Origin of the sequence: Mesorhizobium sp. LNHC252B00 (assembly GCF_000502955.1) — a bacterium.
Classification (GTDB): Bacteria; Pseudomonadota; Alphaproteobacteria; order Rhizobiales; family Rhizobiaceae; genus Mesorhizobium.
On sequence record NZ_AYWO01000037.1, the window covers coordinates 1 to 57,671 of the forward strand.

General features: G+C 60.4%; 37 protein-coding genes and 24 pseudogenes (1 of these 61 running past the window's edge). 32 read left to right on the plus strand and 29 right to left on the minus strand.

Annotation, left to right across the window (positions count from 1 at the left end):
• Positions 1–654: 654 nt before the first annotated feature.
• Positions 655–1,759: pseudogene (locus X744_RS1000000171130) on the minus strand (IS110 family transposase).
• Between the two features lie 165 nt (positions 1,760–1,924).
• Here X744_RS1000000171130 and X744_RS0138305 point away from each other — a divergent pair.
• The 3 genes and pseudogenes from X744_RS0138305 to X744_RS1000000172710 all read left to right on the plus strand — a co-directional run.
• Positions 1,925–3,481: an ISL3 family transposase gene (locus X744_RS0138305; protein WP_031261141.1), complete on the plus strand. Its 1,557-nt coding sequence runs from the start codon at positions 1,925–1,927 to the stop codon at positions 3,479–3,481.
• Positions 3,482–3,644: 163 nt separating this feature from the next.
• A pseudogene (locus X744_RS01000000170275) lies at positions 3,645–4,674 on the plus strand (IS110 family transposase).
• 287 nt (positions 4,675–4,961) lie between these two features.
• A pseudogene (locus X744_RS1000000172710) lies at positions 4,962–5,607 on the plus strand (pantoate--beta-alanine ligase); the annotation flags it as partial.
• Positions 5,608–6,564: 957 nt separating this feature from the next.
• Here X744_RS1000000172710 and X744_RS03765 read toward each other — a convergent pair.
• Positions 6,565–7,503 (minus strand): LysR family transcriptional regulator, encoded by a 939-nt coding sequence (locus tag X744_RS03765; RefSeq protein ID WP_023762319.1) that lies wholly within the window; start codon positions 7,501–7,503, stop codon positions 6,565–6,567.
• Positions 7,504–7,599: 96 nt separating this feature from the next.
• Here X744_RS03765 and X744_RS143185 point away from each other — a divergent pair, with 96 nt between their 5' ends.
• From X744_RS143185 to X744_RS143155, 8 genes and pseudogenes are all read left to right on the plus strand, one after another.
• Positions 7,600–9,171, plus strand: a complete 1,572-nt coding sequence (locus tag X744_RS143185) for an ABC transporter substrate-binding protein (protein WP_031261142.1) — start codon at positions 7,600–7,602, stop codon at positions 9,169–9,171.
• Between the two features lie 126 nt (positions 9,172–9,297).
• Complete coding sequence (locus X744_RS143180; protein WP_031261144.1) at positions 9,298–11,382, plus strand: acetate--CoA ligase family protein; 2,085 nt, start codon at positions 9,298–9,300, stop codon at positions 11,380–11,382.
• The gene (locus X744_RS1000000172715) at positions 11,379–12,323 is read left to right on the plus strand and encodes a MaoC family dehydratase N-terminal domain-containing protein (protein WP_023762322.1); all 945 of its coding nucleotides are present in this window, start codon (positions 11,379–11,381) and stop codon (positions 12,321–12,323) included. Before X744_RS143180 ends, X744_RS1000000172715 begins: the two co-directional genes overlap by 4 nt.
• Complete coding sequence (locus tag X744_RS143175; RefSeq protein WP_023762323.1) at positions 12,320–13,276, plus strand: ABC transporter permease; 957 nt, start codon at positions 12,320–12,322, stop codon at positions 13,274–13,276. Before X744_RS1000000172715 ends, X744_RS143175 begins: the two co-directional genes overlap by 4 nt.
• A gap of 7 nt (positions 13,277–13,283) precedes the next feature.
• Complete coding sequence (locus X744_RS143170; RefSeq protein WP_023762324.1) at positions 13,284–14,111, plus strand: ABC transporter permease; 828 nt, start codon at positions 13,284–13,286, stop codon at positions 14,109–14,111.
• A gap of 5 nt (positions 14,112–14,116) precedes the next feature.
• Complete coding sequence (locus tag X744_RS143165; RefSeq protein ID WP_023762325.1) at positions 14,117–15,754, plus strand: ABC transporter ATP-binding protein; 1,638 nt, start codon at positions 14,117–14,119, stop codon at positions 15,752–15,754.
• A 282-nt stretch (positions 15,755–16,036) separates the two neighbouring features.
• Positions 16,037–16,297, plus strand: a pseudogene (locus X744_RS143160) (integrase core domain-containing protein); the annotation flags it as partial.
• A 110-nt stretch (positions 16,298–16,407) separates the two neighbouring features.
• A complete protein-coding gene (locus tag X744_RS143155; RefSeq protein ID WP_023762328.1) occupies positions 16,408–17,883 on the plus strand; it encodes a recombinase family protein in 1,476 nt (491 codons plus the stop codon).
• A 31-nt stretch (positions 17,884–17,914) separates the two neighbouring features.
• On the opposite strand, the pseudogene X744_RS03725 reads toward X744_RS143155, so the two are convergent.
• Positions 17,915–18,615 (minus strand): annotated as a pseudogene (locus X744_RS03725) (IS21 family transposase); the annotation flags it as partial.
• A gap of 3 nt (positions 18,616–18,618) precedes the next feature.
• Here X744_RS03725 and X744_RS1000000174625 point away from each other — a divergent pair.
• Together X744_RS1000000174625 and X744_RS1000000172720 are read left to right on the plus strand one after the other, a co-directional pair.
• Entirely contained in the window at positions 18,619–18,981 is a 363-nt protein-coding gene (locus X744_RS1000000174625) for a hypothetical protein (RefSeq protein WP_198032279.1), read from the plus strand.
• Positions 18,982–19,145: 164 nt separating this feature from the next.
• Positions 19,146–19,712 (plus strand): SET domain-containing protein-lysine N-methyltransferase, encoded by a 567-nt coding sequence (locus X744_RS1000000172720; RefSeq protein ID WP_084025694.1) that lies wholly within the window; start codon positions 19,146–19,148, stop codon positions 19,710–19,712.
• A 21-nt stretch (positions 19,713–19,733) separates the two neighbouring features.
• Here the strand turns inward: X744_RS1000000172720 and X744_RS01000000170280 are convergent.
• Positions 19,734–20,414: pseudogene (locus tag X744_RS01000000170280) on the minus strand (IS630 family transposase); the annotation flags it as partial.
• A gap of 194 nt (positions 20,415–20,608) precedes the next feature.
• Between X744_RS01000000170280 and X744_RS01000000170285 the strand changes: the two are divergent.
• Positions 20,609–21,636: pseudogene (locus X744_RS01000000170285) on the plus strand (IS5 family transposase); the annotation flags it as partial.
• Positions 21,637–22,052: 416 nt separating this feature from the next.
• Positions 22,053–22,598, plus strand: coding sequence for a recombinase (locus tag X744_RS1000000174825; RefSeq protein WP_245266836.1), 546 nt, complete (start codon positions 22,053–22,055; stop codon positions 22,596–22,598).
• Between the two features lie 29 nt (positions 22,599–22,627).
• On the opposite strand, the pseudogene X744_RS03715 reads toward X744_RS1000000174825, so the two are convergent.
• A pseudogene (locus X744_RS03715) lies at positions 22,628–23,384 on the minus strand (IS3 family transposase); the annotation flags it as partial.
• Positions 23,385–23,391: 7 nt separating this feature from the next.
• Here X744_RS03715 and X744_RS143145 point away from each other — a divergent pair.
• A pseudogene (locus X744_RS143145) lies at positions 23,392–23,961 on the plus strand (integrase core domain-containing protein); the annotation flags it as partial.
• A gap of 151 nt (positions 23,962–24,112) precedes the next feature.
• Here the strand turns inward: X744_RS143145 and X744_RS1000000174090 are convergent.
• From X744_RS1000000174090 to X744_RS1000000174095, 7 genes and pseudogenes are all read right to left on the minus strand, one after another.
• Positions 24,113–24,222: pseudogene (locus X744_RS1000000174090) on the minus strand (IS6 family transposase); the annotation flags it as partial.
• 82 nt (positions 24,223–24,304) lie between these two features.
• Positions 24,305–26,047: an L-arabinonate dehydratase gene (gene araD, locus X744_RS143140; protein ID WP_023762339.1), complete on the minus strand. Its 1,743-nt coding sequence runs from the start codon at positions 26,045–26,047 to the stop codon at positions 24,305–24,307.
• A 56-nt stretch (positions 26,048–26,103) separates the two neighbouring features.
• Complete coding sequence (locus X744_RS143135) at positions 26,104–27,081, minus strand: D-glycerate dehydrogenase (protein ID WP_023762340.1); 978 nt, start codon at positions 27,079–27,081, stop codon at positions 26,104–26,106.
• Positions 27,078–28,232: an alpha-hydroxy acid oxidase gene (locus X744_RS143130; RefSeq protein ID WP_023762341.1), complete on the minus strand. Its 1,155-nt coding sequence runs from the start codon at positions 28,230–28,232 to the stop codon at positions 27,078–27,080. The genes X744_RS143135 and X744_RS143130 overlap by 4 nt, the downstream gene beginning before the upstream one ends.
• Positions 28,229–29,233, minus strand: coding sequence for an AraD1 family protein (gene araD1, locus X744_RS143125; protein ID WP_280948968.1), 1,005 nt, complete (start codon positions 29,231–29,233; stop codon positions 28,229–28,231). The genes X744_RS143130 and araD1 overlap by 4 nt, the downstream gene beginning before the upstream one ends.
• A gap of 345 nt (positions 29,234–29,578) precedes the next feature.
• A pseudogene (locus X744_RS03685) lies at positions 29,579–30,250 on the minus strand (IS6 family transposase).
• Between the two features lie 148 nt (positions 30,251–30,398).
• Positions 30,399–31,190 (minus strand): FadR/GntR family transcriptional regulator, encoded by a 792-nt coding sequence (locus X744_RS1000000174095; protein WP_245266837.1) that lies wholly within the window; start codon positions 31,188–31,190, stop codon positions 30,399–30,401.
• Between the two features lie 181 nt (positions 31,191–31,371).
• On the opposite strand from X744_RS1000000174095, the gene X744_RS1000000176100 reads away from it, so the two are divergent.
• The 3 genes and pseudogenes from X744_RS1000000176100 to X744_RS1000000175525 form a co-directional block, all read left to right on the plus strand.
• Complete coding sequence (locus tag X744_RS1000000176100) at positions 31,372–31,503, plus strand: hypothetical protein (RefSeq protein WP_023762346.1); 132 nt, start codon at positions 31,372–31,374, stop codon at positions 31,501–31,503.
• 61 nt (positions 31,504–31,564) lie between these two features.
• Entirely contained in the window at positions 31,565–32,527 is a 963-nt protein-coding gene (locus tag X744_RS143115; RefSeq protein ID WP_156938627.1) for an NAD(P)-dependent oxidoreductase, read from the plus strand.
• 84 nt (positions 32,528–32,611) lie between these two features.
• Positions 32,612–32,755, plus strand: a pseudogene (locus X744_RS1000000175525) (IS5/IS1182 family transposase); the annotation flags it as partial.
• Positions 32,756–32,797: 42 nt separating this feature from the next.
• On the opposite strand, the pseudogene X744_RS1000000175530 reads toward X744_RS1000000175525, so the two are convergent.
• Positions 32,798–33,280: pseudogene (locus X744_RS1000000175530) on the minus strand (transposase); the annotation flags it as partial.
• A 101-nt stretch (positions 33,281–33,381) separates the two neighbouring features.
• Between X744_RS1000000175530 and X744_RS1000000172735 the strand changes: the two are divergent.
• A complete protein-coding gene (locus tag X744_RS1000000172735; RefSeq protein ID WP_084025709.1) occupies positions 33,382–34,044 on the plus strand; it encodes an antitoxin Xre/MbcA/ParS toxin-binding domain-containing protein in 663 nt (220 codons plus the stop codon).
• Between the two features lie 397 nt (positions 34,045–34,441).
• Positions 34,442–35,587 carry a porin gene (locus X744_RS143110; RefSeq protein ID WP_023762351.1) on the plus strand — a complete coding sequence of 382 codons (1,146 nt, stop codon included), beginning with the start codon at positions 34,442–34,444 and terminating at the stop codon, positions 35,585–35,587.
• 727 nt (positions 35,588–36,314) lie between these two features.
• Here X744_RS143110 and X744_RS01000000170295 read toward each other — a convergent pair.
• From X744_RS01000000170295 to X744_RS01000000170310, 7 genes and pseudogenes are all read right to left on the minus strand, one after another.
• Positions 36,315–36,807 (minus strand): annotated as a pseudogene (locus X744_RS01000000170295) (IS110 family transposase); the annotation flags it as partial.
• A gap of 140 nt (positions 36,808–36,947) precedes the next feature.
• A pseudogene (locus X744_RS0138360) lies at positions 36,948–37,163 on the minus strand (transposase zinc-binding domain-containing protein); the annotation flags it as partial.
• 3 nt (positions 37,164–37,166) lie between these two features.
• Positions 37,167–37,298: pseudogene (locus tag X744_RS1000000174100) on the minus strand (integrase); the annotation flags it as partial.
• Positions 37,299–37,327: 29 nt separating this feature from the next.
• A complete protein-coding gene (locus X744_RS1000000171150) occupies positions 37,328–37,852 on the minus strand; it encodes a hypothetical protein (protein ID WP_023762355.1) in 525 nt (174 codons plus the stop codon).
• 168 nt (positions 37,853–38,020) lie between these two features.
• The gene (locus X744_RS1000000174630; protein WP_198032282.1) at positions 38,021–38,809 is read right to left on the minus strand and encodes a recombinase family protein; all 789 of its coding nucleotides are present in this window, start codon (positions 38,807–38,809) and stop codon (positions 38,021–38,023) included.
• 246 nt (positions 38,810–39,055) lie between these two features.
• On the minus strand, positions 39,056–39,229 hold the full coding sequence (locus X744_RS1000000174115) for a hypothetical protein (RefSeq protein ID WP_023762358.1): 174 nt from the start codon (positions 39,227–39,229) through the stop codon (positions 39,056–39,058).
• 416 nt (positions 39,230–39,645) lie between these two features.
• Positions 39,646–40,392: pseudogene (locus X744_RS01000000170310) on the minus strand (site-specific integrase); the annotation flags it as partial.
• 131 nt (positions 40,393–40,523) lie between these two features.
• Here X744_RS01000000170310 and X744_RS03665 point away from each other — a divergent pair.
• The gene (locus X744_RS03665) at positions 40,524–41,492 is read left to right on the plus strand and encodes an ISNCY family transposase (RefSeq protein WP_023762360.1); all 969 of its coding nucleotides are present in this window, start codon (positions 40,524–40,526) and stop codon (positions 41,490–41,492) included.
• A 680-nt stretch (positions 41,493–42,172) separates the two neighbouring features.
• Here the strand turns inward: X744_RS03665 and X744_RS143105 are convergent.
• Both X744_RS143105 and X744_RS143100 read right to left on the minus strand, forming a co-directional pair.
• Entirely contained in the window at positions 42,173–42,685 is a 513-nt protein-coding gene (locus X744_RS143105) for a hypothetical protein (protein WP_023762362.1), read from the minus strand.
• A gap of 13 nt (positions 42,686–42,698) precedes the next feature.
• Positions 42,699–44,141: a GMC family oxidoreductase gene (locus X744_RS143100; protein ID WP_023762363.1), complete on the minus strand. Its 1,443-nt coding sequence runs from the start codon at positions 44,139–44,141 to the stop codon at positions 42,699–42,701.
• Between the two features lie 420 nt (positions 44,142–44,561).
• Between X744_RS143100 and X744_RS1000000175535 the strand changes: the two are divergent.
• Positions 44,562–44,693, plus strand: a pseudogene (locus tag X744_RS1000000175535) (IS630 family transposase); the annotation flags it as partial.
• 155 nt (positions 44,694–44,848) lie between these two features.
• On the opposite strand, the gene X744_RS01000000170320 reads toward X744_RS1000000175535, so the two are convergent.
• Positions 44,849–45,304 (minus strand): transposase DNA-binding-containing protein, encoded by a 456-nt coding sequence (locus X744_RS01000000170320; RefSeq protein ID WP_023762364.1) that lies wholly within the window; start codon positions 45,302–45,304, stop codon positions 44,849–44,851.
• Positions 45,305–45,415: 111 nt separating this feature from the next.
• Positions 45,416–45,544 (minus strand): hypothetical protein, encoded by a 129-nt coding sequence (locus tag X744_RS1000000176105; RefSeq protein WP_280948969.1) that lies wholly within the window; start codon positions 45,542–45,544, stop codon positions 45,416–45,418.
• A 24-nt stretch (positions 45,545–45,568) separates the two neighbouring features.
• On the opposite strand from X744_RS1000000176105, the gene X744_RS1000000175540 reads away from it, so the two are divergent.
• The 3 genes and pseudogenes from X744_RS1000000175540 to X744_RS03650 form a co-directional block, all read left to right on the plus strand.
• Positions 45,569–45,787: a transposase gene (locus X744_RS1000000175540; protein ID WP_245266840.1), complete on the plus strand. Its 219-nt coding sequence runs from the start codon at positions 45,569–45,571 to the stop codon at positions 45,785–45,787.
• Positions 45,772–46,281 (plus strand): IS66 family insertion sequence element accessory protein TnpB, encoded by a 510-nt coding sequence (tnpB, locus tag X744_RS0138390; protein WP_023762366.1) that lies wholly within the window; start codon positions 45,772–45,774, stop codon positions 46,279–46,281. Before X744_RS1000000175540 ends, tnpB begins: the two co-directional genes overlap by 16 nt.
• 75 nt (positions 46,282–46,356) lie before the next feature.
• Positions 46,357–47,307 (plus strand): annotated as a pseudogene (locus X744_RS03650) (transposase); the annotation flags it as partial.
• Positions 47,308–47,316: 9 nt separating this feature from the next.
• On the opposite strand, the pseudogene X744_RS01000000170330 reads toward X744_RS03650, so the two are convergent.
• Together X744_RS01000000170330 and X744_RS1000000172750 are read right to left on the minus strand one after the other, a co-directional pair.
• Positions 47,317–48,422: pseudogene (locus tag X744_RS01000000170330) on the minus strand (IS91 family transposase); the annotation flags it as partial.
• A 9-nt stretch (positions 48,423–48,431) separates the two neighbouring features.
• Positions 48,432–48,635 (minus strand): annotated as a pseudogene (locus X744_RS1000000172750) (tyrosine-type recombinase/integrase); the annotation flags it as partial.
• 22 nt (positions 48,636–48,657) lie between these two features.
• On the opposite strand from X744_RS1000000172750, the pseudogene X744_RS1000000175545 reads away from it, so the two are divergent.
• Both X744_RS1000000175545 and X744_RS0138400 read left to right on the plus strand, forming a co-directional pair.
• Positions 48,658–48,789: pseudogene (locus X744_RS1000000175545) on the plus strand (tyrosine-type recombinase/integrase); the annotation flags it as partial.
• 372 nt (positions 48,790–49,161) lie between these two features.
• Complete coding sequence (locus X744_RS0138400) at positions 49,162–49,854, plus strand: hypothetical protein (protein WP_023762371.1); 693 nt, start codon at positions 49,162–49,164, stop codon at positions 49,852–49,854.
• A gap of 287 nt (positions 49,855–50,141) precedes the next feature.
• On the opposite strand, the pseudogene X744_RS1000000172760 reads toward X744_RS0138400, so the two are convergent.
• A pseudogene (locus tag X744_RS1000000172760) lies at positions 50,142–50,346 on the minus strand (IS6 family transposase); the annotation flags it as partial.
• Between the two features lie 177 nt (positions 50,347–50,523).
• A complete protein-coding gene (locus tag X744_RS1000000174120; RefSeq protein ID WP_156938629.1) occupies positions 50,524–50,943 on the minus strand; it encodes a hypothetical protein in 420 nt (139 codons plus the stop codon).
• 295 nt (positions 50,944–51,238) lie between these two features.
• On the opposite strand from X744_RS1000000174120, the pseudogene X744_RS1000000175550 reads away from it, so the two are divergent.
• A pseudogene (locus X744_RS1000000175550) lies at positions 51,239–51,512 on the plus strand (type IV secretory system conjugative DNA transfer family protein); the annotation flags it as partial.
• Positions 51,513–51,567: 55 nt separating this feature from the next.
• On the opposite strand, the gene X744_RS1000000174125 reads toward X744_RS1000000175550, so the two are convergent.
• A complete protein-coding gene (locus X744_RS1000000174125; protein ID WP_031261160.1) occupies positions 51,568–54,207 on the minus strand; it encodes an HAD family hydrolase in 2,640 nt (879 codons plus the stop codon).
• Between the two features lie 1,276 nt (positions 54,208–55,483).
• Between X744_RS1000000174125 and X744_RS01000000170335 the strand changes: the two genes are divergently transcribed.
• From X744_RS01000000170335 to X744_RS143080, 3 genes are all read left to right on the plus strand, one after another.
• Entirely contained in the window at positions 55,484–56,092 is a 609-nt protein-coding gene (locus X744_RS01000000170335; protein ID WP_023762379.1) for an ABC transporter substrate-binding protein, read from the plus strand.
• On the plus strand, positions 56,089–57,042 hold the full coding sequence (locus tag X744_RS03630) for an ABC transporter permease subunit (RefSeq protein ID WP_023762380.1): 954 nt from the start codon (positions 56,089–56,091) through the stop codon (positions 57,040–57,042). The genes X744_RS01000000170335 and X744_RS03630 overlap by 4 nt, the downstream gene beginning before the upstream one ends.
• Before the next feature lie 93 nt (positions 57,043–57,135).
• Positions 57,136–57,671: the beginning of a hypothetical protein gene (locus X744_RS143080; protein ID WP_023762381.1), read on the plus strand. Its footprint extends 613 nt past the window's final position; only the first 536 of its 1,149 coding nucleotides appear in the window; the start codon lies at positions 57,136–57,138; the stop codon falls past the right edge of the window.

The following is a 57,671-nucleotide window of genomic DNA, read 5'->3' on the forward strand; positions in this document are numbered from 1 at the left end:
ATCACCTTTTTTGCACCAGCGCCACACGGAACGAATATTATCGGCTAGCACTGTCGTTACGAAGATTCGACGGAGCGAGCCATAGCGCTGACCATTGACCAGGCGATGCGTTCAAGACGCGTGCCAAACGCCCAATGCTGATTTGTCTTGGCTATCCCGTCTGGCACGCGTCGCGTGCCGGACAGAACGTCGTAACTCCGACATCGGATCGCAGGCGTTCCATCTGGATGTCGTGCAATCTGGCGCCTCGACGACAGGCCATGTCGGGGAGGGCCGGTTGAGGAAATGATCATGGCGGCGGCTCGATCGAAGCGGGGAGGGAAGACTGTGCCAACATCGTGGTCCCTCCTGCAGTTTAAGTGAACTGACCGCTTTCCAGCGGCCGAGCATCTGTTTGTCAAACGGCCCTTTAATTGCGGGTAGTTGTCAATCCGGATCTCGCACTGCCATCGCCGGGGTCATGGTCCTTNATGGTCCTTTCCGAGGTCGAATGCCTCATGATGATGTTCGGGTCGGGCGCCTCAACGTTTCCAACGAGATGCAGGTAAACTGCTGTCAGCCGTTTGACCGAGGTCGCCGCAACCACCGTCCCGGCGGGGACATCACGAGTTCCGCGTTGATAGCGGCCCGAGAACTCGTTTGGGGTGGAGTCGACTAAGCCATCTTTTCGTTACCCCACTCAAAGCTGGTGCCGTCAACCCAAATGCAATGAAGGAGAACGGCAATCTTCCGTGCGACCGCCACCTTTGCCTTCTTCAAACCGATCCGTCTTGACAGACGCATCCCCCAGGCTTTCAGGGTGGACCATTTCTTCGTCCGGTGCAGGAGCACGCTGGCCGCCTCGTACAGGTAGGTTCGCAACAGCCGATCGCCCCAGCGTGAGACGCGGCCATTGATATCCGTTTCACCGGACTGCTTTCGTCGCGGCGTTAGGCCGAGATAGGCACCCACATTGGCGGCCGAGCGAAAGCGCGAGGGATCGTCGATCGTGTGGCGGAAAGTGAGCGCAGTCACCACGCCGATGCCGGGGACTGTCATCAGCCGGCGTGTGGTTTCGTCTTCACGAGCGAGATGCCGGACCTGCCGATCAAGTTTCTCCTGTTCACAGCAGACCTGCTCATGGACAGACAGAAGCGCCTGAACCAAAGGGCGAAGCGGATGGCCCTCAGCAACCAGTTCCCAAACCTTTCGCCGGAACTGTGAACCAATCGATCGACTGAACTGCAGCCCATATTCCTTCAGCATGGACCGTGTCTGGTTTTCGAGATCGCGACGNTGAACCAATCGATCGACTGAACTGCAGCCCATATTCCTTCAGCATGGACCGTGTCTGGTTTTCGAGATCGCGACGGATCTCGACAAGCCTTGACCGTGCTGCGAGCATGGACCGGGTGGCCTGACTCTCTGCGCTCTTGACCTTCACTTCCCGATACCAGCCGACGCGAACCAGTTCGGCCAGGCCGCGGGCGTCGTTCTCATCGCTCTTGTTCATTCGGACTGAAAGCGCTGCCTTTGCATGCCGAGCATCAAGGCAGACGACCGGCAGTCCGACCCTTTTCAGCTCGTGCCAGAGCCAGCTGGACATGGCACCAGTCTCAAATCCGATGCGCTCAGCGTGAGGCGCACGTTTATGCAGCAGCTCCGTCAAGGCTCCTGGATCGGACTTTGCCTTTCCCTGGAACACCGTCTTTCCACTATCGTCGACCACGCAGACGCTTGTCTCCCTCTGCGACACATCCAGTCCGACATATTGCTTCACTGCGGCCTCCTTGATCTCAATGGTCGGCGGCTTTTGCCGTCAGCCAAGTCTTCGTTCAAAGGCGCGACGGCAGCAATTACGTCATCGTTTCCAAAACTGGCTCTGACTCACATTTGATGATTTTCGCTGCTGGCGTTGTGCTGTTTTCTGAGGGGAATCAGCACCATGGTGAGAAATTTGCGTTTGTCGTCGTTGATCCCGGAGGGATTAGCCGTCGAGGCCATCGCCGAGAGCGAAGGAGTGATTGCCGTTACCGCCCGCTCAGGGGCGCCAGCGCGACCTTGCCCTCTTTGCCGCAGAGTGTCGCACCGGATCCATAGCCGCTATCTTCGACGAGTTTCGGATCTTCCCTGTACCGGGATGAAGGTAGAGCTTCACCTCGTTGCCCGCCGCTTTATCTGCGATGCGCCATTGTGTCGTCGACGAATCTTCGCTGAACGCTTTGACGACTGCGTTGCCGCCGAGCGATCCCGCCGGACCTCGCGATTGGAGTGTATCGTTCATCATCTTGGGCTGGCGCTCGGCGGCCGGCCGGCGGCCAGTTTTGCGAAGCGGCTGATGGTCCCGGTCAGTAATGACACGCTGCTGCGGGTGGTGCGGCGACGGGCCTGTTTGCAAACAGATCCTCTCAAAGTTGTCGGCATTGATGATTGGGCCTTCCGTCGCGGCCATCGTTACGGCACGGTCGTCTGTGATCTGGAGCGGCGGCGGATCGTGACGCTGTTGCCTGATCGTGAGGTTGCCACCGTCGAGGCCTGGCTCGCCGACCATCCTCAGATCGAAACCGTCTCGCGCGACCGCGGCGGCGGTTACGGTGAAGCGACCGCGAAGGCGTTGCCCGAAGCGGTTCAGGTCGCCGACCGCTGGCATCTCATGGAGAATGCGAGTGCGGCTTTCCTCGACGCCGTCCGCAAGTCGATGCGGACAATCCGAACTGCGATCGGCGCTACGACGGTCAATCCCGATCTGCTCACCTACGCGGAGAAGCGGCAATACGAAGGCTATCTGCGGCGCGAGGAGACAAATGCGGCAATCATGAAACTTGCCAGCGAAGACATCCCCATCAAGGAGATCGTGCGTCGCACCGGCCACAGCCGTAAGCTGGTCCGTCAGGTGGTCCGTGGCCAGCGGACCGATATTTTCCGCGCCCGCCAGAGTTCACTCGAAGCCTGGCTGCCCTTCCTGGACGGGCAATGGAAATCTGGTTGCCACAATGCAAGCGAGCTTTGGCGACGGCTGAAGACAAAGGGCTTTCGGGGACGTCTGGGTGTCGTCAGCGAATGGGCAAGGCGACGACGACGCGCCGAACAGGCATCCGATCAGCAACTCCACAAGGTGCCATCAGCCAGAACGATCGCACGGTTAATGACGACGGCGCGCGATCATCTGAACAAAACCGACACGGTGATGATCGCCGTCATCGAGGCGGGTGTGCCCATGCTGGTGGAAGCACGCAATCTGATCGCTGGTTTCCATTCCATGATCCGCAAGAAAGTCGCCGATGAGCTCGAGCCGTGGATCGCCGACGCCAGCAAAAGCCTCATTGCGTCTTTCGCCAATGGCATCATTCGCGACCGTGCTGCCGTCCGCGCCGCGATCACCGAGCCATGGTCCAACGGGCAGACGGAAGGACAGATCACCAAGCTCAAGCTTGTAAAACGGCAGATGTACGGCCGCGGAAAGCTTGATCTTCTCCAAGCACGTTTGATCGGTGCTGCCTGAAACAAAATATCATCGAGAGTGCGTCAGACCCAAAATTGGACGCCGATTCCCCGGCTTATGGGGTCAATTTTGCACACGATGACGTAATTGCTGCCGTCGCTCCTTTGAACGAAGATTCGGCTGACGGCAAAAGCCGCCGACCATTGAGATCGAGGAGGCCGCAGTGAAGCAATATGTCGGATTAGATGTGTCGCAGCGAGAGACCAGTGTTTGCGTCGTCGATGATGCTGGAAGATCTGTCTTCCAAGGAAAAGTGAAGTCCGATCCGGGAGCACTGACCGAGTTACTCCGCAAACGCGCACCTCACGCCGAGCGCATCGGATTCGAGACGGGCGCCATGTCCAGCTGGCTCTGGCATGAGCTTAAACGGGTCGGAATGCCGGTTATCTGCATTGATGCTCGACATGCGAAGGCGGCACTTTCAGTTCGAATGAACAAAAGTGATGAGAACGATGCCCGCGGCCTGGCCGAGCTGGTTCGCGTCGGCTGGTATCGGGAGGTCAAGGTCAAAAGCACGGAGAGCCAGGCAACCCGATCCCTCCTGGTGGCGCGATCGCGACTTATCGCCATCCGCCGCGATCTCGAGAACCAAGTTCGGTCAATGCTGAAAGAGTACGGGCTGCAGTTCAGTCGCTCAATCGGTGCGCAGTTTCGGCGAAAGGTCGAGGCGTTGGTTGTCGACGGGCATCAGCTTCGATCCGTGATCGAGCCGCTTCTGACCGTCCATGAACAGGCCTGCAGGGAACAGGAAAAGCTGGAGCGGCAGGTACGACGCCTTGCTCGTGAGGATGACACCACGCGCCGGCTTATGACGGTTCCTGGCGTCGGCGTCGTGACGGCGTTGACCTACCGCCACACGATCGATGATCCTTCGCGCTTTTCCTCGGCCAGTGACGTCGGCGCCTACCTTGGTCTGACACCGCGGCGAAAACAATCTGGGGAAACAGATGTCAACAGCCGTGTCTCACGCTGGGGAGATCGGCTGTTGCGGACCTATTTATACGAAGCGGCCAGCGTCCTCATGCACCGGACAAAGAAATGGTCGACGCTGAAGGCGTGGGGCGTTCGCCTGTCGAAGCGGATCGGCATGAAAAAGGCGAAAGTGGCGGTTGCTCGCAAGATCGCGGTTCTGCTCCACTGCCTCTGGGTTGACTGGCACCAGCTTTGAGTGGGGCGGCGAAAAGATGGCGTGACAGATCCGCGCTCGATCCCAATCGCGGGTCCGCTTCCGAAACCCGTGATGTCCCCGCCGGGACGGTGGTTGTGGTGACCTCGTTGAATCGGCTGACGTCGACTTCGAACTTCGTTGCACACGTTGAGGCGCCCAACCCGAACATCATCATGAGGCATTCGACCTCGGAAAGGACCATGACCCCGGCGATGACAGAGCGAAACTCGGATTGACAATCACCCGCAATTAAAGGGCCGATTCACATCTGTTCGGCGATGCGCCAAGGACGGTCAATCGTGGAGAAGGCGCATGAGCATCCCGATCGCACGAACCGTCGCCGAGTTGCGCATAGCTGTGGCCGGATGGCGTCAGAATGGCCTGAAGGTCGCTGTCGTGCCGACTATGGGTGCCTTGCATGAAGGCCATCTGAGCTTGATGCGTGCCACGCTCGCCAAGGCCGCGCGGCCGATCTCGCGGCCTACCCGCGCACTGAGCATGACAATACCGCCAAGCTCGCGCCGCTCGGCGCTCATCTGCTCTACGCGCCAAATGCAGCGGACGTCTATCCGGAAGGGTTCGCCACCATGGTGTCGGCGGGTGGGGTGAGCGATGGCCTGTGCGGCGCGTTCTGTCCCGGCCATTTCGACGCGTGGCAACCGTCGTCAAGCTCTTTCTGCAGACGCGTGCCGATCTCGCCTTCTTCGGCGAGAAGGATTTCTAGCAACTGCACGTCGTTCGCCGGCTCGTCCGCGATCTCGACATCCAATCGAGATCGTCGCAATCCGACGGTGCGTCAAGCCGACGGCCTAGCAATGTCGTCGCGCAATGTCAGGCTCTCGGCCGAACAGAGGTTAGCGGCGCCCAAGCTCCCCAAAATCCTCCCCACCTCGGCCGAGCGCTGTCGGCGGGGGCGCCGGCGGAGCTTGTGCTTGCCGAGGCCAGGCAAGCGATCCTGCCGGTTACGACCAATTCGAGTATCTCGATACGAGCAGACCATGGCCTGTCGCCACTGGGAGAGCATGAGGAACTGTGGGGCGGTTGGTGGCGGAGGTTCTCTGAACGGGCCGGAACCGCGCCACAGAAAGTGCCCGTTTTGCCGCAGCGTGACTGCCCCACAGTTCCTCATGCTCCCCTGTAAGTCGTCGTGAGAAGCTCCGCCCTGTGCACGGCTTTCCCGCGCTCCGACTACTACGGAAGCTCCGCCCTTGGTGCCGTCTATCTCCGGCCGTCTCGGCTAGCCCAGTGCCATACTGGGCAGACAGTCCAAGTTCCCGTGTTCCGATTTCCGACCTTGATGCCCGTAGGCGGTGAGCTTTACCCCAGGCGATGCGGAAGACAGCGCCATGAGCGCTCCCCCGTCCGTCTTGGGCGCTTTTGACGCGCCCCGCAGGGGAGATAGACCAGCCGACCGCGACTGATCGCTTCTTACCTCCCATGCCAACAGCACGATTTGGAGGCGTCAACGGTTGAATCCGAGGCTTCCGGCGCTCGCTTCGTTATCTCGCCATAGACACTGTGGTAGCCCGGCCTGCGGTCGATGGTCTGCACCCGGTACAGTTCAGGCCGATCTGCTTCTGACACCCAACCGGCGACGCCCGGTCGAGCTTCTCGGCCCCTTCCGCCCGCGCTCCTGCAGGCGGGGCGGCATTGCAGCCGCCGGTCGAAAATCAGCAAGCTTGAGAGGTGGCTATTCCATGTTCACCTCCGGCGCCGCCATGGCGCACCGTCGAGACCGATATACCGCTCCATGGCTGTCCTCCGTTCGATGCCTGGGCCCGAATCGGAGCCCGTTCTTCATCCTATCGGGATAGCCAGCCGGCTAGAGGTTCGAACATCGCCGCCACGTCTGAGGTGGCCACCGCTCCCGCGATTACGTCATGTTTGTTCTTCGGCCCCCGGCAGGCCAGTTGCTTTATGCGGTTTGCCGGTTGCCTGCCGAATTCCAAGGGCAGGAGCTGATGACGTCCTCAATCGCGGAAACAAGCATCTCACCAAGACGCACCGAAGCACGCGAGCGCGCTTGCTCGGGGGGCGCGATCAGCACCAGATCGAAGAGCGGAGCATTCTTCAACGGCCTGACCTCGGCATCAAAGGCGCCCTCGAAATAGTGGGCGGTAAAGGGATCGACCAGCGCGATGCCCAATCCCGCAATCGCCAGATGGGCCGCAGTGAGAGAAATGTGGCCGTCGACGCTGCTTTTCTCCTGGATCATACGGGCGAGCAGCGTGTCCTCGCATAAGGCAAGCATGTATCCCATGCCGGGCACGATCAGCGGTGTGTCGCCGCTGTTGGCGATGTCGAACACCTTGCCGGTTTCGCCGAGGCCTGTGTGGCGGGGCGCCCCCAGCGCGACATAGGGCAATCGCCACCGCGCCACGACATTGATGTCTTGCATGTCACTGAGCGGGCTCACCAGGCCGAGGTCGAAACGGCGAGTGCGGACCCAATGAAAGATGCGCTGCGTGCCGCGCAATTCCACAGTGATCGAAATGTCGCCAAACGCTTTCTGCCACGCGCTGACCGCTTTCGGTATGACCTGCGAAACGGCAGCCGGCACGGTGCCGAGTGTGATCTGGGTGCCTTTGTATTCACCGATCTCCTGCGCGGCGCGTTCGATCTCCTTTAGGCCATTGAACGAGCGGTCGACCTCGGCGAACAGCATTCCGGCCTCCGGCGTCGGCGTGACGCCGCGGCCATGACGGATGAAAAGCGGGTAGGAAACGCGGCGTTGCAACACGGCGATCAGTCGCGTGACGTTGGGTTGAGAGGTGTTGAGCATCCGGGCGGCGGCCGAGATTGAACCGCTCATCATCACGGCCCGGAAGGCCTCAATTTCACGGAATCCGAGCATCGCCAACCTATATCAAATGATAATATCGTACGTCCAAGATCATATTAGTCAAGATAGCTGAGATGTGCTTTTCTAGTTCCAAGGGAGGACAAGACCATGGCTCAAAATTTCCAAGCCGCTATCTCACGGCGCCAGTTCGGGCGGATGGCGGCGGCGCTGGGCGCCGGTGCTGCGCTGTTGCCGCTTGGTGGAGGTCAAGCTCACGCTGATCCTAAGCGCGGAGGGCGGCTGAGGATCGGCGCCAGCGGCACCAATGCCTCGGAAAGCTGGGACCCTGCCACCTGGGGCGTGAGCGCGATCATGGGACTGGGCGGCTTCTGCTGCATCTACAACAATCTGGTCGAGATTGGCTCCGATGGCGTGCTCAAGCCGGAATTGGCCGAGAGCTTCGAGGCCGCGCCGGATGCCAAGACCTGGACTTTCAAGCTGCGCTCCGGCGTGACCTTCTCCAACGGCAAGACCCTGACGGCCGACGACGTGGTGGCCTCGATCAACCACCATCGCGGGCCGAACTCGAAGTCCTCGGCCAAGCCGATCGTCGCGGGCATCGCCGACATCAAGAGCGACGGGCCGAACACGGTCGTCATCGAACTCAGCGGTGGCAACGCCGACTTCGCCTATCTGCTCACGTACTACCATCTGGTGATCGGCTGCGCAGACAACGGGAAGGTCAACTGGAATGCCCATATCGGCACCGGCGGCTACACGCTGACCGAATACGAGGTCGGCTACCGGGCGCTTCTGACTCGCCGGGGCGACTACTGGAAGAACAATGCCGCCTGGTTCGATGAAGTCGAGATCATCGGCATCGACGACGTGGCGGCACGCATGAATGCGGTGCTCACCGGCGAAGTCGACGTTATCAGCGACGCCGACATCGCGACCGTCGAGCGGCTGAAGGCGCGCTCGGACGTGGTGGTGGAGGAAGTAGTCGGCACCCAGCACTACACCATGCCGATGTTCACCGACACCGCGCCGTTCGACAATGTCGACGTGCGGTTGGCGCTCAAATATGCGATCGACCGCGAGGAAATGGTCAAGAAGATCCTCTACGGACACGGAAGGGTCGCCAACGACCAGCCGATCGCGCCCGCGAACCGCTACTACGACGCGGACTTGGCCGCGCGCCCCTACGATCCCGAAAAGGCCAGATTCCATCTGAAGAAGGCCAACGCCGACGGCCTGAAGGTCGACCTGCATGCCGCCGACGCGGCATTCACAGGCGCGCTGAACACCGCCGTCCTATTCAGCGAGCAGGCCTCGAAGGCCGGCATCAACGTCAATGTCGTCCGCGAGCCGAACGACGGCTACTGGTCGAATGTCTGGACCAAGAAGCCCTTCGTCATGTGCTTTTGGCAGGGGCGCCCCACCGAGGACTGGATGTTCAGCCAAGTCTATGCCGCCGACGCGCCGTGGAACGACACGCACTGGAAGAACCCCAAGTTCAACAAGCTGATGCTGGAAGCACGCAGCGAACTGGACGACGCCAAGCGCAAGCAGATGTATGGTGAGATGCAGCGCCTGGTGTCGGACGATGGCGGCGTCATCATCCCGATGTACGCCAATTATGTCTGGGTTCGCCGGGCGCAACTCTCGCACGGTCCGCGTCTGAGTTCGGTTTCTGCGCTGGACGGCGCAAAATGCGGCGAGCGCTGGTGGTTTGCCTGATCGCCAGAGCAACGGTCAGCTCGGTTGCGGCTGGCCGTTGCGCCTGATTTCCGACTAGAGAACCTCGCCATTTGGCCGCCGCCCGAGCGCGGGGGGGCTTAGCTTTGGCGACGAGGAGCATATTGCATGAACGAGAAACGACGGCTTAACCTTCGCCGTCTGCTGAAGCCGCGGTCCGTTGCTCTAATTGGCGGGCGCACGCTTGCGCCATCGGTCGAGATGCTACGGCACGCCGGCTTCGAGGGCAGGATCGACATCGTCAATCCGTCGCATGCCGAGATCGCCGGGATCGATTGCGTTCCGACCATCGACGACCTGCCCGACGCGCCCGACGCTGCCTTCCTGAACGTCAATCGGCACCTGACCATCGAGGCCGTGGCGGCGCTGGCGCGGCGCGAAGCCGGCGGCGCGGTGTGCTTCGCCGCCGGCTTCGGAGAGATGGGCGAAAACGGCAAGTCGCTGCAGGGCAAGCTTGTCGCCGTCGCGGGCGATCTGGCGATCGTCGGCCCCAACTCCAACGGCCTGCTCAACCGGCTCGACCGGTTGGCGCTGTGGCCCATGAACGACCACGAGCCTTACGCAGTGGAGAGCGGCGCGGCCATCATCTCGCAGTCCGGCGGCATCGCCTATGCCTTCGTGCGCGACCGGCGCCAGGTGCGCGCCGCCGTCGTGGCGTCCACCGGCAACCAGGCGCTGCTGGATGTCGCCGACTGGCTGGCGGTGCTTGGCGAGGATCCGCGCATCACCACCATCGGCATCTTCCTTGAAGGGCCAGGCAACGTGGCAGAGCTGTCAGAAGCCGCCAAAGTTACCAGGGCGCGTGGAGTGCCGGTGGTTGTGCTGAAGAGCGGGCGCAGCGCGCTTGGGGCGGAGATGGCGCTCACCCACACCGGCTCGATGGCCGGAGACGACCATCTGTTCGACGCCTTGTGCGACCGGCTCGGCTTCACCCGCGTCCACACGCTGCCGCAGCTTCTCGAGACGTTGAAGGCGATGAACGTCTGGCGCGGCCGCTTGACGGGCAACCGTATGACGGTGCTGACGGCAAGCGGCGCCTCCCGCGCGCTGTTCGCCGACGCGGCGGCGGACGCGGGGCTGGCGCTGCCCGCGCCATCGGCGGCGACCGCAGCCTCGCTGCGCAAGCAACTGCCGGAGTTCGCGCATGTCTCGAATCCGCTCGACCACAATGCAGCCTACACCGGCATGGTCGGGCTTTCGCTGGAGAACGAGCCGGCGCTCTACGAGTGCTTCCGCACCATGCTGGCGGACGGCTACGACATCGGCGTGATGAACTCCGACGGCGGAGACGGACCGCTCGGCTCGCCGAGCCTCAAGGCATGGGTGCGGGCGGCGAGGGACACGGGCGTTGCCTCGGCGCTGGTCACCACCATGCCCGACTCCATTTCCGAAAACGCCCATCGCGTCTGCCGGGAGAACGGCATCGCCGCACTGCACGGGCTGGAAGACGGAATCGCGGCCATCGCCGCGGTGGTCCGTCACAGCCAGCGCCTCGCGACGGCTGCAGATGGCGATATCGGCCTTCCCGAGGCGGTCACCGCCGACTGTGAGTCGCAAATCATCGACGAATGGCGCTCCAAGGCGGCGCTCGAAGCCGCCGGCCTGCCTTTCCCCGCCCGGCGCATGGTCGTACGAGACGAGGTGGCAGCCGCCGCCGCCGCGATCGGTTTCCCCGTGGTGCTGAAGGCGGTTTCGCCGCTTCTGCTGCACAAGAACAGGATAGGCGCCGTTGCTGTCGGCCTTGCGGACGACGCGGCGTTGGCTGGCGCGCTGGACCGGATGGAACAGGCGCTCTGCGCGGCCGGCATCGAGCCGGACGGCTTCCTTATCGAGAAAATGGTTTCGGGGGTGGCGGCCGAGATCATCGTCGGCGTCAAGGCAAGCCGCATCTACGGCCATGCGCTGGTGATCGGCGCCGGCGGCGTCAATGTCGAGCATCTGAAGGATTCGGCGGTCCTGCTTTTGCCGGCGACGCGGGCGATGATCGAAGCGGCGATAGCCGGTCTGCGGACGGCCGCTGGCCTGTCTGAGCAAGCTAGAAAACGGCTGGCCGACATCGCCGAGGCGGTCGCCGTCTATGCGGTGACCAACCGGCACACGCTCGTTTCGCTGGACATCAATCCGGTGATCGTGACGCGGGAGGGCGATGCGGTCGCCGTCGACGCGCTGATTGAGACGAGGGCGACGGCATGAGCAACGATTCTATCATCGGCGTGCGCGGCCCGGATTTCGAGCTGCCGATCGAGCGCGGCGCCATAAGGCAGTTCGCGCGCAGCCTCTATTCGTCGCATCCGGCCTGGATGGAGGCGCGTGACGCGGTCGTGCCGCCGACCTTCCTGGTCATGGCCGGCTATCATTGGGGCTATATCCTCGAGCGGCCGCCGGCCGGATCGGCGCTCGCCGCGATCGACGCGCGCGGCACGACCGATGGCGAGCAGTCCTTCGAGTTCTTCGGCCCGCCCCCGCGGGCCGGCGACAGCTTGATCGCCTCGACTGAGGTCGTCGATCATTTCTTCAAGGAGGGCCGATCCGGCAGGCTCGAATTCTTCGTGATGAAGACCGACTTCCGCGATGCGACAGACGGGCGCCTGGTGGCGCGCTGGATGCCAACTTCCATTCGAACGGACCGGCCTCCGGGGCTCGCCGCCGCTGGAACGGTGCGCGAGCGCCCCTGGCTCCGGCGCGGCGAGGCCCGGATCGAACTCGACCAAATTCACGCCGCGAAAACGACGCTTGGAATCGGCGACTGCCCTGGCGAAGTTGCCGTTCCGGGCCTGACGCTGACCGAGATGGTCCGCTATCAATGCGCGTCCGGCGAAGACTCGCCAGGTCACCATGATACGTTGGCGGCGCGGGCACAGGGGCTGCCAGAATTTATCTCCGTCGGCATGCACCATGCCGGCGTGCTCGGCGCCTATGCCGCCCATTGGCTGGGACCGGAGAATGTGAGAGCCATCCGCGCCCGCTTTCTGGATACCGTCTGGCCGGGAGATGTGCTGACATATATCGGCAGGATTCGCGGCTTCGGCGACCGTGAGGAGGGCCGGACGGTGGAACTCGACCTGGAATGCCTGCGCGACGGCGTGGCGGTGGTGCGCGCCAAGGCCACGTTCATGAGGCCAAAAGGACTATGACGCAAATCACTCGGCTCGTCCTGCAGCGGCTGGCGCTCGGCTTCGTCACGCTTCTGATCGTCTCGGTCCTGATCTTCTGGTCGGTGGAATTGCTGCCGGGCGACGCGGCGCAGGAAATCCTCGGTCAGTCCGCAACGCCGGAGACGGTGACGGCGCTTCGCCACCATCTCGGCCTCGACCAGCCACCCATGACCCGCTACGCGCACTGGCTGCAGGGCATAACTCATGGCGATTTCGGCACGTCCATCGCCAACGGGCGGCCGGTCTTGCAACTGATCACCGGGCGGCTCGGCAATACGCTGTTCCTCGCCGCCTTCGCGGGCATCATCGCCGTTCCGCTGGCGCTGATGCTCGGTATCATGGCCGCACTCCTGCGCAATTCGTTCTTCGACAGGGCGGCCGGCATCTTCACGCTGACTGCGATCTCGTTTCCCGAGTTCTTCGTCGCCTATATCCTCACCCTGTTCCTGTCGGTGAAGCTCGGCCTGTTTCCGTCGATCTCGAACATCACGCCGAGTACTGACTTGGCCGAACGTGTCTACCGCTCCTTCCTGCCCGCCCTGGCGCTGACGCTGGCAATCACGGCGCATATCATGCGCATGACGCGCGCCGCCCTCATCAACCTGTTCAGTCTGCCCTACATCGAAATGGCCCGCCTCAAGGGCGCGTCACCGGGGCGAGTCGTCATGGTGCACGCGCTGCGCAATGCTCTGGCGCCGATCGTCAACGTCGTCGTTCTGAACCTCGCCTATCTCATCACCGGCGTGGTTATCGTTGAGGTCGTGTTCGTCTATCCCGGCGTCGGCCGGCTGCTGGTGGATTCGGTGTCGAAGCGTGACTTGCCGGTGGTGCAGGCCATCTGCCTCATCGTCTCGATCACCTACATCCTGCTCAATCTCTTCGCCGACATCGTATCAATCGTTTCCAATCCTCGCCTGATGCATGCGAAGTGAGGCCGGGATGACGACGCTGACACGCACCTTGAAGGGCATGCCGCCGACAGCGGTGTTCGGCGTCGCAATTATCACGATCTATGTCCTGGTAGCCATATTTGCCCCAATGCTTGCGCCCTACAGCGAGCGCGCGGTCGTCGGCGGTCAGTACCTGCAATGGTCAGCCGAGCATTGGCTGGGCACTGACAATCTCGGCCGGGACATGTTGAGCCGGCTCATCTTCGGTGCGCGCAACACGCTCGCCATCGCCTTCTTCGCGACGGCGCTGGCTTTCGCGATCGGCACAGTCGCGGGCCTGCTGGCGGCCACGCTAGGCGGCATGGTCGACCAGGCTCTGTCGCGGTTCGTCGACATTATCATGGCCGTGCCGGGACTGATCTTCATACTGCTCCTGCTGACGATCTTCGGCACCGGCGTCGGCACGCTGATCGCGGTCATCGCCATCCTCGATTCCACGCGCGTGTTCCGGCTGGCGCGAGCGGTGGCGCTCGGCATCGTGGCGATGGATTTCGTCGAGGCGGCGCGGGTGCGTGGCGAGGGGCTGCTGTGGATCATGCGCCGCGAGATCCTGCCGAACGCGGCGGCGCCGCTGGTGGCGGAGTTCGGCATGCGCTTCTGCTTCGTGTTCCTGACCATCGCCTCGCTCTCTTTCCTCGGCCTCGGCATCCAGCCGCCGCTGGCCGACTGGGGTTCGATGGTGCGGGAAAACGCGACGCTGATCACCTTCGGCGACATCACGCCGCTGCTGCCCGCCGCGGCGATCGCGCTGATCACGGTCGCCGTCAATTTCGTGGTCGACTGGATTCTCCACAAGGTCAGCGGGATAAAGGACTGAGCGATTTGATATCGGATTCATCCAACGCTCCTCTTCTGACGATCCGCGGCCTGCGCATCGAAGGCAAGGCGCAGGATGCCTGGACGCCCATCGTCAAGGGCGTCGACCTGACGGTCAAGCGCGGCGAGGTGTTCGGCCTGATCGGCGAGTCGGGCGCGGGCAAATCCACCATCGGGCTCGCCGCCATGGGCTTTGTGCGCGACGGCTGCCGCTTTGCCGGCGGCAGTGTGCTGTTCGACGGCATCGAGCTGATCGGCGCGCCGCGCAAGGTGCGACTGGGGATGCGCTCATCGCGGATCGCCTATGTGGCCCAATCGGCGGCCGCGAGCTTCAACCCGGCGTTCCGCCTGATCGACCAGCATGGCGAATTTCCTGTTCTGCGCGGCCTGATGACCCGCGCGGAGGCGGAAGCCAACGCGATCGAGCTCTACCGGAAGCTTCAGTTGCCAAATCCCGACGAGATCGGCTTCCGCTATCCGCACCAGGTCTCAGGCGGACAGTTGCAGCGAGCGATGACGGCCATGGCCATGGCCTGCCGACCCGACCTGATCATCTTCGACGAGCCGACGACCGCGCTCGACGTCACGACCCAGATTGAAGTGCTGTCGGCGATCCGCGACGCGGTGCAATCGCTCGGCACGGCGGCCATCTATGTTAGCCACGACCTTGCCGTGGTGGCACAGATGGCCGACAAAATCATGGTGTTGCGCAACGGTGAAACCGTCGAGGAGGCGCCGACGCGCACTATGCTGTCAAGCCCTCGGCACGACTACACCAAGTCACTTTGGGCGGTGCGCAGCTTCCGAGCGCCGTCGCGGCCCGACGCGGAACCGCCGCCGCCGCTGGTCAGAATTGAATCCGTGGATGCCGCCTATGGAGCGGTAAAAGTGCTGTCTGATGTATCGTTCGTGCTGCCAAAGGGGCGAACGGTCGCAGTGGTCGGCGAATCCGGGTCGGGGAAATCCACGCTCGCCAAAGTTCTCATGGGGCTGCTCCCGGCGAAGGCCGGCTGCGTCGAGCTCGCCGGAAAGACGCTGCCGCCCAGCTACCGCGAGCGTACAAAGGCCGATCTCAGGCAGGTGCAGATGATCTACCAGATGGCCGACACCGCGCTCAATCCGCGCCAGCGGGTGCGTGAGATCGTTGGACGGCCGATTAGTTTCTATCTCGGGCTAAAAGGCAAGGCGTTGGAGGCGCGCACGCGCCAGCTTTTGCAGGACATGGAGCTCGATCCGGACATCTACATCGATCGTCTGCCGTCGGAACTGTCGGGCGGCCAGAAGCAGCGCGTCGGCATTGCTCGCGCACTCGCCGCCGACCCGCAGCTCGTGATTTGCGACGAGGTGACGAGTTCGCTCGACCAGCTTGTCGCCGAGAGCGTGCTAAAGCTCCTGGTGCGACTGCAGCGCGAACGCGACCTCACCTACATGTTCATCACCCACGACCTCGCGACCGTTCGTGCGATCGCCGATGAGGTAGTGGTCATGAAGGAAGGCAAGGTCGTTGAGAAAGGCCCCAAGGACGAGATGTTCCGGCCGCCGCATCATCCGTACACGGGCTTGCTCTTGTCTTCTGTCCCCGAAATGGACCCAGACTGGCTGACACGGCTGACAGCAAAGAACACGATGGCGGTTAATACGTAGGCCTAGCCCGGCTTTACGCCGAGCGCACGCTCGATTTTTCTGGGATGGACATCGAGGCCGAACTCTGTCCAGAGCCGGTTCGTCAGTTCGCGTGCCCGAATGGGCTCGCCTGGAACCACCTGGGCCCTGAATGCCAGGCCACGAAAGACGCTCGGATGGCGAACGCCAGCGGAGGCACTCGACCGCTACTGAAACAGGATATGATCGCAAGTGTTGCGACGACCGGTTGAATCCGCCCAATACGCGTGCGGGGCCTACTCCGAACTTCTGCATCGCCGCGGCATCCAGGCAAGCATGAGCCGTGTCGGCAATCCTTACGACAATGCGAAGGCGGAGAGCTTCATGAAAACCCTGAAACAGGAAGAGGTGCAAGGTCTCGCCTATGAGGATGCAGATGATGCCCGCAAGCACATCGGTGCTTTCATAGAGACCGTTTACAACACGCTGCGCCTGCATTCATTCGGCGCTCGACTACCTCAGTCCGGAGGAATACGAACAGAAGCATTCACGCGGGCGACAGATGGAAAAGGCTGCATAGCTTAACACGGGAGGTGTCCGCGATTTTCCTTGTCTCAGTCTGGGGGTGCACTCCAGTCCCGGTCGGCTTCGTCCATGACGTCCGCGATTGCGTCATCCTGGATCCGGACGCCCAAGTGCAGGCGGCGGTGCGACTGTTCTTCGATACCTTCAGACGCACCGGTTCCTATTTGGCGGTGGTCAAGGAGTTCCACGCGAAGGATCTGGTCTTCCCGCGCCGCCTGAGAAGCGGCGCCCACAAGGGTGAGCTGGTCTGGACGGAACTCCTGCATTGTCGCGCGCGACAGATCATCCACAACCCCCGCTATGCCGGCGCCTTCGTCTTCGGCCGCACCAAGAACCGGCGTTTGCCGAATGGCAAATACTCTTCCCGGCAGGTCCCGAGCGAGGATTGGATCCTATTGCGCGATACACATCCGGGCTACATTAGCTGGGAAGACTACCTGTCGAACCTGGAGCGGGTGAACGGCAACGCGCTTGCGTGGAGTTCGGAGCGGCACCATGGTCCCGCCCGGGAGGGGCCGGCCCTGCTGCAGGGGCTCGTGATCTGCGGTGCCTGCGGGGAACGGATGTCGGTGCGCTATCACTCTCATCGCAAGGGCGAGATACCGAGCTACTGGTGCGGCCGTCGCCCAATGCACCGAGGCGAGATTGGTCTGTGCCAAACGATACATGGAGGCGCGCTCGATGCGGCGATCGGAGAAATCCTCATCGAGGCGATGACGCCGCTCTCGATCGAAGTGGCGCTGGGCGTGCAGCAGGAACTCGCAACCCGCCAGGAGGAAGCCGACCGGCTCCGCCGACAGCATGTGGAGCGGGCCAAGTACGAAGCCGAACTCGCCCAACGTCGCTTCCTCAAGGTCGATCCCGACAACCGCCTGGTCGCTGACGTGCTGGAAGCGGATTGGAACGCCAAGTTACGGGCGGTTGCCGCCGCGCAGGAAGCATACGACAAATCCGCCGCGGCTGACGTCAGTGTCGTTAACGATACGGAGCGGGCGGAATTGATGGCCCTTGCCAGCGACTTCCCACGCCTCTGGCGGGATCCGCGCACGAAGATGAAGGACAAGAAGCGCATGCTGCGCCTGTTGATCGATGACGTGACCCTCACCAAGGGGGACACGGTGCATGTCGATATCCGTTTCGTCGGCGGCGCGACGCGTTCGCTCGATCTGCCGCTGCCGAAGTCGTGCGTCGTGTTGCGTACGACAGATGCCGCCGTGGTGCAGGAAATCGATCGACTCATCGACACCTATACCGACAAAGAGATCGCCGACCTCCTCAACGAGCGCGGGGTGCGCACGGTGGTGACGATCCCGTGGACCGCTGCACGTATCGGGCGGCTTCGCCATATCTATCAGCTTACCGATCGGCGTACGCGCCTGCTCGCGCAGGGCCTGCTGACCCCTGAGGACGTCGCGACCCGCTACGGTGTCGTGATCTCCACCGTGCATCTCTGGCGTCGGCGGGGCCTGCTGCGTGCCCACCCGGTCAACGATCGGGGCGACTTCCTCTACGAGATCCCGCCGCAGGACCTGCCGGCGAAGTTTGCTCACAAACTTGTTTATCAGGTCGATCCCGTCATCACATAGCTGACGAGGTGCAGTATGAGCCTAAGCCCTTCTCATGCGCGATGCCCCGATTGTTGCGGGACGGGTCATGCCGTAGTGGCCGCACAGTTCGTCGTAGCGGCGCGTCAGGTCCTCCCGGGGGTCCTTGTCCAGGTTGCGGAACACCGCTGACAGGCTGTCGCTGCGATGCTCGCGGGGAGCCCCGCCGAGCGACCACAGCGCGTTCTGCAGGCCTTCCGCCAGAGCGACGAAACTCTCGCCGCCGAGCACGACATGCGCATGCTCGAAGCCGGAATTGGCGAGCCGGAAATGGTAGAGCCGGTGATCGAGCGGCTGGTCCGCGATCGTGACGCCGGCGGCTGCCATGTCGGTGAAATCCGACAATCCCATGCGCCCGGGTACGTGAACCTGCCGGAAGATGACCTCCTGTTCCTCGCCATGGACGGCGCGCCAGGCTCGGACCCGGCGCTCGATCGTGCGGCGAATGCCAGCTCCAAGCTCGGGATGACGCCGGATCATCTCATCGAAGATGGCGATCGACCGGATGCCGGGAGCCGCCCGCAGCAGCGGCACGATCTCGGCGTCGAAAATCTCCGCGAGCGGATCGGGCCGGCGCCGTTGCCGCGGAACCTTCTTTTGCGAGGGCAGCCTCAAATCGTTCTCGATGCGATAGGCCGTGGCCGTGCTGATCGACGCCTTCGCCGCCGCGACGGCCGTCGTATTGGTCTGCCGGAACTTCATGAAAAGCCTCATCTGGTGATCGGTTACGTGGCGGCCGGGCACAAAGTGATTCCTCCCCAACAGGAAAAACCACCGGCATACCCAGACGAACGCCCCCGAAAAGGAACGCGCCGCCGGCGGATTGAAACTCCGGTCGGGATTGCCGCGCCGCACGGGCCTCGCGACCGGGTCAAACTGACGCTTGCCGTTCGCCAGTCCCGTGATGGCCGCAAGCTTTCCACTGCCAGGTTCGTCAGATCTCTTGCATTGATCTCTGCGATCCTGCTCACCAATGCCTTGGTGCAGAAAATTGAGCGCTTACCGACATTTTCTGTCGGGTCTGTCGAGTCCGCCCCACCGGTTGCACAGCCTTTTCATGTCCTGCCTCGGGAAGAATAGCTGAACAGCAATGAAACCTCTTGCTTCAGCTCGTGTCAGCCTAACAGGCACGAATCTTGAATGTCCTTCGTTGCCGAACCGGTACCGCCAGCCGCCATTCACACGACAGGCGTTCGAAACCAATAAATGCTCTAAATCTGCGACTAACCAACAAGGATTGCATTATGCCAAATAAAAAAAAGAACTCATATTCTATATTGGGCGATTATGCTGAGTGCGCAAGAATGATAAATGCGCGTAACACAAAAATCGTTGATACAGACAGCAATAAAGGGCATGGCGTCTTCGCTTCTCGTCAATTCATGCCCGGCGAGGTTGTTATGATTGGGTTAATCGACCGCTTGGAGGAAGTTAGGACGATATACACGATTCAAATGGATTGGAATGTTCATGCTCTGTTTGAGGAGCCAGCTATCCGTTCGAACCATTCTTGTAATCCCAATCTAGCGATCGTGCCTAACCGATTCGGAGCCTATGATTTTATCGCTATTCAGGAAATCTCTCGTGACGTCGAACTGACCTGGGATTATGCTACCTCAGAGAGCGAGAGTATCGCGGTACCAGTCTGTCTTTGTTCAGCGGCAAATTGCCGAAAATCAGCCGGAGGCTTCTTCACGTTGCCTCCGGATCATCCGATGCTCTCGGCAGGATTCTACGCTCCCTATCTCCAACGGAACTCTGGACGGTTTCCGAGGGGGATAGGAATGTTTGCAAAGTTGGTTGGCTCCTAGTCTTAGTCTAGTCATATGAATCTAAAATTCGCTGCATAAGGTCTGCTCGGCCTTTTGGCAGAAGCGCTTGACTGATGAGAGGATGTCGTCGGCGGATTTGACCCAGCGATAGGGCTTTGGGTTCTCATTGTGCCGCTCAATGAAGGAGCGGATGTCGGCTTCGAGTTGGCTGGTCGAGGTGTGGACGCCGCGACGCAACTGCTTGCGGGTGAGTTCGGCAAACCAGCGTTCTACCTGGTTGATCCAGGATGCCGATGTCGGCGTGAAGTAGACATGGTAGTGCGGCCGTCGCGCCAGCCATGACCTAACCAACGCGGTTTTATAAGTCGCGTAGTTATCCATGACGATGTGGACGTCGAGGTCCGGCGGAATACTGGCATCGACCTGCTTCAGGAAGTCCAGTAACTCGGTGGCCCGGTGCCGTTTGTAGCACTTGCCAATAACGAAGCCGGAGGCGACGTCGAGCGCTGCAAACAGCGAGGTGGTGCCGTGCCGGACATAGCTATGTGTCCGACGCTCGGGCATGCCCCGCATCATCGGCAGCACGGGCTGCTCACGGTCGAGCGCCTAAATCTGGCTCTTCTCGTCGACGCTGAGCACGAGCGCCCTATTGGGTGGCGACAGGTAGAGCCCGACGATGTCGCGCACCTTGTCGACGAACAGCGGATCGCTCGACAACTTGAACGTCTCCGAGCGGTGCGGCGCGGCGATCAGGATGAGAGGTCTCTCCCAGATTGTCGCGCTATAGCAACAGCCATTCGCTCGCGCAGCCGCCGTAAGGCGTTCGGCCTGAAAAATAGCTTGAAGCCTTGTGTTGCAGGGATTCCCAAGGGGTTTGAAGTATTGGAAAATGCCGGAAATCGAATCCGATCCTGTCCCTTTCCGGTGTTTTCGCGATGCTGCCATCCCGTCCGTCACGCAACAGGAATGACCTCTTCCGCGAACGTCTGGACGCGATCATCAACATGAGGCACCCGCTGGTCCGGCTTTCAGGTCTGATGCCATGGGCACGGTTCGATGAGACGTTCGGCCGCTTCTACCGTCCGGTCGGCAGGCCGGCCAAGCCGACGCGGTTGATGGTCGGGCTGCATTACCTCAAGCACGTCCATGACCTGTCGGACGAGGAGGTGGTGGATCGCTGGGTGGAGAATGCCTACTGGCAGTATTTCTGCGGCTTCGAGTTCTTCCAGCACGAGGCGCCGATCGACGCCAGCACGATGACGCGCTGGCGCAAGCGGATCGGGCCGGAGGGGCTTGAGGAAATGCTGAAGGCGAGCGTCGAGGTTGCACTCGACACCGGGACGGCCAAGCCGAACTCGCTGGAGCGGATCACCATCGACACCACGGTGCAGCCGAAGGCGATGCCCATCCGACCGACAGCCGGCTTTACCTGAAGGCCATCCAGATACTGGTTCGCCAGGCGAAGGGGCATGGCGTCGTGCTCAGGCAGAGCCACACCCGACTCGCCAAGGCCGCGGCGGTTCGCGCCGGCCGCTATGCCCACGCCCGGCAGTTCCGCCGGATGCGACGCGAACTGAAGCGCCTGCGCACCTATCTCGGACGCGTGTTCCGCGACATCAGCCGCAAGATCGCCGGCAATGCCGAACTCGAGGTCAGGTTTGCTCGATTGCTCGGGCTGGTCGAGCGGCTGCTAGTCCAGAAGCCGAAAGACAAGAACAAGCTCTATTCACTGCATGCGCCCGAGGTGGTCTGCATCTCGAAAGGCAAAGCCCGTACGCCCTACGAGTTTGGCTGCAAGGTCGGGATCGCAACGACGAACCGGGAAGGCCTCGTGCTGGCCGCCAAATCCTTCGAGGGTAATCCGTATGACGGCCATACGCTCGCCGCGACCGTCAATCAGGCGGTGGAGATCGGCGGCGTCGACCCGGACCGCATCTATGTCGACAAGGGCTATCGCGGCCACGAGCGCGCTATACTATCGAGGAAGCTCTTCTGCGGGTTGTCGAGCCGGGAGCGATTACCGCAGCCGTCGAGGCCGAAGCACAAGCGGCCAGCCGTCGCGATCAGTTTCGTGATGCGCTGGTGCGCGATCTCGAGGCGGCACGCTACAGCGCTGATTGGGCATTCCGGCAATACGACGCCATCGATCCGCAGAACCGGCTGGTCGCGGCGGAACTGGAGTTGCGATGGAACCGGGCGCTTACGCGTGTCGGCGAGATCGAGAGCAGGATTGCCGCGCATGATGCCTCGACATCGGAGCCATCACTTCTGTCGCCAATACACGTCACCGCGCTCGCCGCCGATCTCAAGGCTGTGTGGGCAGCGCCGACGACGGATGCAAGGCTCAAGAAACGCATCGTTCGTACCGTCATCCGGAAGGTGATCGCCGATATCGATGACGAAGCGTCAGAGATCGTTCTCCTGATCCATTGGGTTGGCGGCGTCCATACTGAACTGCGCCTGCCGAAGCGGCGCCGTGGACAGCGCAACAGTACGTCCGGCGATATCATCTCGGCCGTCCGCCAACTGGTGCTCATCGCCAATGATGATCTGATTGCCGGCATCCTCAACCGCAATGGGCTGGTGACCGGCCACGGCAATCGATGGACACGCGAACGGGTCACCGCGCACAGGTCGCATCATAAGATCCCTGTCTTCCGGCCGGCGGCGGACGGCAAAGAGCCATGGCTTAACCTGAACAAGGCGGCGCGCCTTCTCGGCGTTGCACCGAAGACCCTCAGGCTCGCCGCCGAGGCGGGCGAGGTCGTAGGCGTTCATCCTCTGCCGGATGGTCCATGGATCTTCAGCCGATCAACGCTTGACGAACCGGCGGCTCAGCGCATCGTTCATCGCGCGCGGCAAAACCCAAAATACCCCACGGGATCGCATCCAGATCAGCAAAACCTATTCACTTCAACGACATAAACAGATGGGTGTTATGAAACAGGATTTAAGTCCTCCATCCATTCAGCGATGGCACTGCGGGCGTGATCCAGGCCGAAGAACAGGCTCTCGTTCAGGAGCTCATCGCGCATCCGTCCATTGAATGACTCGACATAGCCGTTCTGGCATCGGCCTGCCCGGCGCGATGTAGTGCCATTCCACCCGATGATCCTTCGACCAGGCGAGGATCGCGTTCGAGGTGAACTCGGTGCCGTGGTCGGAGACGATCATGCCGGGCTTGCCGCGGTGGGCGATCAGTTCCGTCAGTTCACGCGCCACCTGGCGGCCGGAGATCGACGTGTCCGGGATCGCCGCCAGGCATTCGCGCGTCACGTCGTCGACGATGTTGAGCACGCGGAACCGCCGGCCGCAGGCGAACTGGTCATGGACGAAATCCAGCGACCAGCGTGCACTCGGCTTCGCCTGGACCAGGATCGGAGCCCGCGTCCCTACCGCTCGGCGCCTGGAGCGTCGCTTGCGCACGGTCAGTCCTTCTTCGCGGTACAGCCGGTAGATGCGGTTGATACCCGATGCCTCGCCCTCGCGCCCGAGCAGAATGAACAGCCGCCGATAGCCGAAGCGCCGGCGCTCGTTGGCAAGGTCGCGTAGCCGGCCGCGCAGTTCCGTCTCAGGTGGGCGACAAGAACGATACCGGATCATCTTGCGATCAGCGCCCACAAAGGAAGAGGCCCGCCGCTCCGACAAGCCCATCGTGGCCTGCAGATGCGCGACGGCTTCGCGCTTGGCGGCGGGCCCTACCATTTTTTGAAAGAAGCTTCAACTGAGGAACAAGACGCCGAAGCGCCGGGTGAAGGCGAAGCTGCGAGACGATCGCCAGCCAGCCGTCGAACCCAACGACGTCTGGGCGATGGACTTCGTTCACGACCAGCTCGCGACGGGCAAGAAGATCCGGGTCCTCACGGTCGTAGATACGTTCTCACGCTACGTGCCGGTGCTCGACCCACGCTTCAGTTACCGCGCCGAGGATGTGGTCAGGATGCTGGAACAGGTCTGCCCCAAGATCGGCTATCCAAAGACGATCCGGGTCGATCAAGGCTCGGAGTGCGTCTCCCGCGAGCTCGACCTGTGGGCCTACACCAGGGGCGTCACGCTCGACTTCTCGCGACCGGGAAAGCCAACGGACAACGCTTACATCGAAGCCTTCAACGGCCGCTTCAGGGCGGAATGTTTGAACGCCCACTGGTTCCTGACGCTTGCCGACGCGGCCGAAAGGTTGGAGGATTGGCGCAGATACTACAACGAGGTGCGCCCACATGGCGCAATCGGGCACAAGGTTCCGATCTCGTTGATCAATCCCGATGGCGCCGTCAGCCCGCCATCGTGAAACAGCCGGAAAACTCCACCTTCCGGCGGTCCAAAGAATGGTATCGGATCACTCGAGGCCGGACTCTAATCTCAGCTGGAGGAAATTACCCGTGGCAGGTCATACCAACATCATAGCATATTTTAGGTCCAGACAGGATTTTTTACAGGTCGTGCACGGTGGAGTGATCGACGTTCAAGCCGCGCTCGGCCATCATCTCTTCCAGATCGCGAAGNCGCACTGCAGGATCACCGACTGGTCGAAATGGCGGCCCTTGAACATCACGTACTCCTCCAAAGCTGAGGGGCGTTCCATGCCATAGTCCGCTTTCCGAAAGGTTTGCGACAGAGCCCATTTGTTGGGCCTAGTGTGAATCCCGCTCGACATGCGATCCGCGCGGCCCCACCAACAAATCCAGGTCTGCCCCAAGATTCGCTTGCTGGACATGTTGGGTGTAGAGCGCGGCATACCCTGAGGAATATTGCCTGACGGGTGAAGTCCATGTGGCGCGCCGTGCAGCCAGGACCTCGTCAGATACGTCCAGATGGAGCCGGCGCGCAGGAATGTCGACGGCGATCATGTCGCCGTTTTCAACCAGTGCCAAAGGTCCGCCGGCCGCGGCTTCGGGCGCGACATGAAGGATGACTGTTCCATAGGCCGTGCCCGACATACGTGCATCGGATATTCGGATCATATCCTTGATGCCCTGCTTCAAGAGCTTCGGCGGCAGGCCCATGTTTCCCACCTCTGCCATGCCGGGATAACCCTTCGGCCCGCAATATTTCAGCACCATGATGCAGGACGCGTCGATGTCGAGGTCGTCCCGGCCGATGCGCTCATGGTAGTCCTCGATGCTCTCGAATACGACCGCGCGCCCGCGATGCTGCATCAGCTGCGGACTTGCGGCCGATGGTTTCAGGACCGCGCCGTCCGGAGCGAGGTTCCCCCGTAGAACGGCTATCCCGCCTTGCGGGGTCAATGCCTCTTCGGGCGGAAGGATCACGTCGCTATTGAAGTTCTCGGCATCCTTTACGCCCTCCCAGATCGGCTTGCCGTTTACGGCCAAAGCTTGCCTGTTCAACAGCCCCAGATCGCCAAGAGTGCGCATCACGACGGGCAGGCCCCCGGCATAGTAAAATTCCTCCATCAGGTGCTTGCCGGATGGCTGAAGGTTCACAATGGTTGGCACGTCGCGGCCCATCCGGTCCCAGTCGTCGAGAGACAACGGCACGCCCACCCGTGCGGCGATCGCCAAAAGATGAATGACGGCATTGGTCGATCCGCCGACCGCGCCGTTCACCCGGATAGCGTTTTCGAACGCGGCATTGGTCAGAACGTGAGACGGTCTTAGGTCATCCTTGACCATGTCCACGATCCGCCGTCCCGACAGGTGCGCCAGCACCCGACGGTGCGCGTCTACGGCAGGGATGGCGGCATTGCCCGGCAGGGTCATACCCAAGGCTTCGGCCATCGTCGCCATGGTGCTGGCGGTACCCATGGTCATGCAATGCCCCGCCGACCGGGCCATGCCCTGTTCGGCATCCATGAATTCGGCAAGCGTCATCTCGCCCGCCTTGACCATTTCGGAGAACTGCCAGATGGCGGTGCCCGAGCCTACATCCTTGCCGCGCCATTTCCCGTTCAGCATCGGCCCCCCGGAAACGACGATGGCGGGAAGGTCGACGCTGGCCGCGCCCATCAGAAGGCTGGGTGTGGTCTTGTCGCAGCCGGTCAGAAGCACGACGCCATCGACAGGATTGGCGCGCAGGGCCTCCTCGACATCCATGGCGGCGAGATTGCGGAACATCATCGCCGTGGGACGGAGGTTGGATTCCCCGCACGAGAAAACCGGAAACTCCACAGGAAATCCGCCCGCTTCCAACACGCCACGCTTTACCCGTTCGGCAAGTTCGCGAAGATGCGCGTTGCAGGGCGTCAGTTCCGACCAGGTATTGCAGATGCCGATGACTGGCCGGCCATCGAAGGTATCTGCGGGAAGTCCCTGGTTCTTCATCCAGGAGCGATGCATAATCGCATTCTTGCCGGTTCCACCGAACCATTCCTGCGACCGCAAGCTTCGCGGCCAAGTCTTCTTCTCAAAGGTCATCGTCTCAATCTTTCGTTAAGTTTGTTGGGCCGCCGGTCGAATGATCTCGATCGCGTTCATTGCAGTCTCCACAGGGGATCAAGCGCTTGTCCCCGCCCGAGGTAAGCAGCTACGTTGTCCAGCGCGCGGAGGCCCATGTCAGTGCGGGTTTCCAGCGTGGCGCTCGCCATATGGGGAGTGGCAAAGACTTGGGGCGTGGATATCAATTCCCGGTTGCCGCCAGGCTCATGGGCAAAGACGTCCAATCCGGCGGCGGCAATGTGACCCGATTTCAATGCCTCCAGCAGCGCGTCTTCATCGACCAGTACACCGCGCGCCGAGTTCATGACCACGGCGCCGCGGGGCAACAACGACAGCCTTTTCGCATTCAGCCAGCGATGGGTTTCATCCATCGCTGGCGCATGAAGCGACAAAAAATGGCACTCCGGTAGCATGGCCTCGGGATCGGGGAAGTAGCGGCACCCTGCCTCGGTCGCGGGATCGAGACGTTTGACATCTGAATAGAGGACGAACATGCCGAAGCCGTGCGCTCGACGCGCAACCGCCTGGCCGATGCGGCCCATGCCCAGAATGCCAAGCGTCTTGCCGGACAGGCGAATACCCAGCATCTCGTTGGCTCCAAGCACCCGCGGCCAACCCTCGCCGGCGATCGCCAGATATTCCTTTGCGCGGCGTGCCGCCCCCAGCATCAGGAGCATCGCGAAATCTGCGGTGCAGTCGGTCAGGACACCGGGTGTGTTCGTGACCATTAGATTTCGTGCCTTGGCTGCGGCTACGTCCACATGGTCGAAACCCACGCTGACAGTCGCCGCGACCGCTAGACATGCCGGCAGGGAAGCGACTGCAGCCCCGTCGAGCACGATATTGTTTGCAAAAACCAAACCGGCCGGCTGCTCGCGTTCCAGCGCCGCGAGGGTTTCCTCCCAGGTCATGTCACGGTCCGCCGGTCCTTCGGCAACATCGAACAATTCCCGCGCGTGCGCCAGGGCCGCCTGCGGCAGTTTACGCGAAATCACTATCTTGGCCTTGCTCATGGCCTCCCCTCCGTTTTCTCGAATGCGTCCAATCCTGCGGCGCGCAGTTCGGCCACGCTGTTGAATCCCATCAGTGCAAGCGTTATGTCGATTTCTGTCGCAATCATCTCAATGGCGCGCGAGACACCGGCCTCGCCTTCCGCAGCCAATCCGAAAGCATAAGCGCGGCCCAGAAGAACTGCATCAGCGCCGAGAGCCAGCGCCTTGACCACCTGGCTGCCGCGGCGGATGCCGCCATCGAGCAATACCTCGGCCCGACCCGCGACTCGTTCGACGATCCGGCGCAGAACGGAAATGGTCGACGGTGCGCCGTCGAGTTGTCGTCCCCCATGATTGCTGACAACGATGGCGTCGGCGCCGACATCCAAGGCGCGCTCCGCGTCATCAGCCGTCATTATGCCCTTGACAATCAGCTTGCCCGGCCAGTTCGTTCGCAGTTCAGCCAGATCGGCCCACGTGAGCGCAGGATCGATGTTCGCGGTGATTCGTTGCGACTGCGACATGAGCGTCGCGCCGGTCTCGGCCGGGAAGTTGCCGAGCAAGGGCATGCCCCTTCCGGCTATCTGCCAGCACCAGGATGGATGGCGCGCCAGATCGAGCATTGCCCGTGGTCCGAGCCTGGAGGCCAATCGGAAACCGTTCGCTACGTCTTTTTCTCGGAGGCCGGAAACGGCGGTATCGACAGTGACCACCACCACCGTCACCCCGCAGGCCGCCGCCCGATCAAGCAATGCTTTTGACAGCCCTCGGTCGCGGAGGATGTAGCTTTGGAACCAAACAGGTCGTTCGGCGCTTGCCGAGACCCTCTTCACCGGGCAGATCGACATGGTGGACAAGCAGAATGGTATGCCTGCCGCGGCCGCCGCGCGATTTGCGGCAACTTCGCCTTCCTTCCAGAACATGCCGGCAAACCCCACCGGTCCGAGGATCAGTGGAAGCGATTGTTTTTGTCCAAGCACCGACACGGAAAGGTCGCGTCGGGAAACATCGCGAAGGATCTGTGGGCGCAGGGCCAATGCATCGAAATCGACCTCGTTGCAGCGCAACGTCGCCTCTGAGAATGCTCCGCCGTCGATATAATCGAAGAACATGCGTGGCAGCCGGCGTTGTGCATGCTGTCGCAAGCCGGCGATGTTGACGGGAGTGCTCACAGTTGCAAGACCTCGATAGGCCTGTCCGGTTCGCCCGCCGCCAGCGGATTGCGCAAGGGCGCACCGAACAGCGGGCACTCCACCTCGAAAACGTCGCCGGGTATTGGGGTAAGGCCTGCCGAGAAGCTCAGGACACTGGCTCCGAAAAAATAAACGTGAACGTCACCGGGACGCCTGAACCCGGCATATTTGAAATGGTGCTGTTCGAGATTGCCGATCGAGTGGCTCATGTTCGCCTCGCCCGAGAGCAGCGGCGCGTTCCAGATGACCTCTTCGTTACGGCGAACGCGAATATCGCCTTGTACATTCTCCGGAAGATCGCCGACGAGCAGTTCGGGGCCGTAGGAGCATTGCCGTAGTTTCGAGTGAGCGAGACAAAGATAGTTCTTGCGCTCCATCACGTGATCGGAAAATTCGTTACCCAAGGCATATCCGACGCGGATCACTTGACCGCGGGAGCCGATCACATAGAGACCGACGATCTCACCCTCCTCGCCGCCGTCGTCGGCATAACCGGGAAGCTCGATCGGATGCTCGGGATGCACGGCCCAATTGCCGTCGCCCTTGTAGGCCCATTCCGGCTGGACGCCGATTTCCTCCTGCGCCGGTTTCCCGCCCTCGACGCCCAGTTTGAACATCTTCATCGAATCGGTGAGGTCACCCTTGTCCATCTCGGCATGCATCGCAGCCCGCGACTGCGCGGAGCCCAGATGCGTTAGGCCGGTAATCGCGATGACGCAACGTGCGGCATCCTCGTGGTCCAGCGGCAGCAACAACCGTCGCTCGGCGATAACGGCGGCATAGTCGACGGCTTCGCCGAGGGCATAACCGCTCAGACTTTGCTGAAGTGTCTGCCCTTCCTCCACGGCCCGGAGCGCCATTTCGCGAACCGAGGACGCACCGACGATTCGCACCGGAGAATTTTTCTCCACAATCAAACCAACCGCACGGACGCCGGACGCTGTGATGTATTGAATAAGTCTCATACTCTGCCCTTCCATATTTCGACCATTGCCCCATTTTCCTCTTGTGCCGGCGCATTGCGCGCGTTTGTCACAAGCGAGATCGCGGAAGCAGCGAAAGTTGCTACCGGCCCTAGCCAAAGACTATTACTCATAGTTTTCAACATTCACCGAAAGCGGCTTTTGATGCTTGAACGCATTGGACAAGCATGCCGCTTTGAAGCACTCGCGCACCGTATTGCCAGTCACGCCCGCCAGGGCTGTGCACATGGTATGCTCGCATAATTTTACTTTTCCGAGCAGGAGATATGAACAAGCCAAGAAGAAGGATTCTGTCGCAAAGATCGAAACGGGACAAAGGATGGCAGGAATCGCGTCGGCGTTCTAAGCCGTGAGGATGGTGAACTGCTCGGCGATTGAGGGCTGGGATTGTAGGCATACTGCGCCTGTCGTTTGCGCATCATGTGATCATCTCGATGCCAGACAGATAATTTTGGTCGCCTTCGCCTTGAAGCCGAGCATGGAGCTAATGCGACACCTGATCCGTCGATGATCCTGCTCAATGCGATTGTTGAGGTACTGGCTTTGGCGGGTGCGGATCGGCTTCAGCGATCGCCGCGATCGATCCTGCAAACGGCTTTCAGCATCGGAGGGAAGGATCGCCTCGTGATTTGTCTGGCTGCCGTCGATGAGGATGCGATCCGGCCGGCCATGGCGCTCAAGGGCCTTGCGGAGGAAGCGTTTGGCTGCCGGCAGGTCACGGTTTTCGCTGAAGAAGAACTCGACCGTGTCGATGGCGCGGTAGAGATACATCCACTTGCCGTGGACCTTGATGTAGGTCTCGTCCGCGTGCCACTTGCCGGTGACGGTCCGCTTGCGCCGGTTGAAGCACTCCGGCAGCTGCGGCGAGAAGTGCATGACCCGGCGATACACGGTGGAGTGATCGACGTTCAAGCCGCGCTCGGCCATCTCTTCGCGAAGGCTGAGCTTGTACATCAGGTGCCACCGTACGCACAGCTGGATCACCGACTGGTCGAAATGGCGGCCCTTGAACATCACATACTCCTCCAAAGCTGAGGGCGTTCTATGCCATAGTCCGCCTACCGAAAGGTTTGCGACAGAGCCAGTCGACACGCGCCGTCCGACGCACCTTTCATGGCATTAATTTGTATTATAGTATGAGTAAAGAGAAAAGTATGAAAGGCTATTTTTTCAGGGCTTCCAGCGAGTGCAACGTGTTCGCCAACGCCTTCTCGACCAGCAGTTTCATTCGCGCATGGGCCAGGGCGGCGTCTTGCGCGATAATCGCCTGGAGCACCCCTTTGTGATCGGGAAGCGAATCCTCGTGGGCGTCGGGAAAAGCGGTCAAGGTCAGCCGGACCGACCAGCGCATGGTTGATTCGATGACGCTCGAGAGCGCGAACAAAGGCTCATTCCGGGTCGCCCTCAGCAACGCACGATGGAAGGCAAGATCCGATTCGAGTCCTTCGGCCGAGCCTATTCGGACATGCTCGAGGCTCGAGAGCGCACTTGCCATGGTCCCAATGTCGAGATCATCGCGCCGCAGCGCTGCAAATGCGGCGGCCGCCGGCTCCATCACCTCGCGAATTTCGAATAGAGAAACGATGAGATCGTAGCTTGGCTCGGATTCGAGATGCCAGGCGAGAACATCGGGATCAAGGAGGCTCCATTTCGAGCGTGGACAGACTTTTGTGCCCGTCTTGGGCCTTGTTTCGACGAGCCCCTTTGCAACGAGCGTCCTAATACCCTCGCGATAGGCAGTTCGCGAAACCGATAGCGAGGCGCTGAGCTCATCCTCGTTTGGCAGCGTCTCACCTGGCTGGAGTCGACCAGTGATAATCAAGATCGCCAGCTTGTGAGCTACAGAGCCATTGAGGCGTCGGTTGGCTTCCATCGTTCGCGATCCCCCGAAAACGTCTCTGCTCGCCCGTTTCTCAACCATCGACACATTGTGCTCCTGCGCCTCGTTCTTCACGTAACCGGTCCTTATAGTATTAGGATTCGGCAAATGCACGCACCCGATCATCGGGCAATAGCGCAACGCATTTGACTCAATACCCATACTATAATAGTAATATGAGCGAGCGGATTCCGTAGCGGTCCTGCATCGCGCATGGATCGCCGCGAACGGCGGCGAACTCAAGGGAGGGTGCAGAATGTCGAAGGGCCTTAAATTTGTCGCGGTACTTGTCGCCGCGATAAGCATCGCCGACGGCGCGCCAGCAGCCGATCCCGTCACAATCACCTTCTCAGACTGGAAACTGTCCGAAACGCCCTGGATCAGGTAATCGGTCAGGCGATGGCGGAGTTGGAGTATGTCTTCGACGCCGCGACGGGCAAACGAGTCAGTTGACCTCCGGTGGGAAAGCCCAGCATCGGAATTCGCACTTGAGGAGATGTACAATGGTGGACGTCCAAACTCACGACAGCGTCATCGGATTCGTCGGCCTCGGGCCAATGGGGCGCGGCATGGCGCGCAACATCGTCAGCAAGGGCGGTCATCTCATCGTGCTCGGGCACAAACGGCGCGCGCCGGTCGAAGAGTTGATTGGCCTCGGAGCAAGCGAAGCGGGCTCAGCGGCTGAACTAGGAAGGCAATGTGACGTGGTCTTTCTATGCCTGCCGTCGTCACGGCAGGTCGAGGAGATCGTGCTAGGCGCAGGCGGTCTGGCCGAGAGCTTAGGGACGGGTTCGCTGCTGATCGACTGCACGACATCGGAGCCGGGTTCGACCCTGAAGATCGCCGCTATTCTGGCGGCGAAGGGCATTCGCTTCATCGACGCGCCGCTGACGCGCACTTCGCGCGACGCCGACGCCGGCAGGTTGAACGTGTTAGTCGGAGGAGCTGAGGCTGACATCAAGGCGGCAAAACCCTTCATTGCATACTTCGCCGAAAACATCTTCCCGATTGGTCCCATCGCGTCGGCACACAAGCTCAAGTTGATCAACAATTTCATGACCATCGGGTGCTCGGCCGTGGTCATCGAGGCGGTGGCGGCGGCTCGCAAGCTCGGCGTTGATACCCAGGCGCTCTTCAAGGTTGTCAGTGTCGGTGGGGCCAATAGCGGCGCGTTCCAGATGATCATGCCCTGGGTCAACGAGCGCGAGATGAAGTTCCAGTTCTCGGTCGCCAACGCGGCCAAGGACATTGGCTATCTGGCAGCGGCGACCGAGCCTGGCGTGATGGGCCGCGCCGTCGCCACCGTCATGGCCGACGCCATCGCCGCTGGGCTCTCCGAGGCGGCCATCCCGCAACTGACGGACGAGCCGCGGCCGAGCGCGAGAGGGCGCGAACTGATGCTGGGTGACTAGATTCGCCGACCGTTAATTAAGAGCCCGTTGGGGAATTGGTTCAGTGGCTGATTCTGCGCATCAAAAGACTGCCCACGGCGAGGTTTGCGCCGTATCGATACCGAGGCCGGCTTCAAGGCGCTGCTCAGGTGTTGCATGGTCGAAAGAACGTTCGGCTGGCTCATACGTTGGCGCCGCCTCGTGCGCGACTACAAACGACGCATCGACGTCTCCGTAGTCATGATCCACTTCGATGACGAATCGAGGAAAACGGCCGTGTCCAGCAATTGCCCGATCGTAGGCGCGGTCGGCGGAAAGATGCTTGATGCATGGGCAGCGATTGCGGGTAGCGTCGAGGTGCGCGCCGGCGCTGTCAGAGATTTCGGCCGGCCTGTGATTGACCATCAGCAGCCGCCCGTCAGTGTCGACCGCGATGTGGCGCTTGCGTCCGGTTGCCTTGTTGGTCGCATCATAGCCTCGCTAGGCGCCCGGCGCATCTGCCTTGACGGTCTGGCTGCCGAGAATACCGGGGCTCGAGTTGGCTTCGCGCCACGCCCGCTCGCGGTCATCCATCAGGGCGATGTTGTGGATAGTGCAACGCAGCATCAGCCGTACAAAGCGCCGGAACAACCAGTAGACCGCCGGCCAGGGCGGAAAGTCCCTCGGAAGCAATCGCCAGCCGCCGCCCGCGCGCGTTACGTAGCGGATCGCCTTGAGAACTTCGCGCAGGTCAACGCTCTGCCTACGTCCTCGCTCGGCTGGTTTCGGCAGCAATTGCAACTCGCTCACATTCCTCATTGGCGATATTGGTCAGATTGCGCTTCGTCTTCCGTCGGTTCGATCGCGCAGCCTATTACGCGGCAGGGGAGCCACACATGACAAAATCATTTGATTTTGGAAATGAACCTCGCCAGGACGAGCTTTCAAGCTTGGTTGCAAAAGAGGTCCAGCGCGTTCTGGCTCAGCACGAGGAGGTTATAAAGGAAAGGACTTCAATCTCATCGCATATGGGGACTGGCAATATCACTGCCGCCGATTCACTTTATGCAAGGCGCCCGCAAGGGATTCATGACGATTTGACCGCCCTGGCCTCCGAATTTGTTCGGAGGCTCGCCCGTGAGGCGAATTCGCTCACGGGACGAACCGAGGTCACGCATGGGTGCGCAGTAAAAGTGCGGGATCAGCAAAGCGATTGCCTGCGCATTGAAGATTGGGCGGGTCAGGTTGCAGGGCCCACATATCTGGAAGAACACTTCGGCATACCGCGATCGACATTGCATTGGTGGCAACGGCACAATGATGTAGTTGCGTTGCGGAAAGGCGCGCGCAAGCATGTGTTCCCCTTGGCTCAGTTCATCGACGGCAGGCCTGCACCGGGGATACGACAAGTGCTCTCCTTGATCCCCAATCCCAGACCGGCATGGCTTTGGCTGACCTCCCCTTCACCTCGGCTTGATGGCCGAATTCCGATAGAGATGCTCCGGCAAGATCTGGCTGCAGAAGTCATCTTGGCCGCACGAGACTTTTCCTCGACATGAAGTCCAATTGACGAAACCACTGCAAATCCGTGCACCGCGGCAATCGGTTCGTCCCCTTTGTGAGCCTGCGAAAGCCCATTGAGGGTCGCGCGCGCCACTACGCGCTGCGCAATGTATTTTGCAGTATCGTACGAAATGTCCAGCTTGTGCTGTTTGTATAGTTTGCGCAAATTGCACAGTATATATTTGATTTTCGTGACTTAATTGCAACTGTTGGCGTATATATCTCTGCGTCGCACGCAGCATATATTGCATTATTCAATATCGCGGATAGCGTCAAACTGCGAAGAAGCAGCGCGACGCGCATCTTTTTCGATCCTGGGGAATGGGGAGGGATGCGTCTTTCAGCAAAGAAGATGCCCTGGCCCTTTTTTTAATCTTTTGACTGGAGATAAAAATGAAAATCAAGAGCCTTCTTCTCGGCTCCGCTGCGGCTTTGGCCGCGGTCACCGGCGCGCGCGCCGCTGACGCGGTGGTCGTCGCCGAGCCCGAACCTGCCGAATACGTCAAGATCTGCGACGTCTATGGCGCCGGTTACTTCTACATCCCTGGCACCGAAACCTGCCTGCGCATCGGCGGCTATGTCCGCTACGACATCGCTGGTGGTGACGTCGGCTCATACGATGGTGCAAGGACCCACGACGTGCAGGACGGCAGCGACCAGCCTACCTGGCGCAAGAACGCCCGCTTCAACCTAAAGACTTGGACGGCCCAGGAAACCGAGCTCGGCACGCTGAAGACTTACACGGAAACTCGCATCAACTTCGGCAACCGGAACAACTATTCTGGCCCGGATAGCCCGCAGAATTATGCCTACAACAAGGGCGTTACACTGAACTTCGCCTGGATCCAACTCGGTGGACTGCGCGTCGGCAAGGACGAATCGGCCTTTGATACGTTCATCGGCTACGCCGGCAACGTCATCAACGATACGCTGGTTCCCTATGGCGACTTCGACACCAACGTCGTCCAGTACTATTTCGACGCCGGCAATGGTTTCTCGGCCGTGGTCTCGCTCGAAGAAGGCTCCGGCGTGGTCGGCACCATCGACAGCTATGTTCCGCATGTCGTCGGCGGCGTGAAGTACACGCAGGGCTGGGGCGCCATCACCGGCGTCGTGGGTTACGACAGCAACTACGAAGAAGTGGCAGGCAAGGTTCGCTTGGATGTCAAGCCGATGGACAACCTGTCCCTGTTCATCATGGGCGGCTACGGCTCCGACGACAACCTCAACGACGACGCGGGCAATGTCATCGACGCGCACGGTCGCGGCTTCTACAAGCAATGGAGCGGAAACTGGGCAATCTGGGGCGGCGGTACCTACACCATCAACGAGAAGACCTCGTTCAACGCTCAGCTCTCCTATGACGAAGGCGAGAATTTCGGCGTCGCCGCCAACATTGCCTATGAAATCGTCAAGGGCCTCAAGATCACCGCCGAAGTCGACTACCTGCACGTTGGCGAAGACACCGTCACCAACTGGACCAAGGCCGACAAGGAAAACAACATCGGCGGCATCCTGCGCTTCCAGCGCTCGTTCTGACGGTTCGCATCGTTGGAGCATGGCGCCCGCAGCATACGATTGCGGGCGCTAGACCGTCCGTCGAGCCGGGGTTGGCTCGGCGGTATGCGCAAAAGTGCTCTTCGGCGGCTCCTTTCGAAGTGCCTAGGTCCGCACCTCCAGGATCGAAGCCTGCCGCCGATGCGAAGGGCGCCCTTGACCAAGGCGCCCTTCATCCTAGAGCCAGCGGCTTGGGACTTTCACTGTCATTCGTCATTCTTGATTGCTGAAAATGGATGATGGAGATGGTTGCCGGAGAACCGAATGACGTGCGATTGAGAAATGTCGACGGCCAATGGAGTTTCTATGTCGTCGAGAATGGCAAAGTAGCTCGGCATCTATTTAACGCTGAAGCCGTTGCCGAGAGCTACGCCGAAGGCCAGCGAATTAGGCTGGCCTGCTGGAAGGCCACCGATCAGTTGACAAGCGTTGAACCTAGCCCATTTAATGGACGGCGATGAGCTTTCGGCGGCCTTGCTGCGTGTTTTTAACACGCCTCATCAGGCGCCGGCAGTCGATCCGTCGTGATGGAAGGCGGGGGGGCAGGTTGAGGTCCGGCGGGTTCGTTTCGGGGCGTTGCGCCCCATCGTTATGTCGCGAGAACAATGCCGTTGCCTCACTCGGATGTTCTCGATTGCCTCACTGATTGTTCCCGAGATTTAGCCTCTGCCGATCCTGTGTTGCTCGGGGATGATCTCACTGCGCGACCGTCGCGCGCCGCCTCGACCTTTTGCAACTGCTCCAGGATCAGCTCAAGCCGGTCGAGCTCACGCACAACCTGTGCCTTCAGGTGGAAAGGTAAGGCGCGACCATCACCCGTTTGCAGATCCTCGAGCCTGGCGCGCCGGTCGCGACGCAGCGGCTCATAGTCACCGACACCCTGGGCGAACAGCAGCCCCTTGATCCGGTTGACGTGCTCCACCCGCTCGGCGATCAGCGTCTTGCGCTCCCGGCAGATTCGGCGGCGATCCTCTTCCTCGGGGCTCGGCGGCTTGACCATGGAACAGACCCTCGGCTCGCCGCGCTTGTAGGCCAGCAAGGTCCGTACCAGGGTCTCGCCGTCGATCTTCGGTCTTCGCCCGCCGGCGTCGCCGAGACACCAGGATCGAGGCGGCGTCGACCACGTGGCTCTCGATCGCTTCGCCCTGAAGCACCCGATGGATCCAGAAGCCGTCTAGTCCAGCCTCTTGGATGACGATAATCCGGAAGCGCTCGCCGGTTCGTGCCGGAGCGGCCTATTCCGGCCGATTTGCAACCTGTTGCATTGTCGTCTCCAGAATGAGTGGGTTTAAGCAACGCCATTCTGCCTGACGGCAGGTCGCTATCCACCAGCCCATAGGATCTTGGGACAATGCCGGTTGCGGCAGGAGTTGTAGGTGATCCGCCATTGCCCGCAGTCCTCGCAAGCCTCGACGTGACCGCCAAGGGCTGCGGTGCGGCAATACTCGATCGCCGACATGACCTTGAGCTGGGCGAGGCTCAGGTGACCTGCATGGGCGGCCCGGTAAGCGGGTCCGGCAGCACGGAAGATGTCGGCGACCTCGATCGAGGCGCGCACGGCTCAGATGTCGGGCGAGACCTCTCCCGGCTTGAACAGCCCGAGCTTGCCGAGCGGGCTCGTCACGGCACGCACCGTCCGGGTCGCCACCTTCGCGTAAAGGGCGGTGTTGTTGAGCTTGGCATGCCCGAGCAGCCACGAGGTCATACTGCTCACTTTCTATGTCATTGAAAATCAAAGCGCTGTTGGGCGGGATCGGCTGTTAGCGGAGGCTGCGGGGCATTCTGCATACGATAGGCGGCGATATCCGCCGCCTTGAATGCCCAAGGCGCGCCATAGCACACTTGCCGCCCTTTGATGATGCCGAGGCGGGCCATGCGCAGCGCCGTCATCATGCTCACATCCATGATTTGCGCGGCCGCTTCAAGCGTAATCTCGCCCCGCTCAGCCCATTCGCGCGCGCGGTGGACGGCAATGTCGTGATGGCTGCGGAACGAACAGACCCGCGCCTGGGTCCAGCCATTGCCTCGCCCTGTCGGCTTACCGGCGCGATTGAGGAGCCGCGCGATCTGGCGGTCGGGCATCAGGCGCGCCAGCTCGCGGACCAGCGTCAAAGTATCCTCGGGGACTGTCCAGCGGTGCTTGCCGGCGGCGTTCATCTTGAGCTTCAATGCCGTGTGGTCCCCTCCCTGCCAATGCAGGACCATCTTGATGACACCACCTTCGATGCGGACGACGATCTCGCTCAAGGCTGCGCGAACGATCTCTTGCGCGTCGCAGATGTTGCTGCCGGGTGTGACCAGGCGAGATCCAGATCGGCGCCGAGCCGCATCAGCTGGTCTCGTTCTTTCTCTCCCAGCGGAGATGGTCTTCTCGCCTCGAGTGCGGCAATCTCGCCATCGATCTGGTGCACGGCTTCAAGCGCCTTGTTCCAGCGGCGCTCCAGCTCGCCAGCGACCAGACGATTGGCAGGGTCGACAGCATCGTTGCTGACGCGCATGGGCAGCCTCGTAACGCGCCCGCTGCAGTGCCAGCTCGAGCTGCCTTTGTGCCGCTGACGTCTCGCTCGCTTGAGCCTCTAGGGCCTTGGTTGCGGCGTCGATACCGAGCGGCTTCAAGGCGCCAAGAACTGCGGCGCCGATAGCCTGATCGACGTGCAAGCCGCCAAACGAAATGCACCGCTTGGTGCCATGATTGACTAGCCCACCCTCGCAGTGATAGCGCCCCGCCCTGCCGCCATAGGCGACATACATCTTGCGGCCGCAATGACCACAACGCAGAAGCCCCGCGAGAAGCAATCCCCCGCGCCGTACCGCTCCTCTGGCGGTGGCGCTGCCTTTGCCGGTCGCGTTATTGGCAATCACCTGTTGGTTCCTCTCGAACTCGCTCCACGTAATGTAGCCTTCGTGCTGGTCCTTGAGCAGGACGTCCCATTCCATCTGAGGACGCCGCAGCCCGCGCCGCACGCGCTTGCGGCCCTCCTCAATGATGACCTTGCTTGTCGTGCGCCCGAAAGCATAGGCGCCCGCATAGACGGGGTTGGTCAGAACGTTGTGCACAGTACTGTAGAGCGGCAGCTTCCAGGCGATGAGGCGCCCCTCTAAATCATGCGACTTAACGGGCAATGCGATGCCTTCGTCTCTGAGCCAGACATGGACCTGCCGCACCGCAGATCGCCCCCAGGAGCCGCTCGAAACCTGGTCCATTGATGCCGCCGCCGGAGCGGCCGAGATCATCGTCGATGACTTCGATCGTGGCCCAGCCGAACTGCCGAGCGCGATCGGCGAGCCCNGGAGCGGCCGAGATCATCGTCGATGACTTCGATCGTGGCCCAGCCGAACTGCCGAGCGCGATCGGCGAGCCCGTATTGCCGGCGCTGGCTCTCCTGATTGTGCTTAAGCTGATCGGCCGTCGACTGACGGATATAGACGTACGCGCTGCGCGCAAGATGCTCAGCCGTGATCTTGGTCATTTGCGATCTCCGCGTTTGCTAGTGCCATCGCGATCTCGCGCAGCAGGGTCTCCACCAGCATCGCCAACTCGGTCTCCTGGGCGGGTGTCAGCACAACGCTTGGCTCGCCCACTTCGAACAGGCTTGGTTGGGGGCTTTCGAATTGGCGCTTCATTCGGATCTTTCTCCGTCGTTGAGTCGGACTGGAGAAATCCTAAAAGCGCATCGATCTCGGCGCGCAGAGATTGCAAGGCCCCAAGGGAAAACCGCGGCTCAGCCGATGCCTTGAAGTGTGTCGCCGCCTCGCGCATNTTTCGTCGGACTGGAGAAATCCTAAAAGCGCATCGATCTCGGCGCGCAGAGATTGCAAGGCCCCAAGGGAAAACCGCGGCTCAGCCGATAGCTTGAAGTGTGTCGCCGCCGCGCGCCGGTATGCAGGCAAGGGAGCCGTCAGGCTGCGGAATGACCACCAACCCGGTTCCACGGTAGGCATAGCGCCTCAGAATGAGCACCGTCTCACCGCAGCGCGGATGAAATGGATAGTAAATTCGCCCTTCTTCAGGCTGTTGACGGGCAGTTTGTCGTTGTTTTGAGCAGCACCTGAATAATGCGAATGTCGGTGCCGTTCTCCAGCAAATGAGTTGCGAAGCTGTGCCTGAGCGTGTGGACCGTCACACGCTTATCTATGCCGGCGGCCGCACGCGCCGAGCGGCAGGCCGAGTACAGCACCTGCACGTCAATGGGGCGATTTGCATCCCGGCCCGGAAACAGCCAGCCCTGCGGCTTCGCCAGCCGCCAATAGACCCGCAGGATGCTCAGAAGTTGCGCCGACAGCATCACCGTGCGGTCCTTGCTGCCCTTGCCGTGCTCGACCCGGATCACGCCGCGTCCGCTGTCGATGTCGCCGACCTTCAGTCCGACAGTCTCCGAAGCGCGAAGGCCCGCGGCATAGGACCGTCGTCAGGGCGGTGCGCGTCTTCAGGCTCGGCACCGCCTCGAGAAAGCGGACAACCTCGTCAGCGCTGAGAACCACCGGCAGCGTGCGTGGCGCGCGGGCATAGGCGATCCGTTCAGGGATCTCGGCATGACCAAACGTCACGCCGTAAAAGAACCGCAGCGCGCACGCCGTCTGGTTCAGCGCTGGCCACGAGATTCCGGTAGAGACCAGATGCACCTGGAAGGCGCGAACGTCCTCCAGATCAAGCCGGTCCGGGGATCGGCCACAGTAGCGGGGAACTTCGCTACCGCGTGCACGTAGGATCGTCGCGTGGCCGGCGACAGATTGCGGATCGTCATATCCTCGATCATGCGCCGGCGAAGCGGGCTCAACTCGGCCATTTTATTGCTCCTGTTCTCAAGATTGCGCTTCAACAGCCGCAATCCTCTAAAACAGAAGCTTCACCCGCAAACCGACCCGCCAAGATATCGGGACGTCGACCACGCGGTTTAAGGCACTGCTGCCCATTCTATTGCCGGCGCTGGAACGCAATGGACATCTGAAGCTCGAAGAGGAAATCCGCCACAAGATCCTGTCGATGAGCGCCGCGACAATCGACCGCTTGCTCCAAATGCCGAGGCGCACCATGCGTACGAAAAAGAAGCCAAGGGTTGTGCCAGAGCCCCGGCGGCGCATCAAAATGCGCACCTTTGCTGACTGGAACGAGCCGCTTCCCGGCAGCATGGAAATGGACCTGGTCGCTCATTGCGGTGGAGTCAACCGAGGTAGCTACGTTCACAGCCTGGTTCTGACCGATATCGCGAGCGGATGGACGGAGGCCGCGCCCATCGTGGTCCGAGAAGGCACCCTCGTGGTCGAGACACTCGAGCGCATCCGCATGGGCTTGCCCTTTGCCCTGAGAGCGCTGGATGTGGACAATGGCAGCGAGTTCGTCAACAACAGGCTGATCGAATATTGCCTTGGTCACGGCATCGAACTCACGCGCTCGCGGCCCTACCGTAAGAACGACCAAGCGTGGATAGAGCAGAAAAATGGCGCCGTTGTGCGGAAGCTCCTGGGTTATCGGCGCTTTGAGGGCTTGGCGGCGGCCAGAGCGATCACGCGCCTCTACGGGGCATCCAGGCTGTTTGTGAACTTCTTCCAGCCCTCGTTCAAACTGGCTGCCAAGCAGCGCGACGGCGCGAAGGTGGCCAACGCTATCATCCACCGCAGACGCCCTGCGAGCGTCTCCGGCAGGCGGAGGGTATCCCGATGGCCGCCAAGAGCAAGCTGCGCGAGATTGCCGCCGACCTCGATCCGCTTGAAACTTCTGGAGGAAATGCGAGCTGTGCAGGCTTATCTGGCGGCGGCTGACGGCGAAACACCACCACCGGCGACATCGGAGCCGCCCAACCTGGCCGCGTTCGTATCAAGCCTATCGAGCGCCTGGCATGCGGGCGAGATCCGTCCGACCTTCTCCGTCGAGGCCAAACCGCGTTAGCTGCGCAGTCTACAAAAGGTCTCGGCACAAACCCTTATTGCGGCTCCCACCGCCGCGCTCAAGCCGGTGATCCCACCCACCCCTGCCGCGACAGCCGCGAAGATGCAGGAGAAGCCGAAGCCGGTCTACGCCGAGACTGGCCAAGCCCGTGTCCAGGCGCTCCGCATAGTGTGGCCGATCGTTTGCCGCCGATTGGAGGAATTCCCCAACATCAACGCCACGCAGCTCTTCGAGGAGCTGTGTGTCCAGTTTCCAGGTCGATTTACCCGCAAGCAGTACAAAACACTCGTCCGACGGGTCAATCTGTGGCGCCAAGCAGCTCGCGCACGCGGTGTTGTCGTTGGGCCGAAGACGTATCGTCGGCTCAACGACAAGCCGCTTGCCGCAAACTCGATCGGAAGCTTCCCACAGCACAATCAAGGCGCCCCGAGCAGCCTCCTCATAGAGCGATGGGCGTTGACGGGTCTGCCGGTGCCTCGGCTCCGGGTGGCTGTTCAGGACGCGGATTGCGGACTTTTCGTGATACCCCGTCGCGGCGATGAACTCCTCCAAGATCCCTTGGTCGTCGCGGCCGCATAGCGACCCCTGACCGCATTGGCCAGTTCCATGCGCATGGCATGTGTCATCTTCGTCTTCATGATGCCTCCCTGATGGTGAAGGCATCATGGCGACATGCGCCTTCACGAGTAACATTTTAGGTGAGGCAACGAACCCGCGCGGTAACATTTTCCTTGAGGCAATGCGCAATTGGCTGTTTCGATAATCGCAAACGGGTTCGCGCATGGTTGCGGCGGGCCCGTGAAACGGATGGGATCGCCTGGTGATTGACGCCAGGCATAGTCGGTCAAAAGGTGGAAGTCCGCGAGCAGCCAGCGCTCAAAATGCTCCAGCTGCTGCCCACGGTCGCCGGATAGGATGGGACGGGCAGCGGATGCAAGCCTAAGCTTCTCCAGAAGCGCGGAAACGGCCGCTAAGTTTTCGGTCGGAAAGGTCGTCGGACGCTGAGCACGGAACTCCTGGGTAAACAACCGGAGTTCGTCCTCAGCGATGTTCAGGGGCTCAAGATGGCGCTCAAGTACCATGCGGACCAGGTCCTCGTGGGCGAAGGAGCGCACCGAAGCGTAAGTGAGACCGATAGAGGCCACACCACCTCCCAAAAGCCCAAGCACGACGCGTCTCGAAACCGTGATCATGCCGGATCCCTCCTCACGCGATGCGGCTCGCCGCCCTGAGAGAGAGAGCGGCGGCGGTCAGGCTAGGATTGGCACAGGAACAGCTCGGATAGGTGCTGGTGCCGACGACGACGAGGTTTCTCAGTTGATGGTGTATCATTTCGCGGTCGACCACGGAGTCGTCCGGACCGGTGCCCATCCGCAATGTGCCCTGCACATGCGACTCGGTCGGCCGGATGCCGCGATCGAAGATATTTTCGACCGGCAGCGGCTTGAGCAGCTCCGGCAGCCTTTCGAGCGCCTTGGCCATGCCGTTGACGGCGTAATCGGACGCGCCCCTGAAGCTGACGAAGGCGTTCTCATCCTTGTCGAGGATGACGCGGTTTTCCGGATCGAGCAGGTTTTCGGTGACGATGAACAGCGGCAGCGCTTGCCGGAGCCGCCCCTTCTCGGCCCGCATGCCGTGTTGCCAGCGGTTCTCGAAATAGACGAGCGCCGCTGCGTGCTCGGCGCGATGCGGACCGCCATAGAGGCCGAAATTCAGGCCGGTGGTGATGGTGCTACCGTCGAAATTTTCGACGCCGTCCAGATAGACCTCGAAGTTCCGGCCATAGGCTTCGTGCAGGCCGAGCCCGACGAACTCGCCGCCAAGTCCGGAGCGCAGCATGATCGCCGGGCTCTGGATGGCATTGGCGCCGAGTATGAAGAGGTCGGCGCTGACCGAATATTCCTTGCCGTCGCGCATGAAGGTAGTCGAACGGACCGAACCGCCGGCGTGGTCGAGCCGGCGCACCTCGGCGTCGAGGCAGACCGACACATCGGGATGCTCGAAGACGTGGATAAGGCCGTTGTTGAGGGTGAACTTGGCATCGACCGGGCAAAGCCAGCATCTGAAGTTGGCGCAGCACGACGTGCGCTGAGCAGTCGCCACGCGCGCCCGGGCGGTCGGCATGACGAAGTGCTGGTCCGGCTGCGCGGCCTTCATCATCCGGTCTGGCGTTGACATGCGATGCGGCGGCTGCGGAAAGGGCCGCGAGCGCGGCAGCATGCGGGCCATGTCGGGATCGCCAGAGATCGACATGATCTCCTCGGCGTCGCAGTAGAACGGCTCGAGCTCGTCATAGCTGAGCGGCCAATCGAGACCGATGCCGTAGAGGCTTTTCAGCCTGAAATCTTTCGGATGAAAGCGCGGCGTCTGCGCATACCAGCAGTTTGTTCCGCCCCCCAGGCCGATGGTGTAGTCCCACGGCTTGCTGGAGTTGCTGGAATAGGTACTGTCGTCCTGGACGTTGCTGTTTGAGCCGTGCTCAAGTTGCCAATCATGCGTATTGTGGCGCCCCCATTCGAGGACGAGAACGCGCGCTTTTCTTCTCCTGGAGAACTCGTGCAAGAAGAAGGTTGAACCGAAGCCGGAGCCGATCACGACAAGATCATAGTGCTCGCCGGCAACCTGTTGCGCTCGGATGTCAAATACCATTTATGGCCTCTTCGGCCGCTGACCCCTGCAGTTGACGCCGATGGCGGTGCGATCGGGCTACCTGCAGGTCAGCGAGACAATTTCAATGTTGCATCGCACTGTTACGCATGGCAAAATGTTTGCCACTTCCACGTTGGGTAGTTAGGCAACACTTTCTGCCGCGACCTCTCCAGTCTTTCAAAAGTCGTGCCGATTGCCAAAAATGAGATCTGAACTTCCTTTCCTCGTTATTTCAATAGGTTACGCGAACGGCTTGGTTCTGGTAGGTGGGTTGATGTTGTCATACACACGACAAATCGGCAGATACACTCCTGCCGAGCGGAGTTCCTGAAACTACCCGGCTCCCATTCGGGAGGCAGGCTAGTGTTCCGATGCTGACGTAGGATTCACAAATCGGCTCAGACCTGCGAGTCTGGGCCGATGAGAAAGATCGAACGGACCTTGATCAGCGGTGCTGATCGTGAACGCTTGGAGCGGCTGGTCGGGGACCGGAACACGCCCCAGAAAGTGGTTTGGAGAGCGCGGATCGTGCTTTTGGCAAGCGACGGGTTGACCGCTCGGGCGCGCCAACGAGCGCGATGGACTGGCGCAGGTTCTCCAGCCAGCGGTAGCTCTCCTTTGTCTCGATCGGCACGCGTGTGGGATTGACGTGCCGCTGAGCGCGAGCGTTCCCTTGAACTTCGTTCGTGTCCAGAACTTCGCCGCCGTCAGACCGAGGGGTGTGCGGTGAGGGTGACGGCTAGGCTCGAATGCATCAGCACCCCGCACAAGGTCAGCACATTGGGCTGCCCGGCCTTGTAACGCCCGGCGTTGATGGTCCTGGTGAAGCCGATTTTGCCCGGCTGCGCGCGGCTGTAGATGGATTCGGTCGTGTCCTGCAGGAGAAGGATCGGACCTTCGCTCGCCGCAACGCGCGCCGCGGTCGCGGCCAAATGGCCGGCGAGAACGCTATGTTCGGTCACACGCGGATTGTCAAAGAAGCGGTAGGCCGCCTTCGCCGCCGCCCAGTCGCCGCAGGCCGCCGGGATTGGTTTGCCCGGCGCAGCTGATATCTGATCCAGCAACCGTCGCAGCCGCCGGGCCAGACGCTTGTCGGGAAGGGCCGCCGCAGAAAGCTCTTCCTCCTGCCAAGCGGCTTCGCTGCTGCTGGTCTTGTGTCGCATCCGTGATTCGGCGTCACGGACAGAATCACGGCAGATACATACGGGGCAATAGGCCGGCCGACGATGTGGGTAATCGGAAGCCGGTCTGGGCCGCAGCGGGTGCGGTCTGCGCTAAGCTGTAGCGATGTGGAGATCGACACCGACAAGATTGATGATGCGGTCCTGGCGCTGCTTTGTAAGCGCGTAGGCATCCCCACGTAGCGTGCAGGCGGTTGATCGCTCATTTTCAGCATGAATCATGCGGAGAATCCTGTGAGCGACAGTATGAGCCATCATCGAACATTCGAGATTTTGACGGCGGAGCCTGTGCCGTCCCGACGCAAGCCGCGCCATCGGTCGGACGAAGAGAAGGCACGGGTTGTCGCCGAAGCCTTCTCGCCAGGGGGTAGTGTGTCGGCGGTTGCGCGTTCCGAGGGACTGGACCCCTCGCAGCTCTATGCTTGGCGCCGCAAGGCGCTTCGTCGGGCATGGTTGCGCCACTGACGGAGGCAGCGAGCAATCCGGCGAAGTTCACGCGCTTTGAAGCGGTGGGCAGCGACACGGTGGAAATCGTCATTGGCGTGCAGTGGTACGCGCCGGCGGCGATGTTGATCCCGATCGCCTGGCGAGGATCATCCGCGCGGTTCGCAAGGCATGATCGCTTCCGGTGTGGTGTTTACGTGTCGTGCCAGCCGGTCGACTTCCGCAAGGGCGCGGCATCTTTGATGGCGCTGGTCAGGGATGGCGGCCTGGACCCGTTCTCGGGGGCGCTTCACGTATTCCGTTCGAAGCGTGCGGACCGGGTTCGCATCGTGTGGTGGGACGGCAGCGGGGTTTGTCTTTATTCGAAGACTCTGGAAGATCACAGCTTCTGCTGGTCTGCGATATCGGCCGCGCGCATGCGTCTCGACCACGCCCAGTTGATGGCGCTTCTGGCCGGACTGGACTGGAAAAAGATCCGTCCGGCCAGGGTCAGGCGGCCGTTATCGACGGGCTGAAACCGGCCTGCGGCAAGATGAATCATGCGGCTGGAACGGTTGGGAAAGCGGCTGTTTTGTGCTCTGTTGCTTGCCATGGTTCTACCGGGTCTTGCCCTTCCCGACGACGTTGATGCGCTGAAGGCGATGATCCTTTCCATGGCTCGCGAGCAGGCTGCAAGCGAGGCCCGGATCGCAGTCGCCGGAGTTCGGATCGCAGCATCTGAGGCGGAGGTCGCCCGGCTGAAAGCTGTCGAGAAAAGCGCCAACGAGCGGATCGCCAATCTCACGTCGATCCTGAAAGTTTTACAGCGCACGCAACATGGCACGCGTTCCGAGCGGCTACGCCTGGCCATCGACGACGAGCAGGCCTCCTTTGCCTTCGAAGAGGTCGAGACCGGCCTTTCGGAAATCCGGAGCGAACTCGACCGCGCGGTCGGCAACAAGCCGAAGCGCGCCCCGCGTCCGCGCAAGGGCTTTGCTGCCCACCTCGAACGCATCGAGGAGGTCGTCGAGCCGGAAATCCCGGGCGACTGCGAGGGGCTGGAAAAGGTTCTGATCGGCGAGGACCGCTCCGAGCGACTGGACGTCGAGCCGCCGAAGTTCCGGGTCATCGTCACGCGCCGTCCCAAATACGCTTTCCGGGGCCGTGACGGCGTGGTCCAGGCTCTGGCGCCGGCGCACATCGTTGAAAGCGGCCTGCCGACGGAGCGGCTGCTCGCCTACATCGCCGTGTCGAAATACGCCGACGGCCTCCCGCTTTACCGGCAGGAGGCGATTTATCTGCGTGACGGTGTCGAGCTCAGCCGATCGCTGATGGCGCAGTGGCTGGGGCACCTGGGCTTCGAGTTGCAGATGCTCGCCGATTACATCCTTGAGTGCGTCAAGGAGGGCGAAAGGGTCTTCGCCGACGAGACGACCTTGCCCACCCTTGCCCCCGGTTCCGGGAAAACCACGAAAGCCTGGCTATAGGCCTACGCACGGGATGATCGACCCTATGGCGGAACCAGTCCGCCAATGGTTGCCTATCGTTTTGAAGACAGCCGAGGCGCGGATGAGGGAATGCCCGGTAAGGTCCTCGTAGCGGTCGCGATAGTCCTTTGCGGATCGGCTGTGCGACGGCTCGGGAACCGGCATGCCCAGCAGGTCACGGCAAGCAGGCGAGCTTTTGCGCGCGATAGCGATTGCCGAGGAAGCCGTAATAGCGGATGCGATGAAAGCCCTCGGGCAGGACGTGTAGCAGGAAGCACGAGTGAACTCATCGGCCGCGACGGTCATGACCTTCTGCCGACTGCCGTGCCGATAGTCCTTCCAGCGAAAGGCGACTTTCCCATCCTCGATGGCGACGAGCCGATTGTTGGAAATGGCGACGCGGTGCGTATAGCGCCCGACGTAGTCGAGGACCTGTTCGGGTCCGGCGAATGGCGGCTTGGCAAAGACGACCCACTCGGCCTTTCGTAGCGGCGCCAAATAACGCCGGAAGGCATCGCGCTCGCTCAGGTGCTGCAGGCCAGAGAAAAACTGCAACTGGCCGCCGTCGAAGGCTTTCTTCAGATGTTCCAGGAACAATCGTCGGAACAGGCGCGAGAGCACCCGGACGGGCAAGAAGAAGCCGGGCTTGCAGGCGATCCATCGATTGCCGTCGGCAGACAGGCCGCCGCCGGCGACGACGCAATGCAGGTGCGGATGATAGAGCAGGTTCTGGCCCCAGGTGTGCAGCACGACGAAGAAGCCGATCTCGGCGCCCAGGTGCTTGGGGTCGGCAGCAATGGTGCGCAGGGTCTCGGCGGCGGCACGGAAGAGCAGGCCGTAGACGAGCGCCTTGTTCTGATAGGCGATGGCGGCAATGTCGCCGGGCAGCGTGAAGACGACGTGAAGTACTGTGTGTCGAGAAGTTCGGCGCGACGATCCTCCAGCCATTGTGCGCGGGCCAGCGATTGGCAGCGGGGGCAATGCCTGTCGCGGCAGCTGTTGAAGGCAATGCGCCGGTGGCCGCAGTAATCGCACTGCTCGACATGCCCGCCGAGCGCGGCGGTCCGGCACAGTTCGATCGCCGTCATGACGCGGCGCTGGGCCGTCGACAGCGACGCATCATGCTGTGCGCGATAGGCTTCGCCGTAGCAGCGGAAGATATCCGCCACTTCCGGCCCCGAGCGGGCCATTGCCGCCGCTCAGAAGTATTGCGGCGTGGCGGGCGGCGGCACGGTGGACGCCGGACGCGGCAAGAGCTCGAAGGGACTCGATGTGGCGCAGACTTTGTTGGTGGCGATCCGCAGGTAATGGGCGGTGGTCGCAAGGCTCCTGTGACCGAGCAGCAGTTGAATGGTGCGCACGTCGGCACCGGCCTCCAGCAGATGGACGGCGGTGGCGTGCCGACTATGTCTTGATCGACATAGGCGGCACGCCACCGCCGTCCACCTTGTCTAGGCGGGCGTCGACATTACGGTCATCCGCAGCTGGCTTGGTCATGTGAGCCTCGATACCACCAATCACTACGCCAGGGCCAATCTGGAAACGAAACGACCCGCCCCAACTTCTGAAAGTCAAATCCCAAATCCGTGGTCACCTCGGTAGCGCTCACAGAAGTACGACATCCAGATGGAACGCCTGCGATCCGATGTCGGAGTTACGACATTCTGTCCGGCACGCGACGCGTGCCAGACGGGATAGCCAAGACAAATCAGCATTGGGCGTTTGGCACGCNACGACATTCTGTCCGGCACGCGACGCGTGCCAGACGGGATAGCCAAGACAAATCAGCATTGGGCGTTTGGCACGCGTCTTGAACGCATCGCCTGGTCAATGGTCAGCGCTATGGCTCGCTGTCGAATCTTCGTAACGACAGTGCTAGCCGATAATATTCGTTCCGTGTGGCGCTGGTGCAAAAAAGGTGATTTTACAATGAGCGTTCCAAATTTGACGAAACTGGCCAATGCGCTCGGAACTGACAAGGGCGATGAGGTTTACCACGCCCATGGCTACACCAGCTTTTACTCGTTTCTGTTCGAGGAATTTCGGCGCGAACCTTTCACGATCGTCGAGATTGGACTGCAGCGCGGCTGTGACGATCCCGAAGAACTGCTCACTCGCAAGGTCGAAGACATACCGTCGATCAAGATGTGGTTGGAGTTCTTTCCCAAAGCTAACATCATCGGCTGCGACATTTCAGATTTCAGTGCCTTCAAGATAGACCGCTTTCGTTTCGAGCGGCTGGACATGGGCGATCCGGCAGCCCTGGAACGCCTTGCGGGCTCACTACCGCCCGTTAGGATCATCATCGACGATGCCTCGCACGCCGCTTACCATCAGCAGCTTGCTCTAGCAAAGCTTTTTCCTATCGTCGAGCCAGGCGGCTTTTACATCATCGAGGATCTGCATGTCACGGACCCAACTGCCGCAAGATTGCCGTCCTGTAACCCGACCGCTGCGGTAGTCGAGAGGTTCAAGCACACGCGCCAGCTCGACATTGACTTCCTGTCCCCGATCGAGCGCAGAAACCTCGAGACGTCGATCCGAAAGATGTTCATCCATCGCAACGACAAAGGCGGCGTCAGCCGCTGGGCCATGAAAATGGTCGGGTTTGAAAAGTGTTAGAGCGCCAATCACGTAGCTTCTGCTCGCTGAAGGTGATCATGAGGTATTGGTCGAAGCTTCAATCTTTGAATCAATCGAATTGACGATATGGCGTCACTATGCGCATTTGCAGCATCAAGCCGACGCATAATGGGGCTATAAGACGGACGGCCGGTCTACGAATTTCGGATTCAGATGGGCGCTGGTGTTGTTGCAGAATGAGGAACAGCTTGCGTTTCGCATCATGGCACGTGGGCGCCGTAAAGTAATCAGCGGATTGATGCAGCGATAGCTGGCCGGGACGGCTGTCACGCTGCGGCGACACACGCGATTTTGTTCCAGATTCGCAGGGCGGCGTCACGCAGGTCTCGATGTTGAGCCGATGACAGTGTATTGCAGGGAAAGTGGAAAAGGTTGGCAATCGGATCATGGATGGAAACGAACCGCTGAAGCTGGCTTGCCGACTTGAAGCGTTTCATGGTCCTTTTCCCGTCGTCGGGTCGGCTGGTGCGAATGCGGCGGGAGGAGTCGACGGGGAGTTGCAGCTGCAGAGCTCAGTCGACGTGCTGGCACCTCAGGAAAGGCACTGACCAAGGCCAGGCGCCGGATCAGGGAATTGGAGCAGAAAGTCGGGCAACAGCAGCTCGATCTCGATTTTTTTCAAGAAGCCTCGTGGCACTTCGAGGAAGATCATCGTCGGAGCAGCGCTCTTGGCGAAGCGGGATCTTCAAAGTCATCGAAAAGATGACGACCGGCCTGTCGCAAGGCGAATTCAACATCGACAGAATGTGCTGGCTCGCTGGCGTTGCCGCGCGAGTTATTGCCGTCACTGGCTGGATTCAGCCCCTCGTGGGGCGCCTCGTGCATCATTCCGACCGCGGAGTTCAAGGCGGATTCAAGCGATCGTCGCAACACTCTGAAGTTGGAGGTTGCGATGAGCATTCGAAAGCGACGATCGGCACGGAACAGCAGGGCAAGTTTCTCGGTATCGCGGCGGTTCGTCTTAACCCGATCGCAGGCTTGCGCGGGATCAGATACGGAGCAATAACGGCGCACTCGTAGCCAAGCGCTTCGATCTCCCGCTTCCGTATCCGGTGGGTCCAGCTCCATAGCAAAATCTCAATCGTACACCCCGGGGCGTCCGAGGCTTGCGGACGAGGCGGCGTACTGACACATTATCGGAGGATAATATCTCTCCGACATATCGAACCTCGCCGGTACGCCCGCTCTCGGCCAGAGCAACAACATGCCGATCCTTCGAAACATCCAATCCTGCGAAAACTTCGCTATATTCTTCCATCGTTCGTCCTCCGGCATGAGGATAGGCGCGACGAGCAACCCTCGTTTCAACACTGCCAGTGTAGGGCGAACCACCTCACAGTCGGCAACCAGAAAGGACATAAGGCTTACGGTGTTCCTCGTCCTGCCGCCCGATCGTCTCTCGACCTATTCCCGCTGGCTGCGCCTCATCGTCGCGCAAAGGCTGCTCGACATGGTCCGCGATCCGGAAAACCGCAAAACCAGTTCTCTACCTGCTCGATGAGTTTGCTCCCTCGGCCACCTCGCCGCCGTCGAGCACGCCAGGGGCCTCATGGCCGGGCTACGGTGCACACCTCTGGCCGATCCTGCAGGACGTCCATCAGCTGCGCGCCACCTACGGCCAGAAGGCCGGAACCTTCCAACGCTCGCGTGCTGCAGGGCAAGCGATGCGCAGGCGGCATAAATTTTCCTCCTTTATTGCGAGGCGCCTGACCTCTGCGGCAGATCAGATGCCCTCAAAACCAATGGGCGAAAGATCACGTAATAGTAATGAGGCGTTTTGAGCTGTTGCAAATCAAGCGGATGTATTGTCGCGACACTCGCCTGTGACAGGCACCGGTAAATCTCTCCCTCTCGGTTGATTTCTTCCAGATCGAGAGAACTGGACACAGTCCTACACACGCTTCTTGCATTATTAAATAGTTGTATATCCGCGATCTGCAACCATTCGTAGTGCTCCCCCAAGAGCATTTTCACACTGGTGCCGCTTACATATGGCAACATAATGGAGAAATACCCGTCATGCAGATGGCGTGCGCGAAGCAAGACGACCTTGGACTCATGTATGCTACCTATCGCAATTTTCAGAGGTGAAAACCGGACATTCATATCTTCTGGACCTAGCTCAAGTTGAAATCTTCTTTGCATCAGACCGCTGAATGTGAAGTCAAGCCCCAAGCCGCGCGTTTCATATGCGCCCAACCGATAGGGCGAGGGCAGGCGCCTCACATTCTTCCAAGCAGTTTCTAGATTATAGATCGTCTTCTTGCGATCTGACCCCATAAACTTGTCGTGCTGAAAGTCCTTGAAATATTCCAGCTCCGCTTCAACAGGCATGTAGGCATTACGGAATAGACATGCGTGGGCGGCCTGCTGTAAAATAGAATACTCGTGTGTCATACCAGACTTGGTAAAAAACGTCCTCGCATCGTCGATGAACCGCAAGCACTCAGCTTGAACATTGGCAACCTTATCATACTGCTTCTCACTAAGCTTGATGTCCGTAATAACTGGCTCACCGTCCAACTCATAGTCCACTACTGCCCCCTCTTTGACTGTACAGCATTGCTCAAATAAGGTGTAATTAGCCCATTGCGACGTAATAAGTGCTTCGCTATTCGCCGCGCGGTAAGGTTCATCTGACGCAAACACATAGCGTCCGAGTATTTCGATGTTAAATTCGCATTTGAACGTGCGAGCCAAATGCTCCTGCGTTCTGCCGTTATAGCCCGTGTCTGCCAATATAATGGTATCGCCTTCTTCCAACTCCAATTCCTTCGACATATAGCGCATCAAACGGGCGCGCAAAGCAAACGAGTTCTTGAGTATCAGTTCCAGCACATCGTCGTCGTGCAGCAACTGATGGAACGCCGTTTTTGGATCGGCAGATTGATGGGCGACTCGTATCAACAATTCCGTCAGTTCAGGCGGAAGCAAAAGCTGTTTTGCAATGGCATGAAGAGTGTCGAATTCGGGCTCGATTCCGCTGATGTAATAATCGATATCGGCGCGGGTTCTGAAAGAGGCGGCAATAGCATGGAATTTGCGGATTCGCACCAACTTGCCGACGGGCTTGCGCGCATAGGCTTCACACGCGGCTGAGAGAAGATAAGCATCACGCAATAGAAAGAAGACTTTTACTCGCTTACCCTGTCGTTGTAGCGCCTCCACCTCGTCCATAAGAAAACGGGCATAGGCGTATAGCGCCGGGCCAAACGACATGTATCCTATCAAGGTCTCAGGCGTGTACTGACGCAGATTTGCTACAGAAAACACTGGACGGAATGGACTATAGCATGGCAGAATAACTGCCTGCGGCGCTGCCTGTTCGAGTACAATCAACGAGGATGCTGCGTGCTGTAGGCGCAAGAATCCAACGACCTCAGGATCAAACTGCAGGAAATGAAGCGCTCGTACGCCCAATTTCCGCGGCGCTTGCGCATCGGCCACATCATTGTCTCCGATGTGAAGTAGTTGCGATACAGGCACCCCGCACTCTTTGATTATAACTTGAAAAAGTCCCTCGCTCTTCGACGTTCCATAGTCGACAGAGCAGTAAATCTTGCTGATTGACTGCATAACGTCTGCAGGCAAATGCCGAGCCAAGAGGCGCCTTAACTCGTCTTCGCGCAAATACGTATCGCTCACGACGATAATTTTGATACCACGGGTGTGCGCCAGCCTGATTAGTTCCACGTACGGTGAGAATGCAAAGCAAACACTCATTTCGGTCCGGATTTCTGCCTCGGCCAATAGCTCCTGTTCCTCACTGGAGAGCGACGTAAAAGACCGATAAATGTCACCGATATGGATTTCCGTGGATCCGTTCTCTAAACGCTTCGCTCGACGGGCACACGCAGCAGCGCTAATTCGTTGGTGAGGAGTTACTCCTAGCCTTCGCGCGATTGGAGTATCGGCCAGCACGGCAAAAACGTCTCTAGGTGTCGCTGTCTTGCGCCATAGCAACGTATCGAAACAGTCAAGTGAGAGTACCTTTAGGGAACCTCCAAATTCGTCCAGAACCTTTGGAATATCCTCTGCCGTTATCTGCGCGTTATGGCGGGTGTCACGCATGTCACTCCAGAGCAGGCGACCCTCCGGTTTTTGCCATTTGGTAATCTTTTCCGTTAGGCCGCCCCCGTCTGGAAACATTGCATCAGGGTGGCCGATAGACCGATAGACGTCGTCATAGACGTCGTCATCTGGAAGACGCGGAACTATCTCGCCATAAATGTCAGCATCAAACGTATGTTCAATACAGAATTTTCCGAAAGACTGCTGACCAATATCGGCTTGCTTTACCTTGGCGGCAAAACGCTCCAGTATATGCTGCATATATTGTCTCCTTCGCCCAAGCGCAATTTTTCTGGCTGAGAACGTCTCACTCGTCGTCTACTCTTAGGTCTAGGCCCTCCGCATCGCCGAAGTGTCGAGGTCAGCGACAACCGCTTTCGCTATGGAACTTCCAAGGAGCCGGCAATTTAAAATAGGGATGTTCTGAACTGGTTGAGGGACTTGGGTTCGAACCGGGGTCTGCGGGGCAAACTCCGCTGTCCTGACGCCAGACGATCGCTATCCCATCGATGGCCCCCCCGCTGTTGCAGAAACGAAATCGGCTAACGTCAAGATACATCCTGCCATTTGATTGACCCTCTGCGCCGAACCCAAACCATCGGCCGATGAATATCATCTATACATTTCCCGTGAACGTAGCGGTGGGAGTGCGACCGTTTGTCGTTAAGTACTTGATTATGTTGTGAACAACTGCTTGTATGCGCATGGAGCCTTTTGTAATGTTTTCATTAAAGAGTATTACAGTTGATGCATGGTTAGGACAAGCAGCGGCTATATCTCAATTCCTTCAGTCGCGAGACAATCGCACTGCGTTGACTCAGCCGATACGACAATTGGAGGAAGGCCAAGACGATGGGCCGCTTGGACGTACAACAGCCCGGCATGCATCGCATGGCCTTCAAACAGAATAAGCGCTCTTCTTGCCATTGGCTCTTGTGACCCCCACGCTGCATGCTGTGCGGCGATCTGAGCGTAAAAGGGCATCAGTTTTGGTCGCAACTAACCTCTGACGTCGTGGCGAACGTACCATTGTCAGCGATTTCCGGTCGTAAAGGTTCTGTAAAATAGTTTGAAGGTTTTGCCACAACGTTAGAATAAAGACGATCGGTTGGTGGTGTCGGTGGAACTGGAGAGACTTCGCGCTCTGTTCGTAAGGGCGCGTAGCTTTCGCAACCAAATTGGATTGTCTAATGCCTGACAAAGCTAGGCTAGGCCCGTAACGGACAGCAGAAACAGAAAATACAGGCAGTGATAGAATTATAGAGATTGTAAAATGCTCGACAGCGGTGATCGAAAGCGGCGCTGGACAGGGGTTCAATTATGAGCACGGACAAGACGAATTCGAAAGTTGGAGGCAAGGGCGTCTCGCGACGCACGGTCTTGAAATCGGTCGGCATCGCCGGCGCGGCCGCTGCGGCGGTTGGTATAGTCGGCAGCCGCGCGGTCGGTTATGGGATCGTCGGCAATGCGCCCAAGGTCCGGCTCGCCTGGACGGAAGTCGCGGCCTGCCATTCGCCGCTCGGCTTCGGCTCGCCAAGTGAGGGGCAAGACGATTGCCACCTATGGCATCGGCGCGCCGCCGCAGGTCGCCTTCCAGGTGACGCTCGCCAAGAACGGGATCGATCCCGAGACCGACGTGACGTGGAAGCCGGTGCCGTTCGATCTCGTCGGCGAGACGGTCGATCGTGGCGAGGCCGATCTGGCGGCGCATCTTGATCCCTGGGCCTATTCGATCGAGAAGAAGTTCAACTTCACCAAGATCGCCGATACCCAGACTGGCATCTATGAGGGAACGACGTGCTGCGTGCTCGGCGCCAACGGCCCCTTCCTGGAGGCCAACCGCGACGCGCTCCGCCGTCTGGCCGAGGCAAATATCGAGATACACGAATATGTCGCAAGCCATCCCGGTGAGGTGGCGAAATGGTATCTGGTAGCGCTGAACCCGGCGGGCCTGAGGCCTGGAAGACCTCGAGGCGATCATCGGCGGACTGGTCACGCACAACCACCCGATCGGGCCGGAACTGGTCGCCCAGTCCAGCGGGCTTCGGAGGTTAGAGGCTCGTCAAGGTCCTTGACCCGACCACCGATCCGAAGGCCTTCGCCAAGCGGATCACGGTCAACCTGCTCGCCTGAGGCCCTCTTATGAGCGATGCAATACAGGCCCTCGGTTCCGGCGGGGTCCAAGCTCGGTCGGCGACCTTCGGCGGAGTTTGGAAGTTTGGCCTGTACGCGGCCGCTGCATGGGCGGCAACGGCCGTCGTCACGGTCGCGCTGCCGGATGTGGTGCCATGGGGCAGCGCTGATCTCTTCGCCATCCTGACCGCTGTTGGCGCGGCGATCTTCGCCGTGCTTGCCTTCTCGGTCGGCCTGCTCGGGCGGGTCGGCCGCACGCTCGTGTATTACGGACCGTGGTCCCTGGCGCTCGGTCTCTGGTTCCTGATCTGGGAATTCACAACCGCGAAATTCGGCTGGCTGCCGAAGCCCTTCTTCTCACCGCCGCACGGCCTTCTGAATGTCTATGTCGTTGACGGACCGAGGCTGCTTGTCTGCATACTCTATACTCTGCGGCTTTGGTCGCTAAGCTTCTTCTCGGGCATTGCTGTCGGCTTCGCGCTGGGCGTCGCTCTCGGCTGGTCGGCGCGCTTCAACTATTGGGGCATACCGATCTTGAAGTTGATCGGCCCGGTGCCGGCAACGGACTGGATTCGCGACGCCTTCTATTTCTTCCCGACAACTTTTGACGCCTCGATCTTCATCGTTGCGCTCTCGGCCGGCATTCCGGTGGCGATCCTGACGGCATCCGGCGTCGCTTCGGTCAACAGAGCGTATTACGACGTGGCGCGCACACTTGGAGCCGATATTCGTTTCCTTGTCCTCAAGATCGCCATCCCAGCATCGCTGCCGCACGTATTCTCGGCCTGTTCATGGGTCCTTCGCTGTGTTGGTCGTCGCCGAGATGCTCGGCGCCAGATATGGCCTTGGCTGGTACATCCAGTTTCAGCAGGCGAAGCGGCTGGTGCAGGTGCCCGAGTTCGCGCGGTTCCGGCAACTACTAGAATAGTAGATTTGGGCGCAAGTTCACTAGAGCTTGTCTAATGTTTCAAACCGGTGGAAGATTTGGGCAGCGAACTGACAAGCCCAAAGTTCTAGGCTAGATGATGTGCTTGGCGACCGATTCGCGGGGGTGAAATGTCAATAATTGTGGATCCGGCAATTCGCATTCTGCCGGATAATCATCGTATTTTCGTGCTGCATCCCGGTGAAGGAAAGCGGTTCTACGGCGACTTTCAAGCTTCGGCATCGGTGTTTCTCGACCTTCCTGGCATTTCGTTCTCCACAGCGCCCGACCTGAACGACACGAGCCTCCGTAACAAGCTTCGGATGGCGAGACGGATCGGGATCTGGAGGCGGCGCGGATCAAATCCGGACGACAAACCGAGCCGAAATCCGGACGATTACGCAGTAACTACAGTCACGGTCGACGCACCCAGATTTGTGCACGAAGTTCACGATCTCTACACAGAGGCGAAAGCTGGGGATTTGGTCATCGTCCCGGGAAAGGGGTATGGCTCGACCGTCTTTTTCGGCGAGGTGATGAATGATTTCGACCCGGATTTCACGGTCACAAGCCACCGCTATCCCGATGAGACCATCCCTGCCCGCAAGGTGAAGTGGCTGCCGGTGAATCTGTCCAAACAGCAGTTTAACCGGCGGCTGATCCGGCT

What these genes read in the sequence shown, in the direction of transcription:
- araD (WP_023762339.1), bottom strand. Translation starts at nt 26,047, where the DNA reads ATGACCTTTGAGAAGAAGACTTGGCCGCGAAGCTTGCGGTCGCAGGAA.
- X744_RS03630 (WP_023762380.1), top strand. Translation starts at nt 56,089, where the DNA reads ATGAGCGATGCAATACAGGCCCTCGGTTCCGGCGGGGTCCAAGCTCGG.
- X744_RS1000000174630 (WP_198032282.1), bottom strand. Translation starts at nt 38,809, where the DNA reads ATGGACCAGGTTTCGAGCGGCTCCTGGGGGCGATCTGCGGTGCGGCAG.
- X744_RS1000000172720 (WP_084025694.1), top strand. Translation starts at nt 19,146, where the DNA reads ATGCCAAATAAAAAAAAGAACTCATATTCTATATTGGGCGATTATGCT.
- X744_RS143175 (WP_023762323.1), top strand. Translation starts at nt 12,320, where the DNA reads ATGACGCAAATCACTCGGCTCGTCCTGCAGCGGCTGGCGCTCGGCTTC.
- X744_RS1000000172715 (WP_023762322.1), top strand. Translation starts at nt 11,379, where the DNA reads ATGAGCAACGATTCTATCATCGGCGTGCGCGGCCCGGATTTCGAGCTG.
- X744_RS1000000172735 (WP_084025709.1), top strand. Translation starts at nt 33,382, where the DNA reads ATGACAAAATCATTTGATTTTGGAAATGAACCTCGCCAGGACGAGCTT.
- X744_RS1000000174120 (WP_156938629.1), bottom strand. Translation starts at nt 50,943, where the DNA reads ATGGAGCTGGACCCACCGGATACGGAAGCGGGAGATCGAAGCGCTTGG.
- X744_RS143100 (WP_023762363.1), bottom strand. Translation starts at nt 44,141, where the DNA reads ATGGTATTTGACATCCGAGCGCAACAGGTTGCCGGCGAGCACTATGAT.
- araD1 (WP_280948968.1), bottom strand. Translation starts at nt 29,233, where the DNA reads ATGGAAGGGCAGAGTATGAGACTTATTCAATACATCACAGCGTCCGGC.
- X744_RS1000000176105 (WP_280948969.1), bottom strand. Translation starts at nt 45,544, where the DNA reads ATGATTCATGCTGAAAATGAGCGATCAACCGCCTGCACGCTACGTGGG.
- X744_RS0138400 (WP_023762371.1), top strand. Translation starts at nt 49,162, where the DNA reads ATGAGCGTTCCAAATTTGACGAAACTGGCCAATGCGCTCGGAACTGAC.
- X744_RS0138305 (WP_031261141.1), top strand. Translation starts at nt 1,925, where the DNA reads ATGGTGAGAAATTTGCGTTTGTCGTCGTTGATCCCGGAGGGATTAGCC.
- X744_RS143170 (WP_023762324.1), top strand. Translation starts at nt 13,284, where the DNA reads ATGACGACGCTGACACGCACCTTGAAGGGCATGCCGCCGACAGCGGTG.
- X744_RS143135 (WP_023762340.1), bottom strand. Translation starts at nt 27,081, where the DNA reads ATGAGCAAGGCCAAGATAGTGATTTCGCGTAAACTGCCGCAGGCGGCC.
- X744_RS143180 (WP_031261144.1), top strand. Translation starts at nt 9,298, where the DNA reads ATGAACGAGAAACGACGGCTTAACCTTCGCCGTCTGCTGAAGCCGCGG.
- X744_RS03765 (WP_023762319.1), bottom strand. Translation starts at nt 7,503, where the DNA reads ATGCTCGGATTCCGTGAAATTGAGGCCTTCCGGGCCGTGATGATGAGC.
- X744_RS01000000170320 (WP_023762364.1), bottom strand. Translation starts at nt 45,304, where the DNA reads ATGCGACACAAGACCAGCAGCAGCGAAGCCGCTTGGCAGGAGGAAGAG.
- X744_RS1000000175540 (WP_245266840.1), top strand. Translation starts at nt 45,569, where the DNA reads ATGAGCCATCATCGAACATTCGAGATTTTGACGGCGGAGCCTGTGCCG.
- X744_RS143105 (WP_023762362.1), bottom strand. Translation starts at nt 42,685, where the DNA reads ATGATCACGGTTTCGAGACGCGTCGTGCTTGGGCTTTTGGGAGGTGGT.
- X744_RS1000000176100 (WP_023762346.1), top strand. Translation starts at nt 31,372, where the DNA reads ATGTCGAAGGGCCTTAAATTTGTCGCGGTACTTGTCGCCGCGATAAGC.
- X744_RS1000000174125 (WP_031261160.1), bottom strand. Translation starts at nt 54,207, where the DNA reads ATGCAGCATATACTGGAGCGTTTTGCCGCCAAGGTAAAGCAAGCCGAT.
- X744_RS1000000174115 (WP_023762358.1), bottom strand. Translation starts at nt 39,229, where the DNA reads ATGAAGCGCCAATTCGAAAGCCCCCAACCAAGCCTGTTCGAAGTGGGC.
- X744_RS143185 (WP_031261142.1), top strand. Translation starts at nt 7,600, where the DNA reads ATGGCTCAAAATTTCCAAGCCGCTATCTCACGGCGCCAGTTCGGGCGG.
- X744_RS143110 (WP_023762351.1), top strand. Translation starts at nt 34,442, where the DNA reads ATGAAAATCAAGAGCCTTCTTCTCGGCTCCGCTGCGGCTTTGGCCGCG.
- tnpB (WP_023762366.1), top strand. Translation starts at nt 45,772, where the DNA reads ATGGTTGCGCCACTGACGGAGGCAGCGAGCAATCCGGCGAAGTTCACG.